Genomic DNA, 57,671 nt, shown 5'->3' with positions numbered 1-57,671 from the left:
GTCAGACCATCCTGAAAGGCAAACTGCGCCTCCTGTGAAAGATTGTCCTTAAAATCCTCTTTGGAAATGCATCCACCCTCCTCGTAATCGGACAAAAAGATGTGTCCGCCTGCGGAGGTCACGAAATCTTCAAATGCCTCTTTTACATCCTCATAGGTTACCGGAACATAATTTTCCTCCCAGTAACGGTCAAATGTTTCTCTATCCGGAAATGCTGCTAAAATATCTTCCATACCTGCGCTCCTTTGTGTTTTCTGCTCCATTTATACTATCATACTTTGCAATCGTTCCGCAATAATGTATACAGGGTTGGCTCTAAGTGAAATTCCCTGCACATGTTTTCCACTTCCGCTAAATATTTTTTCTTCGCAGAGGACGGTAAGACCGGGCGGCGGACCGCACGGATCAAAATATTTTTCGGTGTGTGTTCAAAGTCAATAAATTCCAGCAGCTGGGTTTTGTATCCGCAGCACTCCAAAAGATTCGCCCGGATCGCATCTGTTGTCAGCGCTGAAAAACGCTCTTTGATAATGCCGTATCTTGTGAGCAGGGAATAATCCTCACTCTGGATCTGCTTATTCACCTCATGCTGACAGCATGGTACGGAAAAAATCATTTTTGCATTCCATGTGATTGCATTATAGAGTGCAAAATCTGTCGCAGTATCGCAGGCATGGAGCGTCACGACCATATCCACGTCAAACGGCGTCTGAAATCCATTGATGTCACCTAGCTCAAAGCGCAGATTGTCATAGCCATATTTCTCCGCCGCCCGGTTGCATTTTTCGATGACATCTTTTTTCAGGTCGAGTCCAAGCATCTGCACTTTCATGTGCCGGATCTCTGTAAAATAATAATACATAATAAAAGTCAGGTAAGACTTTCCGCACCCGAAATCAATGATGTGGATCTCCTCGCCTTTATATTCCCGGATCGCATCATCGATCATCTCGATAAAACGGTTGATCTGGCGGAACTTATCATACATGGACTTTACCACTTTTCCCTCTCCGGTAAAAATACCCATATCCACCAGCGGCGGGATCACCTGTCCCTCATCCAAAATGTAATTTTTCTTCCGGTTATGCTCTGTGACTGTGTCTGGTGCTTCTTTTGAAGCTTTCGCCCTGAGTGTCACCGCACCTTTCTTTGAGATCAGAAGACTGTATTCTTTTGTCTCATCCCATGCATTTACCTGCAGGAATGTATCATGTATGGCTTCCATCAAATAGCCCTGCAGATCTTCTACGCCAAAATTATCGTGAAACACCTGTTTCTCTGTATACTTTGCCGCCTGATAGCCATCGCCTTTCTTCTCCACCACGATCTTTTTGTACTGGCAGTCTTTCGCCATCGGCTTACTGATAATTATTTTCATGAGCGGATTTGCTGACAGCTTTTCGATTGCCGCAATCCAGTCCTCATTCGCCTCAAATGTCTTTTCTTCTCCCTCTTCATTTGCGAGAATCACAAGACATTTTTCTTTTTCTCCCGACTGCCGCTCTTCGCAGCCGTATTCTCCATCAAAAATCTGTTTTAGTTTCCACATGATCTATGCTCCTTACTGGGATTCGGAAATACATTCCTGTTCCAGCTTTATTCCTTTTTGTAACATATAAGTGATGAGTTTTCTCTCTTCGTCCGGCAGCTCCATTTTTTCTAACTGCATCAACCGCTTTTTGTCGTTTTCTGTCAATGGTTTCGCATAATCCTCATACTTTTTCAATGTTTCAATGTCCATTTGAAACATTTGAAATGGGATCCCTGTTTTTCTTTTCAAGTGTTCTAAAATATAAAATCCGCCTGCATCCAAATCTCCAAAATGATAATATTGTGCATCCGGCAATTTCTGATAAATCTGCATCAGCAGATTTCGTCTGCTGTGGTTATGATAACCGCCAAGATAGATCACCAGACTGTGTTCCTGTTTAAAACGGTAAAAAGAAGTCAGATTTTCAATTGTGAATACTTTATCAATCGTCTGATCCGGACAGATATCCGGCGTATCCTCCTCACTCCCCACCGCAACAGCGATTCCTTCCGGGAAAGCACTGATATCTGCAGCCTGCTTTCCGGCGCTGTAAATCTGTACGTTTCCCTTCATATACACATAGCCCGGTGTTTTATAAATCTGATACTCCGCAAGAATTTCTTCATTTTCAAATCCTGTCAGTTCTTCATTTTCCTCCCGGAATATTTTACAGATTTTTGGGATCAGTGTCTCGAATACTTTGCTGTCATGAAAATGTTCTATGGAAAATTCCCTGATATAACATTCTTTCCTGTTCTGCTCTACTTTATCTAAAGTGTCAATCAGTTGTTCTGTTTTCCTGTGATCCATAATGTCGAGATATTCTTTTACTGACTGTTCGCTTTCCAGCCGCGTTATCATGCGGGACAAAAAGCTTCTTGTTATCTCACCCTGCGTTTTCTGATAAAACTGCTCCAAAATCTGTTTTGTACGTGCCTCGGCTTCCCTCTTCGGCTTCCTGCCAAGCCTCTCATATGCCTCTTCCACATGATCCTCACAGAGTACAAGCTTCTCGATAATATATCCGGGCTTCTGGTTTTTCCATGCGATTGCGACCAGTCCCTCACGCTCCATCTGTTCTGCGGCTGCGTGAATGGTTTCTATCTCAAGCGAGCTCTCATCGAAATACTTTGGCATCGTCTTCTTATTGAACGGAAATGCAATATGGATCGCTCTCTGGTTTTCTCCTCTGGAGAGCTTACTGTTTTCGTATTTGTCCAATAGATCATTCAATATCTTATTTTCGACCGGATGCATAACGATACTCCTCCACGAAGCTTACTTTATCGTCTGTCAGTACTAATAATGTCTCCTGCATTTTCGGACCGATATACTGGATTTTATCCGGCGGCGCTGCGATCACGATCTGAAGCGGCAGTCTGTTCATAAACTCAAGAACTGCCCCGATCCTCTCATCATCCATATTGTTAAATGCCTCATCAAACATCACCAGCCCGATTGCCTCTCCGCCGATATTATTATTGTACAACTGGACAAAGGATGCGGCTACCGTCACATAGAACGGGGTCTGTGTCTCGCCTCCGCTCTTTTCCTCACAAACCTTAGAGTAAAGAGAATAGCTGCCATCCTCATGTGTGATCTTAATATCATAATCCATATAGGTGCGGTAATCCGTAAATTCATCTAATGCCTTGATCCCATTGTCCTGATCCAGTGCGAGCTTTGAAAATAGTTCATCAATGACTTCCTTATGATTCTCATGAAACAGACCGCTGAAAATGGACTCTCCCTGCACTACATTAAAATCATCCATGATCATATCATAATATTTTCCATAGCTTTTGCTCGGCAAATATAAAAATTCATATCTTTCATTGCTGAAGGTGATATCTTTCAATGCCTTATTGAGTTCTTTAAACTCTCCCTGTGCCTGCTTCATATTTTCCTGAAGCTTGGATAAAAACTGTTCCCGGAATTCTTCCTCTGCCGATAATTTTGCTTTTCTTACTTTTTCTTCATAATTCAGAAGTTCGGAGTTCACCAGTCTCTCCTGGACTGCCGCATACTCCGGATATGCTTCTAACGTAGCTGCTGCACCAAAATCAAATGCCGTTTTGTAATCGTACATCGCACTTGTCATTTTCTTATCCGCATTCTCTTTTGTTGTATTATTCGCCTTACGTCTCCGGTCAAAATTCTGCCGGAACTGCTCTAATGTCTTATCACCGGTCTGTTTTTCGTATTCTTTCTTCCAGAGCACGATCTCGTTTTCTGCTTTCTGGGCAATGTCTGTGATCAGTTCATTCTTGTGTATGCACTCATCCTCGCACTCCACAAGCCTGTCTTTTGCACTGCTTATTTTCAGTTCGCAGGCTCCGCTTTCCCTGTCACTTTTTGAAATGTGGCTTTTCAGTTCCTCACACTCTTTCCGCATTTCATCCGCACGGATCTGCTTTTCGATCATGGTCGTATTCTGCTGCAGATTCCGGATCTCCGTCTCACATTTTTCAATCTCAAGTCCTGTCCTTTTCAGTTCTGATACAATTGTAATCCTATACTTCACATCTGTATCATCATCCCACTCGAGCCATTGCAGCGTCGCTTCCATATGTGTCATACGGTCTTTGCATTCTATTTTCTGGCGGTTTAAATCCTCCTTTTTCTGCAGTGCCTGCTCATACTGGACTTTAAATGCATTCTTGCCGATAAATGGAGTTGTATAGATTTCCGGTCTGATCGCAGATGCGACATGATTCTGATAGCGCATGCAATTTGGTGTGATAGAAACCGGATACTGTTTTAATTCATCCACTCTCTTACACATATGTACCTTGCCAAGAACCATATTCACATACCGCTTCGCATAAATACTCTTCGACTCCACAACTGTTGCCAGACTTCCTGCTGGTGCAATGTCATATTCCTCGAGTTTGCCGGAATTGATCAGTCCCACACCGTATGCTTTCTTTTCTCTTCTCAGTTTTTCGTAAATACCAAGGGCAATGTCAAAATGTTCCGGCTCTACCAACACATAAAATCGCTGTGTATTCAGATAGCCCTCCACTGCATTTCTCCATGTTTCATCCGTGATTTCTAACATTTCACACAAAATCCTCGGCTTTGCCGTCCTTCCGATCTTGAGCAATTCCTGCTCCACACGCGACATCAGAAGCTCGACTGCCGAGGGATAGGAAAACCGGTGCTGTTTCAGATTACTGATCCGCTGCTCTGTCTCCTGCAGGTCTGCTGCGATCTCATTCAGCCGGCTTTGAATCTCTAAATTTTTCCTCTGCAGTTTTGTACTCATATGCTTCTTGTAAGCGATCGCCCGGTCAATCAGTTCCTGCGCACTAACAACGTCCTCCGTATCCTTCAGCCGGTGCAGCAGCTCATCATACTGCTTCATGCATTCATCCACATCCGGTATTTCAAGCAGTCTTTTTACTTTCTGTCCTGCTTTTTTTCCGCTCTCTAACAGTCTTTTCTTTTCCTGATATTGTATTTCTTCTTTTTCCTGTAATTCTTTCAAATATTTTTTCTGCTTTTCCAACGTCTGGAAATCTGAGTTGGCGTTCAGTTCCGCTAAAAGCAGTGTGCGGACTTCCTCCTTATTCTCCAGTTCCTTTTTCATGCTGCTGCACTTTGCATTCAGCTGTTCCAGACGGTAACTTTCGCGCCTGATCTCATCCTGCAGAACGCCGATCTGTTCTTTGGTCAGATCCAGATCCGACTGTGCCATAAAATATTCATACATCCGGTCAGATTGTATACAATCCACCACTGCTTTGTGGTGGCATTCGATCTCTGACAGTTTTTCAATTCTGTTTTTCACACCCTCCAGCGTTTTTTCCAGTTCCTGATAGCTTCTTACATTTTCGCGCAGATTGTCAATATTGACTTCTTTTTCATCCAGCACATAGGAATAGACAAAGTCCTTGATATCATCAATTGGTTTAAACGCCAGCGCCTTTGGGATCAGCTGGAAGAACTTATCCTCGATTCTTCCAAAACGCTGTTTGATCATTTTTTTGCCTTCTGCGTTCGTCTTTGCAAATAATTTGATGTTTTTATTGTTAAACGACCTGAATTCTGTGATGGTCCGTGGTCTGTTTCCGATCTTAAACATCTCATCCTCTAACATCACATTGTCCATGAGATAACGCACGACTGTCTCCTGCCCCTCAGTCGCCGAATCTATCACTGCTCCGATGACAAAATACTTTTCCTTGCTCTCCTCATAAAATTCCAATGCGACATGCGCACTGATCTCTCCGGTTCTCTCATAAGGATGATTTTCACGTCCGGTCTTACACCGGATATAACCGGTCAGCTTTCTCTTGCCGTTCTCATGGGCAGCCTTATTAAAATGATTTGTGGAGCAGGTCACAACAAATTGGATCGCATCTAAAAGTGTGGATTTTCCGGCTCCATTTTCGCCGGAAATCAGAGTTGAGTCCCCAAAATCTATCGTGACATCCGAGAAACGATGCCAATTAATCAGCTTCAGTCTGGTCAGTTTCTTCATCTTTTAATTTTCCTTTCCTATAACTGTCCACTTTGTCGTATACACTCTTGATATCCTCTACCCTCACTGCCATCAGGATGGAATTATAGATCAAAACTCTGGACTCCTCATTTTTCAGATCCGAATCCAGCAACTCAATCAGCTGATATCTCCGGAACAGACGGAGTGCATTTCCCATCGTCGTCTTATCGATCATTTTGTCACGGATCTTCAGGCTTAAAAACTTGTCCTGAATATCGCCCAGATTCACGATGACTTCATCGCTCACAGACAATTCTCTTTTCTTCTCGTCAAACAGAATACGCAATATGAGTAAAATAACGGACTCATATAATTTTAAATTCTGCCGGTTTGTATTCAGGGCGTTGGTAAGCTGCACAACGCCATATTCTTCGTTTATTTCTAATCTGTAGCCGAGTACTCCAAGTAATTCTTCAAACTTTTCTTTGTACTTTTGTATAAAATAGAAGTCACTTCTTGTTGCCTGATTCTGTCTGCATATAAAACATACATTAATCAGTTTATTACATATTCTGCGGAATTCATCCTGATCCTTCTGCAGCATGCCATTTAATAAATCCATTCTGCTCTCCCTCTGCTATGCGCTGTCAGCGTTTTATGATCGCAAAATCCGGGAAATCAAACTCTCCACTGATTTTATTCGCACCTTCTGCCTTTTCAATTCGATATCGCATCTTTTTTCTGGAGCCATACAGTCTGACATAGATCAGCCTGATAAAATCATCCATTGTTTCCATCGGAAGCTCAGACGCATAGATTTTTGCCCTGTCTCCTAATTGTTCTTCTACAAACCGCTCTATCCGTTCCGGACTTAAAATGCGCTGCATCTTCTCCGCCATCTTCCGGAGCTTTTCCTGCCGGAGTTCCACATCCGGCATTACTTCTATCAGCTCCTGAGGATGAAACTCTTTCTTTCCCTCGATCGGACTGTAAAATGATTTCTCATCAATAAAACTGCTCCCGAACAGTCTCACCAGATTATCCAGATACTCGATCTCATAGATTCCATTCAGATCCAGCTGGCTCTGTTCCATCTGCTCTCCAATATATAAGAGAATCTCTTTCATCTGTCCTCTGACATCTTCCGTTCCTGCCAGCAAAAACTTTGCACGGTTTACTGCTGCTCTCTGGTATTGTGTGTTTTTCCAATTGATCTCTGCCAGAATATCATCCATATTCCGGAACGCTTCCACAATCTCATGCAATGTCTGATATACCAGTTCTTCTGCCTGCCCGACCGGTATCTCCCGGATCGCTGCCAACTCTTCCGACGTCTTTGTGATATAACGTGAACTATGCCCATTTGCTTCCAGCCGCTCTATAATCTCCGGCCGGAACTTTGACACATTGTCTGAAGTCAGTAATCTGTGGTAAGCTTTATCTACAATATTCGTAATATAATCATTAAACAGCGCATTCATAATCTCCGCTACGGTCTTATGCTTTGTCAGTTCATCAATGTAATGCTTGATATTTGAATTGAGATTCTTTAATCCTGTAATCAGCATATCCGTATTATCCCGGATCTGTTGCAGCACAACCGCCGGATGATCCGTATTGGTCCGCACAAGGCTGTAAATGGTATAAATATAGCCCTGATATTCTACCTTTCGTCCGTCTGAAATCTCAAGAAGCGTTTTCATGACTTTTACGGCATAATCATAAAAATTGACTCTCTGCACATAACTCTTATCCGTCTCAACCTCAAGCCAGCCATACTTCTCCAATAAGCGCAGCATCTCATTTGCCTTTTTTCTGGAATCCATGCCATTTATGTCATCTTCCTCAAATTCCGCTGCCTGATTCTGTTCAAAATAAAACTGTAATTCATCCACAAGGATTTCTCTCTCGATCCCAAAGGAAAGCTGTGCACTCATTGCCTGAAACAACCGGCACAGACAGTCCCAATATACAAGTCTATTCGGCGATGCCAGCGGTGTGAAAAATTCTTTTGGAATAATACCAAATAATGGATTGGTCTGCTGTGCCTGTACGTCATCCATATCTGAATCTCCTGTCCTTCCCTCTATTATGCCATGGTGATCCGCTCAATTTTGCAGGAATGTTTTTTATAATCGTCCTTCTTTAACTCTTTGCTCTCATAATTGATCCCAACAAGTATCACTTCGCCCCTGTAATCCTTCAGGCTTTCGACATACTGTTTTCTTTTGATCTGTGTGATTGCTGCTTCCGCTGTCTGATTCCATTTCAGCTCTACAACGATTGCCGGTGTCTGTGTCGTTTTTCTTGGAACAAACACCATATCTGCAAATCCTTTTCCTCCGGCAAGTTCCCGGTATACTACATAATTCTTCTTCGCTGAATAATACGCAAGTGCGATCACACATGCCAATGAATTTTCATCATTATAGGCAAGTATGGATGTATTCTCCTGATGTGCATTCTCTATCATCCGGGCAACCGTTTCTTCCTCACCGCGGATTGTGGCTGCAAGCAGCTCTTCGGATTTCCGGATTGCGTCCATAACCGGTTCCCAGCCACCATCTTCAATACAATTAATAAATTCCTTCTGTACTTCCTGATTCGGGATATGAACGGTACATGTATCAAAATCATAAGTCAGATATCCCAGATGTACCAGAAGTGTCAAGACATCATCTGCACTTGCAAATGTAGTCATATCATTCTGAAATTTATCTGGATTTATCTCAATAGAACTTCCCGCAATCAGTCTCGTTACAAGTTCTTTCAAATTATACATATCCATCTGGATATACTTTTTTAATGCCTCATAAGTCTCTGTTTTGGTCCAATAGCTGTCAAAATCATGTCCTGAAAGTGACATTACGACTGATCTCGGATTATAAATCTGTATCCCTTTTAAATCATAACCGTCATACCACTGTTTCATTTTATCATATGACATGTCATACTGCGGGCACAATTCCTGCACTTCCTGCTCCGTAAATCCTGTAAATTCTGCCAGCTCACGCTGATTGGTCATGGAATATTCATCAAACATATTAAGGGCAGAATGTTCTCCATATTTTTTAATCGGAAGGATTCCGGTCATATAAGCCAAAATGCAATAAGGCTGGTTCTTTAACAAATCTCTCAGGAAATTCAGATACAATTTTTGTGCTTCTGTATCTTCCCCTTTTACACGGAAAATGCAATCCCACTCATCAATAATAAAAACAAAAAAGCTGTGTGTCTGTGCATAAATCTCTTCTATCACAGACACTAAGTCTTCTTCGTAGTACGTCACATCTGCAAATTCCCGCTTCAATTCGCGTGTTACTTTTCGTGAAAGCAATTCCAACATCTCATGTATTGTCTCTGTCCGCCCCAAAAACTGCTGGATGTTTAAATGAATGACATTATATTTATTTAAATGTTCTTTAAAACTGCTGTCATCTGCTATTTTAAAATTTTCAAACAATTCCTTCGAATCGCAGCCTTTGCTGTAATATGCCACCAGCATATTGGCTGCCATTGATTTTCCAAAACGCCGTGGTCTGCTGACACAGATGTTTTTATGTTCACCAAAAAGTTGTGAATTTGTAAATTTAATCATCTCAGTTTTATCAACATATATTTTAGAATGAATCGCTGCATTTCGAAATTCTTCATTCCCCGGATTCAAATAAAGTCCCATTTTGACCTCCTTTGCTGTGACGATCAGTCCACGATCAACACTGTCTTTCCTTCAAATGCAAAGCCGTACTCTTTAATCTGATCTTCTGTAATTCCTTTCATTTTCAGTTCTTCGCTGTATTTTCTTTCCCGAATCTGTGTGATCGCAGACTGCGCTGTCTCTTCCAGACTTTTTTCTTTTCTTGTGCTGCGCACTTTAAATTCCAGAATCACTGCGTTATCCTTTCCCGGGTTCTTTGGTTCAAGCATGACATCATATCTTCCAAAACCACTTTCCCGGTTCGATTTCAGATAATATCTGTCCTGCAGATCAACAAGCAATCCTAACACAAATCCATGATAAAACCGTTCCGGTTCTGCTCCCGATGCTCTGTCTCCGGTATCAAAATAACTGAATGTCTGCAAGGCCACCCGGTTCATATATTCATTCATCGCATCCACATCACCGGCAAACATTGCTTTAATAAAGTCGTTGTAATCCGGTCTCGCCATTGCGAACCAGTCATGAATCATTCGATGGAACATCAGTTTCACTTCCAGATTCGTAAGTGCCAGCTGATACTTTGGCTCAGTTCCCTCCGGAATATCCTTGTACTTTTCATAAGAGAGGACTTTTAAGTAACCACTTGCCAGCAGAAGGCTCCACACTGCCTGCTCATTACCGTTGAGCTGATCATAAACAATCTGTTCATCAATTTCTGACCATATACACTCTCCGCAAAGCAGCTTTTCGAATTTACTCTTGATATTGCGGTTTCCCTCACGGACTAATTTTGCCACCAGACTGTTTGCACTTGTATTTGCCCAATATGTTGTGTACTGCTGTGAATCAAGATAATTTAAAATTGACCACGGATTATAAATATCTTTATATTCCCCGAAAATAAAACCATCATACCATCTTTTCACTTCGCTCTTTTCACTGTCTAATCCGCACTTTCCCAATGCTTCAAAGACCTCTGGCTCTGTGAAACCAAATGTTGTGGCATATTCATCAGATGTCGTTGTAACTACTTTCAGATTATTCAAATCGGAAAAAATGGACTCCTTGCTCACCCGTGTGATGCCTGTCATAATGCCACGTTCCAATGCCGGATTTGTCTTGAAAGTTGAATTAAAAAGACTTCTTGTAAATGTCACCAGTTCATCCCAGTAACCATCTACAAAAGCTTCCTGCATTGGAGTATCATATTCATCCAATAAAATGATCACTTTTTTCCCATAATATTTATATAAAAATCCTGATAAATAGTTTAACGAAAGCGTAGCATCTACATAGTCCATATGATTCATGATTTTCTTATACAGATTCACTTCTTCCTTAATCAAAGCATTGCTCTCTGTTATAAAATCAAATTTGAAATATAATTGTGCAATAAGGTCGCAGATTTTCTTTTGTGTCAATTCATAGGTTGGTTCTTTTATATTTGCAAATGAAAGACTAATGACCGGATACGTTCCCTGCAAATTGCGGTATTTCTCGTCATTCCAGATTTCCAGCTCCTCAAACAGATCAGATCGTCCCGCATATTCCATTGAGAAAAACTGCTCCGTCATGCTCATGGTCAACGTCTTTCCAAAACGTCTTGGTCTCGTGATCAGTGTAACACTGTCACCACTATCCCACCATTCCTTCAAAAAGGCTGTTTTATCCACATAAAAATAATGGTTTTCTATCAATGTTGAAAAATCCTGCACTCCAATCGCAACATTCACTGACATATTCTGCCTCCTTTTTGCTATCTTTGAAGAAAGCCTTTAGACTTATTATAATCTAAAGGCCTTGTGATCATCCTATGATATTTACTTTAAAACAATCGAAAGGCTCTCGCATATGCCATATGAAATGAATATTCGCCGCCCTTCTTTACTTCAGGCTGCATGTTTGCATAATTACGTTCCTTATATGACCAAAACATTTTATTCTTCCGCTTGCCATTTGGCAAAGTTTCATATATTTTATAACAAATGATATTCGTATCATATAAAAGCTGTAAGGCTTCACTCGCAGTCTCCATAAACGGTGGAATCTTCCGTCCTAATTCTCTTAAATACTTTATATATTCTAAATGTTTTTCCTCAAAAAATTTATAATTGAAATTTCTATGCCCCTGAAAATAATCAAAGAATATACTAAAATTATTATAATCTGAATCATCCATATAAATTAACATATAATCTTTCAATTCGCCTTTTAAATACGTCGAATAATTGGATAAAATACCTTCAAAATCAGAATGTTTAAACTGCGTACCACTTGTTGCATCAACCATCTCGTTTAACATGGTTAAAATATCTCTTGGTTTGTATAAGGAATACCTCAAGAATTCAACAAACGGATTATCTGGTGCTTTCCATTTTTCCTGATATTCCACCTTGTATGGAAAATAATAATTCCAGCATTCTCCCAGTTCATATGAATAATCCTGCTGCTTCATAAAATAATCGTCTGCAATCTTAAATAACTTTGAATCAATATATTTGCGATAAGAAGTTACCCAATTTAACAACACCGAATTATTTCTAAGCTTCTGATTCATATTATGAACTGGCATTTTATACATAATGTCCGGTCGGATCAGCAACATAATTTTGATCTGTTTCTCTTTCAGGAATGATTGATTCATTTCTAAAACTGCATTTACCAGTCCAACCAAACACTCAAAATACTGCTCATTATCAATATCTCTTGGTCTTGCATCAATGCCATCCACAAACAAAATCGTTGGTTTTTTCAAATTAACACTCATAAATGCTTTTTCAAAACCATCTCTTATCTTCAAAAGACTAATCTGAAAACTCTGTTCCACATACTTCTGGGACGTTTCCGCAGATGCCTTAGTTCCAGTTGAAAACAGCCCCTGTTTCATCATCGAATTAATAGATGCAGAGGCATTGTCAACAAATTCAAAGGCATTCACAAATTCCGGTTTAAAAGCATCACTATAAAAAACATCTATTGCCTTCGATAATTGTTTATACTTAATGCTGCTGAAAAAAGTCTCACCATATTCTTTTCTGATCTTTTCTGCAAGAATCAAATAAATCAAATTAATCCATACATCTTTGAAACTTGAAAGTTCCAATGCTTTCTGTCTTTTCATATTAAGAAATCTCTGATACAGCGTATTTTCCACAAGTGAAATGGAACAAAAACTATTTATCTTATCAGATTTCGACATATACACCGAATATGCTGTTTTTCCAGATCCTTTTTCTCCAATCAAAAAATATTTATCCGGTTTGCAAATTTCTTCTACAATATCGTCTACCAAAAATATTTTTTCAAACAGATCTGTATCTTCATTTCCGGCAATGTAGTAATCGTATGCATCACCTTTTACCTGTTGTAATTCCTGAATTTTTTTCATAGTATTTCTTTCTGGCAAATCAAAACTCCTCCAACATAAAACTGTCGTTACTCCATACCTTTTTAGTTAATTATCGTTTATAGTAGTATAACCCATCTTATTCGCAAATGAAATAGTTCCCATAAAAACTTTATATTTTTCCTAAAATGAATTTTCTCATATATTGGAAATTTTGATTGACGTATCTTCTGTTCTTATGTATAATAAATCAAGCCGACAAACAAGAGAATCAATTCCTTGTTCGGTGTATATAATAATTAAGAGAACATAGAACATTAAATGTTCTTTAACATGAAAGAGAAAAGCTAGCGATGTTCTTGGTTATACCAGGAAAGGTTCACTAGCTTTTCTTTCATTAGAATTATGCTCTTGAATGTATATCGCCAGTTTTCCTTCCGCTGGAATATTTTGTCCTTTAACATATTTGAACACTGGAAGAAGTCTTGTTCTTACAACACCTTCATCGAATATTATTGATTTCTTCTTGCACATGAACAATCTCTAAGCCAAGCATTCACCTTTATATCTCATAATCAGCATATTCCGTCAACCCACTTATAATTTTAAGTAACTCTATCAACGGCGAACCGTCTCGCCCTTGTATAAATTTATTATATCTAGGTCTATCACACATGTTCAATCCAATCATGAGTGGTACAATACATAAAAAGCAAAATTGTCTACCTGTTCCATCTGAAAATGCGAATAACCATTGGTCATGTTCCTTATGCGTTGGTTTATATGCAACAGTCTTTGCCACTCTATAAAACTTTGCAATTTCTCTCAGTCCCATATTGAACATCTCTACAACTTGCTTACATACACTTTCATATACCCACGAACCATTTTCCAAACCTATGCCATCATAAAATCTACGCATATCCGGTTTAGGCAATTCTATTCTAAAATCAAAAAATCTTTCCAAATATCTGCATGCATCAAAGTCATTACCATAAAATTTACGTATCGTATGTTGCAATTCATCCATGTTGAGAGAAAATATGAACGTTATTCTTTCATTCCCAAAATAATGTTTTATTCGCTCAAGCAGGTGAATAGCATAATCCGGCTTACATCTATCCAATTCATCTATAAAGACAACCATTCTATTGCCTCGTTCCGGCAATATAGATTCAAAAAACGCAGCTATCTTCGATTCCAAATCTTTTGCTTTTTTTATGTTTTCCAATGGAGGTGTTCCCCTCAATGAATCCAAAACGCCTTTTACTGTTCTGCCTGTAAAACAATCCAATACATTTCCTGCTAAATCCAATATTCCTCTTTCATTTTCCAGACTTGTCAGCCCATCAATTTCCTGCAAAATCGCCAATACCAAGGAAAGTACTGGATCCTCATCATTGTCATTCATCCACGCATCATAATATACTGTTACGAACGGTTGTATTTCTATCTCCTGTTTTTTCTTAGTTTTTCCCATGTTTTTTTATTTCTTCTCTATGTTCAATATTCTCATAATATGGGTTAAACGCTTCCAGTACCAACTTCGTTTGTTTTACAAAGAAAGTTTTTCCTTCACCCCATCTAGCATTAAGTGCAATTACATTTCCACTATCCAAAGAATTTAAAAATGATACAAATGAAAACACATCTGCATCTCTACCAATTGCATCATCGATAAATGTTGTATATATATTTTCTTCCGTTGCTAATAAATCAAGTGCCTTCATTCTTTCCTCCTGCTGTATTACTTAATTTAAGAAGTGCCGGTTACTGGAAGAAATCCATGTAATACATGGAAATGTAATATACCCCATACTGTTCATGAATATGTGAGATATCCTCCTCGCCTGCTGAATAACTTTTATAGTTCCAAAATTGCTCTATCTCTTTTTTGTCTTATTTTTGCAAAAATTCAATTCTCGAAGCAAGGTATTTATTAATTGGTTGATTTGCTGTAATCTTAGAAATATTTTGAGCCACTATAAGAAACAATGACTTTCTAGAATTATAATTCGTATTTGAATGATTTATTTTTTCTGTAAGTGCCAAAACGGAATCTGTTGAAGCAAACATATCAAATAGCTCTGTACAGTCACTGTTATCATTTAAATATTTCTGAAAATAATAATTAAACAACAGAACTGCCCTCATCCGAACAACAAAATCCCTTCAACCTTTCCTCCGCCGGTCCATACTCGCCACACATCTCATAATATTGCTTTGCTTTATCTGTCATTCCAAGGCACTCATAAATCACACCTATATTATAAAATGCCATATATGAGTTTGCACCAACATTTCTGCTCTCTTTATACTTTGTCGCCTTCAAGAAGGCTGCAACCGCCTCCCCAAATCTGGCATTATTCATATAGATAAGTCCCATAAGGAATTGAAAATCCGCTGTATTTCCAAATTCATTCTGTATACTTTCAAAGAAAAGTGTATCAGAAGCCTGTCCATTGTTAATCAATGCATATCCATATGTTTCTACCATATCAATTACATATTCCAGTTTTGGGTTTAGATCAAAAGATAATGCACAGGAAAAATAGACACACGCCTCTGCATAATTTCCTGCCATATAATATCCTTTTCCCAACTGATACAGAATATATGGCAATTGCTCCTCATGCTGTAACGTGTCTGATAAATCATCTCCTGCTTCAATTATTGATAAAATCTTATTCACGCATTGATTCTCATCATACTCTGATTCAACTGGTACAAATGTCTTATTCGCATTATCAGACAAATCTGCTTTTTGTAAAAAAGCTATTAGCAGGCGCTGTAATTCCTGCCTTAATAATATAATGTTACGCTCTGCCTTTTGTTTGCGTTCTCCTTCTGGCAAATCATAACCAGTATGTAAAATCACTACCGGTGTCTGATACGTCTTGTAAGCTTCGCCATTTATAGCGGTTACCTGCTCATGAATGCAACCTTCATAATGAAATAATTCTTTTGAAAAAATCCGATTAATCCACTCCGTATTTTCCTGTTGGATGCCATTCCGCTCAAATACATTTCTTCTGAAAATACGTCCTACCTGATATGGATGTTTCTGCAACTCTTCCTGCAATTTTTGAATATCCAAGCTTTCGATAAATTCATCACTGTCTAACACCATGACATATGAATTTGTTGCTTTGGAAATTGCAAAATTCTTAGCTGCTGCGAAATCATTTATCCATGGAAAATCATATACTCTATCTGTATATTGGGATGCAATCGCCTTTGTATTGTCTGTTGAGCCTGTATCTACGACAATGATTTCTGGCATATATGGTGTCAGACATTTCAAGCAATGTTCTATATTGTTCTGCTCGTTTTTTACAATTATGCAAACTGATATGTTCATATATATTTCCTTTATATCTTATTCATAAATAGCTAATCATTAAAATCAGGAAATAATGCTTTACTTGCAATTAAGACATAAATCCCACTCAACCTCACCGGTTAAAATACTATCCTCGAATTCTTTAATTTGTCCATAAGCAGGCTTTTTCCGCTCAACCTCATCCGTTAAAATGCTTTCCTTGAATTCATTAGACTTTAGTTTTTCCTTTTCCTCACTTAATACATTAGGAGCATATATTCTTTGCACATGTATCCAATCAATTCCTTGTATATCTATTTTAATCATTTGAATTTTTTTATAATCTGCTAAATCCTTAAGTTTTTTCTTTTCGATTGAAACAATCAAACGACATTCTTGTTCATAATCCCATGCCTTGCTTTTATGAACGAACGAATAATTCTCATTATTAAAAATATTACTCTCCGTCCCAATGCTCCATATATCTCCCACAGGTCTTCTGACTATAAAATCATTATTCTTCTTTTCAACATAAACAACATCTATTAACTGTATTTTGAATTTATCTTTTCCCAAAGTCTTTAATGAAACAAATGCTCCTTCTTCAAAATATCCAACCTCTATCTGTTTAGTATTATTAAAAATTTCTAGCATAGCAAATTTGTCAAACTCTATCATAGCTCCTCTATGCTTCATTCCACCATACAACATCCACATAGCTACACTTTCTGAAGTGGAATAAGAGAAACAACGTCCAAAATTCAGCATTGTCAGTTTATCATTATTAAAGTTTTCTCTATCAACTTTATCATTCCAGTTATATCCACTTGATAAATATAATGCTTTATTTTCTATAATTGAATTCACTATATCAATCGTACTATACATTTTGTAAGAACGATGATTACATCCCTTTTCTCGTAAATAAGGTAAAAATTTTTCATCAATTTGAAGATACTTCTTCTTTTTCATAATCTAACTCCCTTCTCCATTCCGTTCTATAAAACATTTTTCGTGCTTCAATGAAAATTTTGCCTCTAAAGCTATATTTCCAATATACTCTAACAGCATTCATCATTTTTTTGGCAATATGCTACTGGCAAAGGTTTAGCACATACAAGTTCATAAATTTGCCGGCATTTTTGTGCATTCTTTTCTGCTCCAGCTTCTAGATAAATACTTTCTAACCCCTGCATTACAATTGCCTTATCCACAACAGCATGGAGTACAATTTCCACTAAAGCCTCACATGAAATTTCTTCACATAACGCTGCACTTCTAAGTTCTGCATAACTTTCTTTTTCAAATCCAAGTTCCATTCGACGCAGCAAAAAACGTACCGTATTGTACTTTTCATAGATACTCTGAAAATTTGAACACCCTGTAAAAAAACTAATTTTTTCTTCCGATGCTAGTTCCTTTTCATGAATGTCTATTAATATACCACACACATTCATTAAAATATTGTTCATTATTCACACAAACAATAAAAGCTATCTTTTTTTCATTCACCACATTATACCCTACTGATATCTACCAAAGTTCTTTTCACCATTCAATAATTTCAACAAATCATAATATCCCAATTGTCCATTTGCAATTCCATTAACTCTTGAATAAAATTCACCCTCCCACATTGCATCAAGGCATTTTAAGCTAATTGCATTTTCAAACTTTGTTTCAAATGGAACAAAAATTATTTTTTGCTTAAATGGCAACTCACTAAATTTCTCTGCAATTTCTTCACTTTCAGTCCACATTTCCACAAAAAGTGAATTGAAATTTATACGCTGTTTTCTTATCTTCCATTTTTCTTTTGCATCTTCAAATGTTTGATAATGATTAAAATGTAGTTTTACATCTCCAAGTAATCCAATTGGATACTCTCTTTTTAAATTTGGTTCATAAGCACTGCCATAATAGCTAACATCTAAACTCATGTACTCTTCAAAATTTCCTAAAAGTTTGATATAGTCTGTTCCTTCTATAAACATATTAATAAAAGGTGATAAAAATTCTGCTCGCAACATATGATATGTAAAACCTGCCCAGCAATGATTTGATAAAATACTTACTTTTTGATTCATTAACTCTACATATTTTTCAAAATCAAATTCTGGTATCAAAAATATATTCACAGAAAATACTTTTTCTCCATTAATCCCTATACGCATTAGAAGATGTTTCATTTGTTCAAAATTTGCTTCTTGTCCTGCAATCAAGATATAATCCCATTCTTTTTTTAATGCAGCTTCTAATGAGAATAGCGGATACCCATCCATATAACTGGCAAATGGGGATTGCACACCGACACCTAAAATCTTTATCTTTCCTAATAATTCCTGATATTTTATTGCATTTAATGTATTCTCATAGGCTGCTCCCATATAAATAATAACCGCTTTGTACATTTCTCTCCTCTTCTGTTATAATTTCGTAGATATTCCAATTGCTTTATTAATTAACGTAGTTGCTTTTTTAGCACCAACCGCACTTAAATGATCCATATCATTAAAATCATCTATGCCCCAACACTTACATTCATTTAAATCTAGCACTTGTATTTTCCCTTTTATATCTGAGAGTGCATTATAAAAATTATCAATCATTTGTTTGTCTATGTAATTCCAATATTCTTTTGTTACCGGAAAAATACATATATATAATTTAACAAAATTTTTTTCACAGCAGCTTGCCAATTGGCTCAATAACTGAGTATTTTCTATATAACTTTCATAATATCTAATTTTTTTGTTATGTAATTCTGCCCTCTTTTTTCCCGCCTCCTCCCTCTCTACTGCTAATAATTCATTCCATTCCTTCGTTTTATCATCCCACATTATAGTTTTCCATTTTTTCCGTTCGTGGAGCACAGAAAAATACTCTCCAAATATTGTATTATAAATCTGATTTGAGAAATAACTTAAAATGCTCGGTATATTCCATATTACACTTTGTTTTGTTTCTATTTGTGGCGGAAGAATAATTGCATTGTGTTCATCTCCAAATATCGGTTTATATACATTCGATATCCTCGACAATTCATCTTCATTCTCTGTTTTTGATAAGTCTGAATAAAAAGAATAATATCCTAGTCCAATTATAATATTTTTAATTGAATACTGTGTTCTTCTTTTACATTCTTCTATAATTTTCAAAGCATAGTACAAATCCTGCGACGGTAATGCCAAATTCTTTGTATGCTCACTCTCTATTTTATCATCATAACCAAAGCATGCATAGGAAGATCCTACTACCAAAGTGTCATAATTTCCTCTCTCCCAGTCTTTTAATGCATTTTGCAGATAATAATAATCATAATTTTTTATCCAATTTTCTATTGCATAAGTTTCAAAATAAGAAAATATATCCTTCCACTGATATTTGATTGTACTGTTTCCGTTCAATATTTCAATTTCATTTGTTTTTAGTGTCTCATTATATTCTACACAAATTTCTGGTTGTAAAAATATCTTTAAAAATGAATTTTGTTCAAATGTAGGATTTATTTTACATTTCCACACTATATTTATCCTCCATTATTTTCTCACACTACTTTCTTTTAGAAGTTCCAATTGATACCTTCCTTTTCCAATCTGCATTTCCTGTTCATAAAACATTTTATTGGTATACCCATATTTTTCACACAGAACCTTATAATAATCTGGATTTTCAAACACATCATAAAAATACAATGCTGCTGCACTTTGTATTGCCATAACTGGAGACATACATAACACAAAAAATTTTTCGCAAATTATTTCTTCCCTACTCGCAGCCTTAGGATTTATTAACATAGTCCGAAACGCTTCTTTAAAATACTCATCACTCATTTCTTTCATGATTTTGTACCAAATATACTCGTTTTCCATATCTGTTCTAATACAATTTACAGCTGTAAAAGCACTTACATTCTGATTGTTTTTATGATGGCAAAATTTCACAAGTGGTTCCTCAATAATATGAATTTCCCAATTTTGAATCAATTTCACCCACATATAAAAATCCGGAAGTTGTCTGAAAACACTAATGTTTTTTTTACACAAAAATTGGTATACTTCTGTTCTGATTAGTATGGATGGATGTGCTAGACAATTCCCATTTTTCCAAAAATGAAACATCCACTCCTCTTTTGATCTATTCTTTACTCTAAATATTTGAATATCTGTTAATTTTCCCTCTTCGTCAATTTCATCACACCAGGTAAAGCATGCCCCACACTCCGGGTGTTGTTCCATGTAATCTATTTGTCTTTCTAATTTCTGTTGTTCCCAAAAATCATCCGAACTAATTATTGCAGTATATTCTGTATCCGCTTGTAAAATAAACTCTCTTCCCCTTCCATGTCCGGAATTTTTATCATATAAATGAATCTCATCTATACTATTTTCATATTTCATAAGTATTTCTGCTGTATGATCTGTAGATGCATCATCAGCGACAATAAATTTATAATTTTTATATGTCTGATTTAAAACACTTCTAATGGCGCTTTCAATATAATCTTCGTGATTATATGCGGACATTATAATTGTGACTTTCTTATCCACACTATTTTCCTCCCAAAATAAAATTTCCCTTGTTATACATCAGTTACAAATTTAATTCCATTGTATTCCAATTATCTGCAATTTCCGTAATGCAAAATCCATTTTTTTCATAAAAATGGATGGCACTGAAATTATTATTATGCACTTTTAATAATATTTTTTTACATTTCTTTTTTCGACTATGCTCAATAACATTATTTAACATAAAAGTTCCAATACCTGTATGTAAAAATTCTCGTTTTACTGCAATTGAAGATATAAAGGCATCTTGTAAATTACAATAAATAGAACACGATGCAATATCACATGCATCCTTTACTATAAATATAGTATCTGCATTAAACGACAATTTACAAGCATATCCATCTATATCAACGCGGTTTGTCAATGTCGGAATTATTATATCATCGACCTCTCTTAAAAAAGTCCTAATTCTCTTATTGTACTCAATTCCGTTACACCATTCATATAAAAAAGCATTTTCAAACATATTTTTTTATATCCTCATAAATTAAATCCGCGCATTGTTTGATTTGTGGTATCGTTTTTTCCAATTTCTTTTTAATTTGTTCTAAATTATTGTAACACTCAGTAACAGTTTGAATTAATCCTTCTAAATCTCCCGGCACACATACATATTTATCCATGTTAAGTAACGACGAAAAGCCATACATTTTGTCACTATATATAACCCGCCTATCATATTCAATATATACTGTTGGAATACATTGGCTTGTTGCTGCAACCGAAGCATGTACTCTACCGGTAATTAACATATCTAATTTACCAATAAGTGCCTTTATATCACATGGAAGCAATGGTTCATCAACCAATGCAACATGTTTTCTGTAATTTTCATCTTTTTCTATTAGTAACTCATAAAACTCTTTTAATATTATATAATCTCGACCATTTTTTAATTTAAAGTTTGGTGGCAAATCGAATCCGTTTGTATGTGAAAAAATAACAATATCTAAATTAAGATTTTGTATTATATATTTTGCTAATTCCAAAAAAACTTTATATTGTTCAGGATCTCTCGGCCACATATCGTATGGTCCAACCGGCATATTGAAACCACCAAAAGTTATACCAACAACCTTTCTTTTGTTTTTATGTGCATTTTCAATATACTCCGTCCATTTTGACTGATATGCCAAATTAGCCTCAAATAAAAAAGAAGGACATGGCGCCCACACAACCTTTTTTGTTGGAAAGCCCCACTTTTCGAGATTATGTTTTGATAGCTTTTCTCTTATTACCACTAAGTCAAATTGTTTAAATACTTCTAATGCAAGGTTTCTATCATCCACCTTGTCAAATGGACCTGGTGTTACAGCATATAATATTGTCTTTATGCCAAGCAACTGAGCAGCTTTCATTTTCAGACAATCAACCAAAAATCTCTGCTGCCCTACATGTTCCGCATTATCCCCCCACATATCTCCTGATACGTTTATGAGCAGATCACACTCCAATACAATTTCATCATACTTTGATAAAGTTATATCGCCCCCATTGCGATACTGTCTTGCTTTTTCAACATCATAATAGGCATTTTCTACGTCTTTTTCCAAATCCCAATTATAATATATTTCCATTGGGAGGACTTGTACTTTTTCGCATTTTACAAATTCTTCTGTCATCTGAAATGTCGTTATTATCTCATAATCCGGAAAATGTTTATGCAACAGTCGGAATAATGGTTCAACAATATAGTAATTTCCTATATTACCATATTCCAATCTTCCCCAATGTAACGTACATAAGCCTGTAACCAAAATTTTCTTCATAAATTTTTCACCTATTATCTGCTTTCCAATTGTTGCGCAGGAGCAACTCTCTCAACATCATTGCATAACCCAACACAATGTGCACATGATGTACTGCTTTTTTGTTCATACATTTCCATCAATATTTTTCTTTTTTCTTCTATGCTAAGAGTTGCATCCATTAACGGAACGTACTCACCTATTCTTTTAGGAATTATCCCCTGCTTCATCCTCCAAAAAGATCTGGAGCAGCAATGCAATTCTCCGTTATTAATAACAAAATATTTTCCTACTCGATGAATACACTTTTGTGCATTATTGTCTCGCTCTTTGAGGTTATTCCATTTTAATGAATGATCTGTAAAGTCTATCCAACCATCATAATATAAATTATTTCCAAAAAACCTTGATATTCTGTATGGTATTCCTCTTTCCTTTATTGCACATTCTATAGCATCTATTTTTGTTGATAATTGTGGTCCATAATTACTTAGAACAATTTTTGTTTTTTCTTTATTTCTTTCAAATAAGTCCAATAATTCCGTAGGAATTTCAATTGTTGCATTTGTTACAAAATCAATCGACTGAAATACTTGATTTTTATACTTATATACTTCTTTTAATATCTTACAAACATCTTTATTAAGTAATGGTTCTCCTCCCGTAACTGTAAAATGCTCTACAGAATCTACCACTTTAAAATAATTGTCTAATATTGAACAAGCCTCCTCATATTTCAGATTCGAAGGATCTTTGTAATATGGAATAAATGCAAGACAATTTTTACATTTAAGATTACAAAAGGTTGAAATACTTAGTACTGTTCTTTTTATATCCGTTCTCATTCAAATTCTTACCTTTCTATTTTATACTTACATAACATCTCATTTATCTCATTACAACTGCAAAACATCATGACATCAATCATAGACAATGCGGGTATAAAAACTTCTCTGTTTTGTCTATATGGAATAATTTCCTGAACTAAAAACTGCAGATCAACATCATTTATCTGATATTTTTCTCTATTAAAAAAAGACATTCCTCCTGGAGGATTTATATATGTATTATAGCCTAATTCTTTCGTTATATATAACGCCCATTCATCCGGTTCTTTAACCTCAGGCAAGGCTAAATTCATTTTCGAAAAAATATCATATTTTATATCAATATCTAGATACTCACATGTTTTTACTATACTTTTAATTGCCAAATCAGATATCAACATTGTGTCTGTATTAAATATACCTTTTACCAAATCTATTACTCTACCATAATTAGGTGCTTTTTTATAAATATTTAATTGACCTAATGTCTTCATTTTCCAATCATAATTATTTGAAACAATTATTTTATTAATCGGTGTATTTCTGTCTGCTTTCTGAATCGGAACTGTAAAATAAGTTATATCACCATTCGCACTTAATATTCTGTTTCTATTTATCCATCCTTTTCTAATGTATTGAGGTGTATCAAAAAACACAAAAAAATCTGTATTTTTTATAAGCGAAAAGTATCCAATATACGGAAACAAATACGGTTGCATTATTGCAATTTTCATAGAATGTTTTCCTTCCCTAATTTGCAGTTTTTATAATATCACATATATTTTTTATATCTAACAAGCTTAAATCTGCATACATTGGTACTACTAATACCTTTCCTGCTATCGCTCTGGCATTATCTAATTTCTGTTTTTCATAACAATTATTAAAACATGCTGCATCCGCAGTAATGGGATAAAAATACTTTCTGCAATTGATATTATTTTTTTTCAAATAATCATATAATTGGTTCCTCGTCAAACTAAATTCATCGCCAATTATAATTGGAAAATATGCATAATTACATGTTGCAGAAGCGTTTTTATGAAATAATTCTATTCCTTTTATATTTTGAAACTGCTCCAAATAATATTCATAACATATTTTTCTTGCTTGTAACGTTTCATTAATATGTTTTAGATTGCACAACCCCATAATTGCACAAAATTCGTTCATCTTAGCATTTGCTCCAACATCAACTACTAATTCTTCCCCACGAATGCCAAAATTTTTTAGATCATATAATTTTTTATACATAGCATGATCAGAAAAAGTAACTGCTCCCCCTTCTACCGTATTAAATACTTTTGTCGCATGAAAACTAAATATGGAAGCATCCCCGTAACTTCCAATACCTTTTCCTCTATACTTTACTCCAAATGCATGAGCAGCATCATATATTACTTTCAGATTATATTTATCTGCTATCTTCTGTATTTCCTCTATATTACATACATTTCCATATACATGAACCGGTATAATTGCTACTGTTTTTTCTGTTATCAATGCTTCTATTTTCGATTCATCAATCGTTCCATCTGATATTTTTATATCACAAAAGACAGGCTTTAATCGATTTCTTACAATTGCATGTGTCGTTGATATAAATGTAAATGGCGTAGTTATAACTTCAGCCCCTTCTGGAAAATCAAATGCTTGTATTGCAAGTTCCAATGCCATATGTCCATTTACCATTAATGAAAGTTCTGAAACATCTAAATATTCTTTAAGTTGTTCTTCCAACTGCTTATGATACATTCCCATATTGGTAATCCAATGCGTATCCCATAATGGCTTTATTGCCTCTATATATTCCTCATAGGGAGGCATAGAAGATCGTGTAACTAATATTTTTTCATCCATTTATTTTTTCTCCAAACATTTTCTATGATATCCAGTCCAGCAAAACCTAGTATTTTGTTAAACACATCATATATCAATCTCCCCATATCAGTTATCTAATTAATCCTATCCATTCAATCCTTATAGAACAGTAACGCTCAATAAGCCATGAAACAAATAATTACCTTTGCAACAGCCTTTTTCCCCAAGTTAAACTTAATAAAAAAGGCAATAATGTCATTTCATTTTTTTCAAGAACAGCGTATGTAGTTTCTAAATTCTTGTTTTCATAAGAATGTTCATAAACGCGTGCCGTTTTTGAATAAATCTCTATAATATCCGAAAAAGTTAATTTCCCTTTGCTGCCACTATAGACAAATGCTTCAAAACAATTCTGCAAATAAAAAAGTGCGAAAAATTGTACCATAAATCTATACGGCTGCTTCTTCTGGAAGAAATCCATGTAATACATGGAAATGTAATAAACCCCATACTGTTCATAAATATGTTCGATATCAACCTCGTCTATTGCAAAATTTTTATAATTCGTATTAGAATGATTCAGAATTCAAAATCAATCAAAAGTTTTTACAAGGTTTCATGATCTCAACAAATTCCTGTTTTCTCTGCAAAATTCATCTATGGTTCCATTGAAACTAACTGATTTTATTTTAATTCAAACATAAATATGCTATATGCTCTAATACTATATTCGTACACTCTTTTTGTACATCTGGCGCATTTACACTCTTTCCATCCTTATCTGTAAGGTATGTAACATATTCAACCAATTTAAACCTACCATCATATCTGGCTTCATTAGGATTACAAAAGTAAAATCTATAATTTTCATTTACCAACGCTGCCCGATAGTAATCATTTGGGTGTAAGCTTTCTGTAAGTGTCCATTTTCTTCCTTGCCCTCCAAATATTTTTGGAAGTCTTCCTGATACATTATTTTCGTTATAGTTTATTCCTGCTAGTTTACACATAATCGCTGTATAGTCTAGCAATGACATTATCTCATTTGTTTGACCAATATGCTGTCCATCCCTAAACATATAGGCAATATTACTTCTCTCTGGTCCTAAAAATTGCCCACCATCAGGTATCAAATATCCCTGACCATGATCGGAAAATAGTGAAATTATTATTTCATCATCTTCATAAGTATCTTCTAAAAATTGAAATAACATACCTAAATATCTATCTATATATGTCATCATTTTTTCGTATTGATGTTGTTTTGAACTATCATACGATTGTTTTACAGATGTCGTTCCACCTTGTTTAACATCTCTGTCTTTTACATTTAAACTCGTCGCTACGCTTGTTGGAAGTATTAACTCATCTACAACATCATGTAAATCACCAATGGTCATCCAAACAAATTGATTTACCTCTTTCAATGCATCTATCTCATCTATGACATTCCCTATCATTTTTTCTGCCGAAAATCCTACATGTTGAAGCTGATAAATAAATCGATCACACCCCCTTATATATCCATATGATGGAATTATACGACGATCCCCTGAAAAAATACTTGTATGGTATCCTTCCTGATGAAAGTATTCCATTAATGTTTTTACATCATCTGGAAGTTTCCAGTCGATTTCATTATGAAACATCATATGCTGTACCGTCGATAACCCCGACATTGCTCCCGCTATACTCGGATATGTCCATTCTCCAGAACTATACGCCTGTGTACATATCAAGCCTTTTTCAAAATATCTTGCTGTATTTGGCATAAGTTCTACAAATCTTCCATTATTTAACAATACCTGTGCTAATCCATCCACAAAAATACTTAAAATAAGTTTCTTTTTTTCCTTGTCTTTTCTTATCGGTATTGGCTCACCATAATAACATTTATCTGAAGATACAATCGAACTTCCCCCACATACTCGATAATAATAGAAATTCTTAGCCTGACGTTGCAAACACTTTACATCCTCATGTTGTTCATGATGTATCAGATGCAATGTATTTACTTTTTCCACAGCTATTGGAACAATCCACTCTTCTGGTTCCTTTGGCAATTGTAAATGTGTATCTTCTAATACTGTTCTAATTTCTGTTTTTAACTCAATTGCCGTTTTATTATTTAATGCATTAATAATATAATTAGGTACCTGATATACCCCAATATATTTTTTTTCATATTCAAAATAATAATCTCCTATTATATTTTGAAAAGAACAGAATCTAAGCTCTTTATAGCCAAATTGATTTGCCTCACATCCAAGCATATTGGGAATTGCTTCTTCAATTAATAATTTTCTTTCTTTTTCTGGCAATAATTCAATTGACTTCTCCAAATGTTTCAATACTGTTTGCATTGATTTTTCACATATCGGTACTATATCCTTTTCCTCTGCATAACCAGCTAAAAACTTAGTAATAGAATAATGCCTATATGCTTCTAAATATTTTGACTGCATTTCGCATATTTTTGCCAAATTGAAATGAACAATAATTAAATACGGATTTCTTCTTAATGCAACTTTTGCAATATTGTAGGCATCCTCTAATTTATTTCCCTGAACAAGCAATTCTATTTCCATTGCATATACATCTACATCTTCAGGAAATTCATTTCTATAATTCGATATATATTGTTCTTTTTCATCATACGAAACTGCCTTTTCAAAAAGTACGTTCCACACCAATTGTTTTGCAATTTTTTCCATTATAACGTTCCCTCATTTGCAATCCTATAAAAAATAAAATTTATTACTCATTCTTTGTACATTCACAAACCTGTTGTATCACATAATCCTGTTCTTCCATTGTAAGTGTCGGATATAACGGTAAACTGATAATATGTGAGTAAATCTCCTCTGCATTCCTACAATGAACATCTTTATATCCATGTTCCTGATAATAAGGGTGCATATAAACAGGAATATAATGTACATTCACTGCAATTCCGTGTTCTCTTAATGCCTCAAATACTTTTCTTCTGTCACAGTTTGTTACCTGTACAATATAAAGGTGCCAGCCGCTCTCTGTCTCCGGCAGCTGATATGGTGTGATAATATTTTCGCAATCAGCAAACGCTTCATTATAGCGCGCTACGATTTCTTTTCTACGTTCCAAAAATCTGTCCAGTTTTTTCATCTGGCTGCAACCTAACGCACACTGAATATCTGTAATGCGGTAGTTGTATCCCAAATCTAACTGCTGATAGAACCATGGACCATCATTTCGTGTCATCAGATTTTCGTCACGAGTAATGCCATGACTGCGGAATAACATCATTTTCTGGTAAAATTCTTTATTATCTGTGACGATCATTCCACCTTCCCCTGTTGTGATCGGTTTTACCGGGTGGAAGCTGAACGTTGTCATATCCGACAAAGTTCCTACTTTTTTCCCTTTATATACAGAACCAAGTGCATGTGCACCATCCTCAATGACAATCAAATCATGTTCTTTTGCTATTTTATGAATCTCGTCCATATCGCAAGGCTGTCCTGCAAGATGAACTGCAATAATTGCTTTTGTCTTATTGGTAATTTTTCTGCGGATATCTTCCGGGTCTATATTATAGGTTTTTGGATTGACATCAGCAAATACCGGTGTTCCGCCACAATATAAAACACAGTTTGCTGAAGCTGCAAACGTTAACGGGGTTGTAATTACTTCATCCCCCGCCTGAATCCCTGCTGCAAAACATGCCGCATGAAGTGCCGATGTTCCGTTTGAAATCGCCACCGCATATTTCGCCCCGACATAATCCGCAACCATTTTTTCAAATTCTGCTATCTTTGGACCAGTTGTAAGATAATCCGATCTTAAAACATCTACAACTGCCTGTATATCATCCTCTTCAATTGTCTGTCTTCCGTATGGTATCATTATTTTTCCTCCTATGTTCAAAATATAAGCAACCTTTTTACATCTATATCCATTTGTTTCTGATATGATTTACAATCTATATTTATTATAATTTATCATCACAAGAAATCAATCATGACATTGCAATATCCATCTGTCTACGCTATTATATTATCATCAATTTTTTAGAGGTAAATATCATTGTCAAAAAAAGTAAGTGTTATTATTCCATGCTTCAATGCAACAAAATGGCTTCCAAAATGTTTCTTATCCCTAGTACAACAAACAATAGGAATAGAAAATATAGAATTAATTTTCGTAGATGATGCTTCTACGGATAACGGTGAAACCTGGAATATGCTTCAAGAATTTGAATGTGCCTACCCAGAAAGTATCCTCATACTAAAACTAGAAGAAAATATGAGACAGGGAGGTGCCAGAAATATAGCTTTACAATACGCAACTGGAGAATACATAGCATTTGTCGATTCCGACGATTTTGTCACATCCGATTTCCTTCAAGTAGTATATAAAGCAGCCCTTGAATATAATGCCGATTTTGTTCAGTTTGAATATTGTTATTACACTGAAAATTTAGGAGCTGTTTCTTCCAATCGTACCATCTCGCCCGAAGTCATAAATATTACTTCATCCATTGAACGTAAACAATTATTAGTTTCTGAAAAAATTACTTATGGCTGTTGGAACAAATTATACCGGCGCAGCTTAATTGAGCTTGCAAATGTTTCTTATGCAGAACATACAATCTATGAAGAACCTTTGTTTGTATATCCGCTTCTATTTTACGCAAACAAAATAATTATACTGGATAATGTACTTTATTTTTACAGACAAAACAATACAGGTACAATGCGACATGATATGGAACAGGAGAACACTTTAAAAATGCATGCAAATGTCCAACTTGCTGTTTGGAACTTTATGAAAAGAACTCCCTTTTTCCGTGAATACTATGAAGAAATCAAATTATATTTTCTTCATACATATCTTTATGAAACAATATATTTTGGCAAACTTCGTAATTTTAAAATATCGCTTTCTTTTTTCAAGCAATTAGAGGCTACTGTACTAAAAGAAGTTTCTGATTATAATATTTCAATCTACAGTGATTTAATTCCGATGCAAATGAAATTATATAAAAAGCTTGGACATGACATAGATAAATTTTGGTTAGATAATTACATTGAGCAATTATAATTGCTCAATGTAATTATTTTTGACAATACGCAATCGGTATCGACTTATCTTTTAGCAGTTTTTCAACTTTCTCACATTTTTTATAATAATCTGTCTGTCCATTTCTATTATATATATCACCTATTTTTTTTATCACATTGCCTTTGTCAACCACTGCCCTTGATATAATTTCCATTAATGCATCGTATGAAATCTCATTTGCCTTTATTGCAGAAATCAACTCAAAATACGTATCTTCCTCCATGTTTAATTCCATACGTCTTAAAAGGAAACGAACCGCCGTATATTTTGTATACATGCCTTCGTAATTCTTACAATTACTAAAAAAATTATTTGTTCTTTCCTTTTCATATATATTTTTCCAAATTTTTAGCATTTCCAAAGAACTGTTTTTTCTTCCCGCTTTCTCATAAGAATCTATAATTGGAATAACCTGCTCCCAATTTTTATCTTCAATCATTTTTTTTACCTGCTCTGCAAGAAGTTCACTCAATTCATTCCACTCTCTGTCATATGTAAATTCAAACCCGTTGTCTGCATATAAATACTGTGGATACTCTTTTTTACATTTTTTTCGCTCTTCATCATAATAAGTCAGCTTCGCAAATCCGCTATCATGAATCACCCAGGGTGTTTTCTGATAGGGAACTAAAACCTGGTATCCAGCTTTGCGCATCTCAAATGATTGTGATACATCATAAAAATCAAAATGTGTAAATAAATCTTCTCTCCATGTAATATCATATTGTGTTGCCATCAAAAGTCCATCTACTGCTTCCACAATCACATCTTTCTTTGGCATATTCTGCTGTCCTTCCAGATAATATGCCATATCCGGATCCCTGCAATCCACCATTCCGATATCCCATGCACGATAAATCACTCCCGTTTCAGGCATACATGTTCCACCTATCATTCCTATCATTCCGACTTTCAAATTCTGTTTAAAAATTTTAATTATATTTTCAATAAATTGTACATTTCGTATCATTACATCCTGATGCATATAAACTTTATATTTAGCATCGCTATTATTCATGCCTGCATTATATGCAGCACACATAGAATCAGCTTCACGAATTGCAATAATATCTATATCATATCCAGCCGGTACAGAAAGCCTGTGAATATAAAAACAACATTCTTCAAAATACTGTTCATTATTTACTGCAATTATAAAAGCAATCTTTTTATCATTCATTTGTTTTTACTTATTTCCCTTTTTCCAATATATTTTTATATTTCAACTTCTAACATAATACATCAGCTATTCTTTCCGTTCCATGTCCATCAATTAGTTTTCCCATACAATCTGCATATTTTTTTCTTTCTTCTTCATTCTTTATAAATATTAACAATTGCTTAACTATCTTATTTTCTATATCTTCAATTTTCCGCGCATCTCCGACATATTTTACTGCACCAATTTTCCCCATATCATTTGCAAACTTTACCTGGTTATCTGCAAAAGAAAAACAGACTGTTGGTATTTTGCATGCACATAACTCTAACAATGTTGTTCCGCCAGCCGATACCGCCACCTCACATAATCTCATATAATCACTCATATTTGTTATATTTTTATGTAAAATAATATTCGTATATTTCTCCGCTAATTGTTCTAGTTCCGTTTCATGCTGATTCATGCTTCCAATAATAAGATGTATTTTATAACTTTTTATCTGCATGCTGTTCTGACACAATGCTGCAACTTTTCCTGCAACATTATAAAAATCTGTCCCCCCTGTAGTTATAAGAATACTCTTTTCTCGGATAACTTTCTCTTTTTTATAATGAAACTCAGGTCTGAGCGGGGCATATTTCATATTATTTAACAATTCAGTATGTGTATTTCTATACATTTCTTCATAGCTATCATTTTTAAACGGACTTATATAATGAATTACAACTGAAACATCATATACTTCTCTCTTCAAATCATCAATATAACATACAGGCTGAATTTCCTCCAATGCTGCCAAATATCCCGCTGTCGCCTGATATGAGTCCACTACTAAATAATTTAACTTATAATTTTCTAATATTTTTTGAAACTCAGAAATTTCATTGTCCAGATTTTTCCAGTCACTATTTAATATATAATATTGAAATCCTGCTTTCCTTAACCGCTCTGTCTCTTTGTCTTCTGCCATAAAAAAAATACATTGCTGCCCGCGTTTTTTACACTCTAAAGCAATGCTGATACAACGCATTAAATGTCCTGTTGCGATTACTTCATTCGCATCCACACGAAACCCTATCATCATTCTTCCTTCTATAAAATTTTTTGTTCACTTATTTCATTTATGGAAATCGGCTCGCCAAAATGATATTCCTGCTTCGCTGTTTTCTTTAATAATTCGTAATAATATTTCGGTTTAATTCCAATTGCCGGTCGGATGCTTCTAACATTTTCCTCTGTAAAAGCTTCTCCTTTCGCAATTGATTTCACAGCCACAAGAGAACGACGGTAAATCAAACTATTCTTTTCATGCTCCGTCAATTCATAAGTTGCTTTTCCTTTTATAATATAAGCATTTCTAACATCTTTGACCATCTGTGCAAACTCACTTAATTCCATAGAAAAACCTGCATCCGGATTATCTATTTGCCTGCTCAGGCATACATGCTTCTCAATAATCTGTGCGCCCAATGACACAGCTACTACATCTGCCAAAGATCCCAATGAATGATCCGATAATCCTACTGGTACACCAAACCGCTTTTTCATATCAGGTATAACCGAAACATTCATATCCTCATATTGTGCCGGGTACTGACTACAACATTTTAATAATGCAACATTATAATTTTTCTGTCTGTGACATGCATCTAATGCCTCTTTTATCTCCTGTTCACTTCCCATTCCACAGGACATAATAATTGGCTTTCCCTTACTGGCAACATATTCTATCAATGGAATATCTACCAATTCAAAAGACGCTATCTTATAAAATTCAACTCCAAGTTCTTCCAAAAAATCTACTGCTGTTTTGTCAAAAGGAGTAGATAAAAAATCTACTCCAACCTCCTCACATTTGTCCTTCAAGGCTTGCTGCCATTCCCATGGTGTATATGCCTGTTTGTACAATTGATAATAATTATATCCATCCCACAGACCACCATGAAGCCTATAAGCATCATCATCACAGTCGATTGTCAGTGTGTCCGCTGTGTATGTCTGGATCTTTACACAATCTGCACCTGCTTTTGCTGCTTCTTCAATAATTTTAAATGCATTTTCTATTTTTCCTGCATGATTTGCAGACATCTCTGCAATTACATATATACCATTTTGTATTTTTTCCCTAAACTGTATCATTCTATAAAATTCCTTTATTTTTTTCACACATTATCTTGTACTTTATTTCTGCAAGCTCCCAGTCCGTTTCATTATCTATGTCCTGAACCTCTAATTCAGAAACAATGATTGGCATAATATTTTCCCACACCATTCCTTTATTTTTCAAATAATCTTTTGTCTGATATACATAAAACTGTCCTGCATCATGATATTGCTTTTCTAAATCCTGCGATCTTGCTGCAGCATATTGTGGGAATTTAAAATGAATCCGTTCATTTTCATCCACCACGTAACATCTTTGTGGTGGATATGAAAATTGCACCACCGGCATAACCGCTACCGGATTTTGTCTTTCCATAATTTCCATGGCACGTATCAACTTATCTTCCGTGACAAATGGTGCCGTTGGATAAATGCAGCAAGTATATTCAAATTCTCTTTCCCGCTGCTTATAGCCATCAAGCACTTCCATCAAAACATCTGCAGTTGTTGCATAATCATCCGATGTTTTTTTACTCCTAAGAAACGGAACATTTGCTCCATAATTTCTTGATATTTCCGCAATCTCTTCACTATCTGTCGATACCATGATTTCTGAAAACCTGCCACTCTTTTTCGCAGCTTCAATTGAATATGCAATAATTGGCTTTCCGCAAAATTCTTTAATATTTTTACGAGGAATCCGCTTACTACCTCCCCGTGCTGTAATGATTGCAATCGCTTTTTCCATAGCTATTCACCCTCACTGAAAATTTTATGTTTATTGTTCATCTATAAACAAAACTCTTTCTTCTCTAACCTTTAACGGTCTGTTTAATAACCAGGTCCGAAATAATCGTTCTGACAAAAAACCAAATACACGTTTCTGATAATCATCATAGTTTTCAATATTGATTCTTTTTTCTACTTCAAATAAAATATCAAACAGCCAGCTACAATATTCGTCATAAAGTGTTTTGGATGTAATTACCATGTTTCCTAACGACATAAAATTTCTTTCTAAGCTCCATTTGAATGCAGCATAATCCTTCGGATATTTCTGTAATAACACCTCACCACAAATATTTAAATCTTTTATCTTATGCCTGTTTTCATAATGTTTATATACATTTTCATACATCGTCATTCCACTATCCGGCACAATAATATCATATTTTTTTAAACATTGTTCCATATACTCAATAGTAAGTAATTCATCCTGTACAAAATATCTTCTATAATGACAAATTCCAACATTATCGCATTGAATATTTTTCCATATCCAATACATACCCGTCAATTCACAATACGTCTTATTCTTTGCTGAAATTTGTATACCGGTATCATCTTTCTGATATCCCAAATCTTCATTTAATGCGCTTCCAACCTGTAATGGGATATATCCATTTTTATCTGGCACCTGGAATTTTTTATGCGCCATAATATACATTCTTGTATCCACGCCCTAATTTCCTCTCAATTCCATTGTTGGTATCCATGCATATGTCCGTTCTCCCGTCGACACCGGATAATAGCCTGTAATCACACCTTTTTTCACCTGCATATCCGCCATTCTCTGTTCTGTCATGATTGCAGCTACATTATCCAATGAATACTTCCACGTTTTCTGTATAAATTCTTCTTCGTAGTTTTCTATGCCAAGCAACACTGCTATATCAAAATTTATACTTTTATTTTTATCTACAATCTCATTTATAAATAATTTTTGAGGAAATATTATATCATAAATTCTGTCATAAACAGCCAGTTGCACATCTGGATACAAATCAATTCCGCAAAGCTGTACTTTAGCATCAATCTCACACCCCATAGCTTGTCTGGATACAGCACCTATTCTTTTTAAGAACATCCCTACATCTAATACATTTAACGCCCCACTTTTTTTTATCATTTCAAAGTAAAAATAAATCAAATCTTTATCTGTTATAGCAGCATCCATACTTTTCCTCTCCCTTTGCAATTATTATTTACCAAGAAAGTAATTTCTTAATATTGGAAACGCATGCTTTCATATCAGTTCCACGAAATGCTGCACTTTCTACTAACTGTTTTTCATCAAATATTAATTCTGTAAACATATGCTCTAAAATCTGAAACGCTTCATAAGCACTTTTTATTTCATATTTATCCAATAAAATCTGCATCGAACAGAATTTTTCAAATTCAGGATATGCATAATAAAGCTGTGCTATTGCTCTGCATAAAACAAATTTAGCTGGCACATCTTCCAAAATCCATTCCTGATCAAACCAACACACTTTGCCATCCTCAACAAACGCATTTCTTAATATCATATCTAAATATGCAATACGAAGAATTGGTCCATATGCAAGCTCATCTTCAACGATACCTGCCCCTAGGGTATATAAAATATTATTTTTCCATCCGACATGTTCTGATGAATTCAATATTTCCTTATATAAAATATCAAAGACGTTAAACACCTGTTCAATATCCTTTTTATCCCACGCTTCTAAGACTTTATCCTCCAACAATGGTTTTTTTTCAAAACTTGAAACTATCTTCCCACTTCTATGCCAATTACTTTCCAAAACATTTCTTCCGTATTTTTTTAATACCTGTTCGTTTTTTGTTATCTGCTTTAAATGTGTTTCTCTACATAAATTTGTCAATGCAATTTTTTCAACAACCTTATTTTCAACAAATCTGGTAGCAATACGATACTTTTCCTTCCGCTCACTTCCCATTGTTGCAAACGTTATTTTTCCGATATCCTCACTATCTGAACACTCTACTAAAAATGAATTAGCAAAAAATTCAAACACTCCATTATCAATGATATCTTTGTACATATTCATTTCATCTGCAACCAAAGTAGACTTATCTGGCACATAGTAACACTGTAAGTTTTGCATATTTCCATTTTGAGGCAAATAATCTTCTGAATACACTACGGTTGGAAGCTTGTAATCAGGAAGTGGATAATAAAAATATGTCTTTTTAAATCCACTTTCTTTTATTATCCTATTCAATGTCTCTTTTGAAAAAGTTCTTACCCCACGTTTTGTAAACTTATACTGATTCATTCCATCAAACGGAATACCTGTATGATCTTCCAGTGCTCCACACCAATATTTTAATCCATACTGATTTTCAATAGCAATAAATAATTTCCCATCTGGCTTTAGCAGCTGCTTTATCCTGACCAAAAAATCTTTATATGGATTATCAGATTCTGTATAACATCCCTGATACTCAAATACACCTATTAATGTAATATAATCAAATTTTTTATCAAATTGGATATCATTTAAATTTCCTACAATAATTTCTAAATTTTCCTTTTCCCTGCAACGTAACAATGTTGCTGTTGCCCTTCTTTTTGACAATTCTACCGCTGTGACCGTTTTGCAATTGTCGCACAACACACTTGTTACAGCTCCCATACCGCATCCAATTTCCAAAACATCACTATCCTTTTTAAAATCATACCAGTTTAAAATATTTTTTCGTAAATGTATTAAATGATAATATGTAGCCCAACTAAAATTATCATAAATAGCATCTGTATAATGCTCTGGTTCATTTTCTGCTATCAATTGTATTATCTTATCCTCTACATCTCCATCTGAATATAAATCTGCATCTTTATACCATTTTAAATTAAATTTTGGTTTTGGTTGCATCTTTTTTATTAATTCATCATACATTTTTCTTATCCCTCTTTCATTATTTTATCTCTTGGAACATACACTGTAATCTATTCTCAAAAGTAAAGTCTCTTTTTACACACTGGTATCCTGCATTTGCTATTTTTTGACGCGCCATATCATGTTCTAAATAATATTTGGTTTTTTCATATAAATCTTCTAAATTATCATACACAACACACTCCTCACCTACTTTAAAATACTCGGCAATTTCCTCCTGATAATTTGTTATTACAAATCCATTACATCCCAAAATATCAATTACCCTAAGCGGTATTCCTGTCCGAATTGTTTTCAATGAAATATTTAAATTAATTTTACTTCCATAAAAAATCTGTGGCATTTGTGTGTAATAATCTGCATACCCTCTGAAATTGATATTGGGAAGACTATTTTCTTTATCCGTCGAATATAAATCAACTTTAAAATGATTTGAGAGCAAAGCCAATGCTGTATATCTTTCTCTTCCTGTTGTTTCACATGCAAGCATAAATTCTAATTCCCTACACCCCATTTGAAAATCAATTTTCTTTTGTTTATAATCCTCATTAATTTGATTTAATAATTCTTGTGTAATTAATTCCGGTATTAAATATCCCCCATAAATCTTTGACTGTGAATTAATAATTCCCTCTAAATATCCTTTTGTGTATTCACATAAGCATCCTGTATATCCTGCATACTCTGTCTGATAAAGTTTTCCAACCAGCGATACGTCCGTTTGATATCGGCTATTATTTTTTATAATTGCTTCTCCAAATATATCTGTATCTACTGCTAATGGCATATGCAATGCATTTATCCCTATTTTTTTATACTGTTCTGCCTGTCCTCTGTCAAAAAAGAAAATATAGTTACATTTATTTTTCAAGGATGACAACTCTCTAATATGTAATGGTGCATCATATACCCATGCAATATAAGGTATTCCCTTTTCCTCACAAATTTTTGAGACAAGAGGTGCATAATTCACAGAAAGAACCATTGTATAATTTTCTTTTTCTATTTCCTTCCGCAATTTCTGCAAAAATTTTTGGTCTTCTTCCCAATTCTCAAATTGCCAGAAAAAAGTTTTATATTCTATATTAAGCTTTCTTAGAGCTCTTTCTATTCCCTTATTCATAAAGGAATGCCATTGAAAAAAAAGTATCCTCATAGTTTACTTTATAACCTCGTATTATAAATATTTTCTCAAATAATTTTATCAAATTTATATATAAGTTGCTAGCTCTTATATTGAATTATCTCTCATTTTTCTTTATACTAAATACAAAAACAAATATATATTTGCCAGGAGGTACAAACCAATTTCTTTATTGGTATATTATTATGAATAATTTATCCCCAAAAGCTCAAATGATACAGTTAATAGAGCAATGTCTCTCCGCAAAAGATTATAACACCACGCATGAATGTCTTAAAATATATAAATCTACCTTCGGGCGTGATGACTTTTATATGACATGCATGAATTCTCTCATCATGTCAACTGGACCAAGTGTAACACTTATATACATCAAACAATCTTCTGAAGATACGCAAACCTGTCTTGAAAATGTAAAAACTTTCCAGAATTACAAAAATCTTGATATTATCTGCCTCTCCGCCGATAATCTGCTAGAAGAATTTTGCCAATGTATTACATCTATAGAAAGCGAATACATTTGTTTTTTTGACTGTAAGCATAAGTATGAGAAAAATCGTATTTCACTGCTTATTTCTTTCCTTATAGAAGCTCCAACTGCTAATGAAGTTATCTGCACACGCAATTTCATTGACGAAAATGACGTAATTATCGCCCACCCTGACTTTATCTATCAGGACATGCTTGACAACCATATTTTTGAAGGAAAACAGCTGTTAACTTATAGTCTTGCAAACACTGTAAACTTATATGGCGATTTATCTACATTACTAATATCAGCTGATTATGCAAAGAAACTACGTTTATTTAATATATGCATTCCTCATTCCATGCAGTGTACTGCACTTTTATACCAATTACTTTATTCTGCAAATATTGTATATACTTATCTTCCTTTGGCATCATCCATTCTGACAAATGCTTTAATTGATGAAGAATTAAACACTGATTATCAAAAACTTTTATCAGACTATGAAAGTCAAAACTTTTTTGATATTTCTCCTGTAACAGCATGTGATTTTACCAAAACAGAGAATTTTATTTCCTGCAAAAAAGATATTACTTTTTTTTACACTGACATGGGCGAATATTATAATTTAAAACCAATTGCTGATGAAGCTGCAGCACGCGGTTACAAAATTACTTTTACGGATAACACCCTTGCCACAGCAGAAATTGGCATCTATTGCCAGCATGTATGTCACCCTGAAAACTCAAAATTTTCTGTAATTCTTCTCCACGATTTAGCACAAGGACATAATCGTTGGCCTAATCTATGGGAATTAGAACGTTGGAATAAATTTGATATCGGTATTGTTCCCGGTGACTTCTGGGCTGATTTGTGGAGGCAATGTTCCTGCCAATACTATGCTAATCCACGGTGTGGTACTTATGAACTCGGATATCCGAAAAGCGACCTGGTTTCTTCTCCAGAACTTTTACAACATGTTGAAGAATTACGTAATAAGTTTCATTTAAAATATGATGTTTCTATTTTATATGCACCATCGTGGGAAAATGATGGAAAAGAGGATGATTTTATTAAAGCTCTTTCCTCTTTAAATGTAAACTTACTCATTAAACAAGCCCATTGGTCTGAAAAATATTCTAATATTATTGAAAATATAAAGAATATGCGTGCCTTACATGAGGGAAAGTATGATAACGTATATTATATTGAACCCGAAGAAAGCATTATGACTGCGCTTGCAATGTGTGATTATGTTGTTTCCGATGAATCCAGTGTCATGGCAGAAGCCTTAATGTTTGGAAAAACAAGTATTGCTGTAACCGATTGGCTCATTCCTGACACCACACCAAGCCGCTATGCCGTTGTTCCAATGGATTATGTCATTAAATCTACAAAAGCAAACCTTAGAAAAGATATGGAACAACTAATTTCATTTCCTGAATCTTTTTCTTATGTTCGTGAAAAAGGCTCGCGTGTTTTTTCCAATGTAGGAAACTCCTGTGCTGATATTCTGGATGCAATTGAATATTTCACTTCCAATTGTTCCGACACCCCAAAAGACTTTATGTCAAAGCGCCTTACCTCAAAATATTCAATTTGTAATCTTTGGAATTAATTTTAATATAGCATACGGATGAAATAATATATTTATTTTATTTGTATGCTATATTCTTTTTCTATATTGAAATCCATAGGTCATCTTTGACTCAATATACCCAAGTGAAAGAAACACTTTTTGCGAACTGATATTATCTTTTTTCACATCTCCTACCAAACATTTTCCAATGTTGTTTTTCACTTTCCTCAACTCCTTCTCCAAAGTACCTAACATCCATTTTGCATACCCTTTCCCCCGATATTCCTGGCAAATTGCATAGGAAATTTCCAAATCCGAGTTTTCCTCATCTACCCGGACCTGTCCTATATTTTGTTTATTTATCTGTAAAATGTAAATTTGTGTTTTTTCATCCTGCATTTTGTTTTTATACCAGTTTAAATGCTGTTCATACGCAATTACATTGGTCTGAAAAGAATTTTCCCGAACTGTTTTATCGTTTCTAAGTATAAATAAAAATTCGGCATCCTCCAACTTTGCCCTACGCAAGCTTAAATTATATTTTGAACTGTCAAATTTTTCATTCATTAACCTATATTAAAAACCAGCTTCTTAACATAACTAAAAAGCTGGTTTTTCCTTTCCATTTTATTTAATTACTTCTTCTGCTGCTTTTCCTAAATCTTCAAACACAGGAATTATATTTTTAAACTGCTCTGCCATTTTCGCATCATCTTTTGAAGCAACCGCTTCTCCTAATGCTACTACCGCTTTATTAAAAGATTCTTTATTAATTCTTTCTTTTCCTTCATTTAACAGTTCCATCGTTCCATTCAGCACTTCAATTTCCCAGTTAATTGCATCAATAATTGCCTTTTCAAAATTATCCGTGTCATCAAGGCGTTCCCCTGATAATTCTTTAACAAGGATACTCATATTTTTTACTAAACGTCCGTTAAATTCAGTTAATACCTGTAATGCTTCAATTTGTTCTTTTCTGTTATCTTCCATGATATACACTGCCACTCCTGTAGCTTTTCCTTTCTGTAAATACTATTATTAATATCGGCATAATTCTTCTGTCTCTTAATAAATTTTTTATTCTATTTCCGATAAAAAATCTACAAAACTCTGGGCTCGTTTTTGCCAGGTATGCGCTTCCCTCGTTTTTTTTCGTCCATTTTCTGCAATTTCACTTCTCTTTTTATCATCTGACAACAACTTCTGAATTTTAGAAGGCAGTTTTTCTAATTGGTTTAGCTGAAAAACCAGCATGTCATTCTCATTATAGCGACCGTTGAGGTATGCTGTATCATCCGTAACCAAAACGGCTTCTGCCAACATGATATTTGCCATCCTTTCCGTAAATCCAGCCTTATGCCATGACATAATATTTAACGAGAGCTTCGATTGTTTCCAAATTGTTATACTTTCTTCCACAGTAACATCTTGATGCCATATCACATTAGGATGACCGTAAAAAAGAGAGTCTTTCCAACTATCTCCAAACACATCCACCTTTATATTATTATCTACAATGGTTTTTAATACATGCTCACGATAATAATGAATAACACAATAAAATACCCGACGCATCTCATAAAATAAATCTAAGTATTCGTTCTCACTCAATATTAATCTTCGTTCCTTAACGGTCCTATCAAACGCATCTTCTGCCGTTAACCAAGTATTTTTTCTCATAATACTTAGCAAATGATTTGCGAAAAAACGCATCGAACGATTCATTTGATGAATAACAGGAAGCTGGCTTCTGTAATCATTATATGTACCAATAAATGTCAGTCCATATTTTTTCTGTTCCTCTCCTGCCTTCTCTATCCCTGCAGGGGGAAACAAAATAGCATTCATTTTAAAATGTTTTTTTACGAAGTCAACATAATTATCATCAAGTGTCAATACTGTAAAATACTGTAAATGATGATTTAAATGATTTTTTAACCAGATCGGGTGGTCAAAAATAAAATTAAATTTGGGGCCATAAATATATTCATGTATATAATGTTTTTCATCACTCAGTTTAATAGAAAACATGTAGGACTGTACGCCAATAATTGCACAAAAATGCTGGTTCATATAACGTGTTACGTTTCCAATCGGTTCTTTTGCCATGTCAAAATAAATTACATTTTTTCCCATCTGTTCTAATGCATTTCCAAATTCTTCTGCAAACACAGTCAACACATTATGGCAAATATCATCCCCTTTATAAATTAGAATCGGTTTTGTCATATCATCAATTCGATAATATTCTTCACTCTTTTTAAGCATTAATTCCAAAAAATATACTGTCTCATTATAGTTCTTTCTTACATTTCCATCTTCTAGTATTGTCTGAATAACTACATCAAATAAATTTCTTTTTTGCAGTTCTTCAGCATATTTTGATGCAATATAACAATCTGTTTTCCATCCATAATCCTGTTTTTTCTCTGGTGTATCATCCTCCAATATGATGCTGTTATCTGCGACTGCATTTTCGTTCGTTTCTATAAGTTCAATGGGAAACATTTCCGCAATACGCATCATAAGCTCATATTTTTTTCCTGCTTTTAATTTCTGGTTCACTCCACCTGCCTGTTTTACCATCATTTTAGGAATAACTATCCTGCCTTCACATAATGTTTCATCCATTAACAATTCAATTGCATCTATTCCGGTGGTCTGTGTTTCTATAACTTTTTTCATATTTATAATCCTTAAAGTCTAAATAAGCCGAACCTCAACCCCATGCTCCTGCAAATATTCTTTTGCTTCTTTCGGTGTCTGCTCTGTAAAATGATAAATGCTTGCTGCCGCAACTGCAGATGCTCCCGCATCAACTATAGCCTCTCTCATATGCTCATAATTTCCAGCTCCTCCAGAAGCAATAACAGGTACAAAAACACTTGATGTTACCTTTTTTATTAATTCTATATCATAACCTTCCATAGTTCCATCAAGTTCTATGGATGTCAATAAAATTTCTCCCGCACCAGCATCTACCACTTTTTTTGCCCATTGCTCTACCTGATATCCTGTATCAACTGTACCGTTATGCGAAAAACAATGGTATTCCGTTCCTATTTTTCGGCAATCTATACTTGCAACTATACATTGTGAGCCAAACAAATCCGCGCCTTCTGTAATAAGCGAAATATTACTATACGCTGCTGTATTAATTGCAACCTTGTCTGCACCTGCACGTAATAGCTGCCTAATCTGCTCTATATTGTGAATTCCACCGCCAACACAGAACGGCACAAAACATTCTCTCGAAAAATCTCTGATTTCATCATAATCCGGATCTCTATTTTCATTTGTTGCCTCAATATCAAGAAGAATTAATTCGTCTACTTCCCTCATATTATAAACCTTAATCGCTGGTAAAACTGTATCCACTCTGCGCCAGGAATTAAAGCCTACACCTTTTACAAGTCCTACTGACTTATATAATAACGTTGGGATAACCCTTACTTTTAACATTTCTTATCCTTTCATTACATCCTGAGAAAATTTTTTATTACTTTAAAACCGGCTTTCTGACTTTTTTCAGGATGAAACTGTGTTCCCACAATATTATCTTTCACAACTATAGAAGGAAACTCTCCACAATAAGGTGTTACCGCCGCTATATTTTCTTCTCGTAATGCTTTGAAATAGTAGCTATGTACAAAATAGAAATTTGTATTGTCTGGTATTCCATCTAATAATGGTATCTCTAAATTTTTTCAATATTATTCCATCCAACATGTGGTATTCTCTCCTTCATTTCTGATGGTATAAATCGAACAATTTCTCCTTCTATATATCCTAAACCATTGCACTCCCGTACTTCATAACCTTTTTCCGCCAGAAGCTGCATACCAAGGCATATACCTAACAACGGAATTTCTTTTTTTCTCACTGCATGATTTAATTCTTCTATCCATCCATTCTTGTTCAGATTCTCCATTGCATCCGGAAATGCACCAACTCCGGGAAGCACGATATGCTCGGTCTCCCGGAGTTTCAATGGATTATCGATAATAATGGCATCAGACCCACATTTCTCAAATGCTCGCTGTACTGACAGAAGATTTCCCATTCCATAATCGATAATTGCTGTCTCCATTATTAATTACCCTCATCTACATTATCATAATTAATCTTTGTCAAATTACCTTTTTTATCTTTCACTAATTTACCATTTTTATCAGTTACAAATAATTTTTTATTTGTAAACTCATCACAAATTTTTATAAACTCATCAACAGTAATATCTAATGGTGCTAAAATGTCTTCCAGTTTTTTATCAAGATATGTCCATCTGAACGCCCCGTCACGTTCTTTTATTACTCTCATGGCTTCTTCTCTTGATATTCGTCCCCTTCTTATATGCATGGATGCCTGATCCGTACATCGACCAAATCCAAATTTTAAGTATTTAAAATACTCATGAATTCCTGCCTGATAATTATCAAGATTCTCATAATCATCATAATCGCCTTCTACTACTTTTCCCCAGCTTTCAAATCCGTGTGCTTTTGCCACAAGAACATTGTGCAGTCCTTCCCATGGGATATAATATCCAAGGAAAATTCCTGTTACACCGACACGTTTCAACTCCTCATCTGTTGGATATGTAAATGGAATCAGATCTTTTTTGGTAATTCCTTCCTGCCCAACCAGATCATTTACACGCAATCCTAACATTCCGCCAAATTCCTCTAACCATCTGCGGTCTAAAACATTATTTTCAACCGCTGCGGCTGGACCACCATACTCGTTTTGAGAATTTTCCCCCCAGATAATCAATGGAACATTAAAATTAACCGCCATACGTACCGGAACTGTAAAAATACTTACATGCTCCGGCCATGAAATATCCCCTACCTCGATCAGTCCGATACGATTCAGTTTTGCACGAACAACACGATTTGTTGTCACTTCAATATAATCAACACCCATCTTTTTGATGTTTTCTATATTTTTTCTTCCGATTTCTGTCAAATCACAGGTTGTAGCTGTTACACATAATGGGTTCATTCCCAACTCTAGCATCGTAACAACCTGATATGTACTATCCTTGCCACCGCTTACTGGTATAATGCAATCCCAATTACTTCCATCTTTGGATCTATACCTATCTAATATATCTAATAATTCTTTTTTCGTTCGTCCCAATCTACATTCTTTCGATTTTCATAATTTCTGCATGCATTACAAATTCCTTCTTCATCAAATGACAAATGTGGTTTTGTACTCGGCAGACAGCAGCGTTTACAATATTGTATCATATTTAAATATCCTCCATCTTTCGCATCTATTAATGTTCTTTCACATTTTCCAATCTTTTTGCAATGTCCTCTATAGACAACCACTCTGTGTTTTTACCTGAACTATATTCAAATCCTGATTCGACTTTTCTTCCTCCCGGCTGAATTTTTGAATCATCCCACCAGTCAAAGTGTGGATAAACAATAAAATGTTTATCATATTCATATGTCATCATCGAATCTTCTCTCGTAACCATAATTTCATGCAGCTTTTCGCCTTCACGAATACCTACTTCCGGCATTTCACATCCCGGTAAAATTGCCTGTGCTAAATCAGTAATTTTAAAAGACGGAATTTTAGAAATAAATGTTTCGCCACCTTTTGCCTCAGACAGAGCTTTTATTACTAACTGTACACCCTCATCTAAACTAATCCAAAAACGTGTCATTCTATAATCTGTAATCGGCAGTTCTTTTCCACCATCTGCAACAATATTTCTAAAGAACGGAATAACAGAACCACGGCTTCCGGCTACATTACCATATCGAACAATTGAAAAACATACATCCTTTGCCCCGGCATATGCATTAGCAGCAATAAAGAGCTTATCTGAAACTAATTTTGTACCTCCATATAAATTAATCGGATTTACAGCCTTATCTGTGGATAAAGCAACCACTCTCTTTACCCCACAATCAAGTGCTGCGTCAACAATGTTCATCGCACCATTGATATTAGTCTTAACAGCTTCCATTGGGTTGTACTCACATGCCGGCACCTGCTTTAAAGCTGCTGCGTGTACTACATAATCTACTCCATCAAATGCACGATAAAGTCTTTCTTTATCTCTTACATCACCGATAAAAAAACGTAATTTGTCTTTATATTGCTTAAATTTATTTGCCATTATAAATTGTTTGTATTCATCTCTGGAATATACAATGATTTTTTTTGGTTCATAATGTTCTAGAACATATGTAATGAATTGATTGCCAAAAGAGCCGGTTCCACCGGTGACTAAGATTGTCTTGCCGTTTAACATAAATAAGCCTCCTGCTTTACTCTGCAGCATCCTGCTGCTATATATTCTATATTTATATCGAACTTTTAGTGCATTCTCATAACCTCTATTTTCAACTTTACCTTCATTCCCTTTTATATTGGCTTGTAAGATGCCTGCAAATTAGTATATAATAACGGCATATAAATAACAATTATACAAAGGGATTTCCGAGAATGAACATACTTTTTTACCGTTACGGCAGCATTTGTGAGCCAGATATCATTGATGCCTTTAAACAATTAGGTAACACTGTGGACGAAATTACAATTGAAATTTATAATAAAAATTTTACTCCTTCCGATGGCGTATCACTTTTGTCCGATACCCTTTTTTTGCATACCTATGATTTTGTGTTCAGTATCAATTTTTATCCCTTTATTTCAGAGGTTTGTAATATTTTTAAAATAAGATATCTTTGCTGGACAGTTGACAGTCCTGTGGCTGAGTTATATTCTCCGGCAATTTATAATGAATGGAATCGTATTTTTCTTTTTGACAGCGCACAATATAATACCTTTATCCATTACAACCCGAATTGTATTTTCCATCTTCCCCTTGCAAGCAATCCTGCCCGCTGGTCATCTGTCATTCACTCTGGCAGCGCAGACGATAAAGCAAAATTTTCAAACGATATTTCCTTTGTCGGATCCCTGTACACTGAAAAATGTGATTATCATAAATTAGGTCAGCTATCCGATTATCTGCAGGGTTATCTTTACAGTATTATGACGGCACAATCCAAAGTTTATGGCTATCATTTTTTAGAATCTCTTTTATCTGATTCTATTGTAAGCGAACTGAGTACTATCGCAAAAAATCAATGTGACTTCGAAGGTGTAACACCAGAAAACGCCCGTTCTTCCTATGCACAGTTTCTTCTTGACCCCATTGTTTCTGCCATAGAACGGATTTCAACCATGAAATTATTAGGCGCACACTTTCCAGTTAATTTATATACTGCAAGTGATACAACCGGCCTGTCTGTCAAAAACTGTGGCACTGTTAAAACCCTTACTGAAATGCCACTTGTTTTTCATCACAGTAAAATCAACTTAAACATAACTGCCAAAGCCATACGGAATGGTCTTCCTTTACGAATATTTGACATATTAGGATGTGGCGGTTTTTTACTGACAAACTATCAGCCTGAACTAACCGATTATTTTACTCCCGGCTATGATATTGTTTATTACACCGATGAAGAAGATTTGTTAAAAAAAGCCGAATATTATTTAGAACATGATAAAGAACGTACTGAAATAGCCCAAAACGGATTCGATACAATAACGAAAAAACATACCTATCCCCAAAGGCTGTTAGAAATGCTTACACTAGCCTATGGATACACGAAAGGATAACCCATAAACTATGAAAATTATTTTTTTAGATACACCCGCATTTGCCAAGCAGGACATGATTGATGCTTTTGAAGAAAATGAAATTCAATGTGACTTATTTTCTCACCCCTCCTATCAGGATCGTGTAAACGCATCCTTTGAATCTGATTTTTTTAAGTTTGTTGAATCTGACCACTACAGTTTTGTTTTCTCCTTTAATTATTTTCCGATTTTGTCAAACTGCTGTCAAAAATATGGGATACCTTATGTTTCCTATGTTTATGACTGTCCGTTAACTTCACTGTACTCCTGCAGTCTTATTAACTCATGCAATTATGTATTTTTGTTTGACAAAGTAACCTATTATACTTTTAAAAATACAGGTATTCAAACTGTATTTTATCTTCCTCTGGCAGCTAATGTACAACGACTTTCCAAACTTATCTGCCCACCCGAACTATGTTCTAAACTATCTTCAGAAGTTTCTTTTGTCGGATCTCTATATAACGAAGATCATAATTTTTTTGAACGTCTTACATCCATAAGTGATTATACAAGAGGTTACTTAAATGCGATTATGGCTGCACAACAACAGGTATACGGTTCTTTTTTTCTCGAAGAACTTCTTACTCAGCCTATTTTAAATGACATGCAAAAAGCGCTTCCCTATACACCATTACCAGATGGCACCGAAAGTGCAGCATATGTATATGCCAATTATTTTCTTTGCAGAAAAATTACAAGTAATGAAAGGATTTCTTTATTAAAATCCGCTTCAGAGCAATTCCAGTTAAAACTGTACACACATAACCGTCCTAAAGATATACCTAATGCTCAATATGTTGGTCCTATTGACTGGTACTCCATTATGCCACTTGTTTTTAGAAACAGCCTTATTAACCTAAATATCACATTAAAAAGCATCCAGTCCGGCATCCCACTCCGTTGCATGGATATCATGGGCAGTGGTGGATTTTTGTTTACAAATTACCAAGCTGATTTTTGGGATTATTTTTTCCCAAACGAAGATTTTGTTTATTATGAAGATAAAGAAGATTTTATTTTAAAAATTCGTTATTATTTGCATCACGACTGCGAACGTACTCAGATTGCTGAAAATGCTTTTGGAAAAATGCAGGATTTTCATACTTTTTCGCATCGTGTTAAAGCTATTTTGAATACATTAAAAAGTTAGCAATGCTAACTTTTTAATGCATATTCATCCATGTCCTCCTGTAACATTTCTACACCCTTTAAATATCCATTTTGCAAATATACGCTTTTTCTAATCATATCCGGAATACTCATATTTTCATCTGCGTATATATCATCACCCACTTCATATTCTTCCTTTTGTGCATAATAAGTAAGAAATTCCATGATTAGTGACTGTTCTATTTTTGCATTTTGCTCCATTACAGCTCTTAATTTGTCTGCAATCCATGCTCCATTCTGATTGTTTTGTTCCAAATGCTCTATTAATTCATTTTGATTCTTTATATTCTGTTTTAATATATTTTTCAGTTCCGATGCTTCCTGTTTTAATTCTGATAATTTATTTTCTAGTTTTTCCTGCTGTTCCGATGTAAATGCCGGTTCAATCTGATTTAATATTTTATATCCATCAAACTCTATTTTACATTCAGAACTGATGGTTTCTCTCAATCTCTGGTTAATTGTCCCCTTTATGAGAGCCCCACCCTCCGTCGCATTAATGACTCTAAACCTGCCTTCATTTTTCTCAATAATTTTTTCAAACCACTTTTTATAACGCCACATCTGAAAGTCTGTTTTTAATTTTTGTCCATCAATTCCTTCTACATAGACCTGATATCTACTGTCAATATACTCGTCATTATCTCCAAATGCCCCCTCTATACCACTTGTATGTGAAATACCATTAGTAAATGCCATATCCTGTCCTACCAGAATGATTTTTCGAAATCCAATATAGTCAGCTATCATAAATGCATCACTGGTAACAGATCCACCTGTCAACACCGCTGGAAATTTATAACCCAACTCATCAGACAAAATAGTATTCCACATTCCTGTATAATTCCCCTGATAAAAAATTTTTCCACCGTATTGCTGGAAAATCCATGGTCTTGTCCACTTTCCATACATCCATATAATATCTTTCAAATCCATACCTTCAAAAAAACGTTCCGGTGATTCCGGGTCTATCGTACATACAAGATCCGGTTTTACCCCCGCCTTTAAAACGGTTCTTAATGCAGCGTCAACTACAATAATAAATGCTTTTCCCTGAGCCTTTTGAAGTTCTTTTACATTTTTATCTAAGGATGGACCCGCAGATACAATAATTGCCGGTATCTCTTTTACCGGATATGTAAAAAATGCCTCTCTAATCTGCATGATATTTCTCTGCGAAATCATGTTTTTCATGTGAAATAGCATATGTTGTGGTATCATACGACTGAACCCCAATCTCGTACTCTTATGCACAATCTCATCCTGCATTTTATTAATACAGCTTTGCATAAACTTCTCGCATTGTTTTGTATATATCACATCATAATTTGGAAGGATGCAAAACTCAATCAATTTCATATTTGAGTAGCTTACAACTTTCTGTAAAATATCATCAATATTATCTTCAGCTTCCGGAACACATAATATAATATTATCATTTGCGATTAAATCTTCAAAATCGAAATTGTGCAGTGCTACAGCTAGTATTTCTACATTTGGCTCCCAGACAACCATAACATTTGTATCATCACATTTTTCTGATAAGTGACGAATACTTTTCCCATCCGCAATTCCATATACAAAATATACCCCATACATTCGTATCTCATATCTCTCTGCATATTGAGCGGCTGCATTTTTCGGGGATATTTTACTGTTTAATCTCCACCAATGTTTTCGACAATATAATTCTATTACTTTCTCTCCATCTTCCGCCCTTTGAATCCGAACCTGATCTGTAGTAGACTCCATATTTATCTCTTTTATCTTTCGAGCAATTTCAGGATATTTTTTTTCTAAAATTGTTATATTATTCTCAAATATATTCATGCCTTAAGCCACTATTCTCCTTCTGATTTATCTCGTAATATTCTTCTATAAACTGTTTTGCATTTTTTTGTAAACAATCTGCAATTGCTAATATATCCCCATATTTATATTGTTCTAAAAGCTCATGCAAAAAAGAAAGTCCCTTTCTTTTTTCGCTTAAGTTGTCATCCTCATTACAATTTTCAATCATTGTCTGAAACTGTTCCAATAAAACTAAGACCTGTTCCATTGCTTTTTTGCTTTCGTTTTCATATAATTTCAAAATACACTCATTTATATTCTCTATCATCTGCTTTTTTGTATATCTATTCTCTAATTTCATTCTTTTCCCTTTACGAAAAAAGCCGGCAGTATAAACTGCCGGCTTTTAAATTGCATATAATTACTGTAACAGAGATAATACACCCTGTGTAGACTGGTTAGCCTGTGCAAGCATAGACTGTCCTGCCTGTGCAAGAATATTGTTCTTGCTGTAAGTAACCATCTCTTCTGCCATATCTGTATCACGGATACGAGATTCTGCTGACTGAGTATTTTCAGAAATATTATCCAGATTTGCAATTGTATGCTCTAATCTGTTCTGTAATGCGCCTAAATAAGAACGCTGTCCAGATACCATACTAATTGCGCTCTGAACACTCTTCATTGCAGCTCCAGCATCTGTAAAGCTTGTTACTTTTAATGCATTAACACCAAGTGATGTAGCACTCATATCATCAATGCTGACTGTAATCTTCTGTCCACATAATGATCCAACCTGTAAATTTTTAGTTGCAAAATTACCGTCCAATAAGTTCATTGTATTGAACTGTGTTGTAGAACGGATTCTGCTGATTTCAGATGCTAACTGATCAACCTCTTTCTGGATTGCTGTACGATCTGCTGTTGTATTAGTATCGTTTGCTGCCTGTGTTGCCAATTCATTCATTCTCTGTAAGATAGAATGAGTTTCACCTAAAGCACCTTCAGCTACCTGAATTAAAGATACACCATCTTCTGCATTGTCAGATGCTTTATTTAATCCACGAACCTGACTTCTCATCTTCTCAGAAATTGTTAATCCTGCTGCATCATCTGCTGCACGGTTGATTTTGTAACCAGAAGATAACTTCTCTGAAGATTTTGCCTGTGCGCTAGTTGTAATTCCTAACATTCTGTTCGCATTAGCTGCGGTCATATTGTGCTGTACTACCATATTATTTTCCTCCTTGAATGTAATGCAGCGTCCATGCTGCATCTGTACTTTATGTACTTGTTTTTTGTTGTATTAGGTTTCTATTCTCCCAGCCGTACGCTCTGCTTGAACTTCCACCTGCAAGTAATTTTCTTTACTTGACTTATATATCGGAGATTCTCTCCAATACTTTATAGTAAAAAAGATTTTTTTCTTTTTTTCTATCAATTATTTTTTATTATCCAGAAAATGTGGCTCCACATAGCCTTTTTTCATCATATTCTTGTAGTATTGATTGACCACTTTCTGGCTGGAACGGATTTCCCTCACCTGTTTTTTTACGCTGGCAAATTTCTGTTCCATCAATTGTTTGTTGCGTGCTTCCTGCGCCTGGATCTCCATGCTTTTTTCTGCCAGGGCACGTATGCTGCCCTGCATCTGAAGAATTTCATCCTTATAGAGTTCTTTATTCGTCTGCAGTTCCTCACGTACTTTTTCATAAAGCTTTTCAAAGCCATTATCCAACAGCTCTAGCTGTTCTATGAGTTCTGACTTTTCTTCTACTGTCTTATCAAAGTCATCCGGATCTAAAGATGGATTCTCCAGTTCTTCTTTCTGACGCTTATTGATCTGTATGATGCTGTTTAAAACCTTCTCTTTCTTGTGAAGGCTTTGTAGCATGATTGTAATATACTGGTTGTCTGCCATAGCACCATTCTCCAATTAATGTGTTCTACCGGTACGCATCACTTCTTTCCAGGTGTCGCGCATGGTACGCAGATGTTTTAACACTTCTTCCATAATCTCTTTGTCTTTTTTCATATTAGCTTCACGAAGCCGATTCATCAGATACGAATATACCTCGTCAAAATCTTTAGCAACCGGATATTTGTGATTTAAAGTTGCTTGAAATTCCTCTATAATATGTTCCACTTTAACAATGTTAATATGTGCTTTTTCAATGTTCTTTTCTTCTATTGCTGTTATTGCAAGATTCGCAAACTTAATTGCACCCTCATACAGCATCAGTGTCAGCTCCGCCGGTGACGCTGTCATGATTTTGTTGTTAGCATACGCTGCATATCCCTGATTCGCTAACATAGTACCCTCCTGATGTTCACTGTGTATTAAGCAGAGCAGATAAATTATATCTGCTCTGCTTTTTAACTTATAATTCTAAGTATTTCTATTTCCCATTATACCAAATATCAACCGCCAAATAAACCACTTAATGATGATGTCTGGCTGTTCAGTTTAGAAAGTGCCGTCTCCATAGAAGAGAACTTTTTATAATAATAATCTTCTTTGTCCTGTAATTTTTCTTCCCACTTTTTAATAATACTTGTATAATCACTATACTCTGATGCCATCTCTTTATCATTATAAACCGTATAAATACTGCTTAATGATGATGACTGCATTTTTTTATGGATAGAATCATACAGATTTTCTGCCAGTCCCTGCATGAAATTGATCACTGTGTCCGGATCATTGGTAATTGCAGTCATCAGCTTATCTGCATTACCGGAAGAATTAGCATCATCTTCATCGCCATCAATATGATATGCATTCTGCTGATTCTTTGGTGCATTCAGATATCCTAATGTTTTGATTCCAAAATTGGACAAATACATTTTCTTTCCATTCACCTCAACCGCACCGCTCATTGCAGAAGTCATAGCGCTCATAAGGCTTTCCAGATTATCGTCACGTCTCAACAGAGAATCTTTAATCTTCTGCTCCCACTTCTCTACTTCTGTGTCAGACATTGCATCTTTTTCATCATCTGTCAGAGGCTCATAGCCTTTTGCGGAATCTGCATTGTACAGAGATGTGATCTCATTGATCAGGCTGTTGTACTGCGACAGGAAGTCCTTGATCTTATCATAGATTCCCTGCGTGTCAGTAGATGTTGTGATACTGATCGCATTCGCATCACTTGCCTTTCCATCGGTATCAGTAACTACCTGTGCCGTAATATTTAAGCCGTTGATGGAATAGCTGTTAGAGCTTCCTGTGTATTTGATTCCATTTAAATAGATCTCAGAATCACAGCCATCGATTTTCCTGGCATCTGTATTGTATTCAATACTTGTGTTATTTGCAATGTCGTGTGCTGACTGTACCTGTTTTACAAATGAAGCAATCGCAGCATCTTTTTCTGTACCGTCTTCCATTGCGGCAATATCAGCGAGCACCTGATTATTATCCATGGTCTTCTGGCTGGTATTCATTGTCGTTTTGTTGGTAGCGATAGCAGCGGCAAATGTATTGGTAAGGTCTGTTACGCCCTGTGCCGCATTTTGGGCATAAGCCTTATGTACTTTATCGATAATGCTCTTTCTGGAATACTCATTACTATCCTCTAAAGTGGTATCAGCCGTATTTTCATAAGTATTCACTGTGCTGACATTCGTTGCCAATGTAGAGAGATATGAACTCATATCTTCGTCTGACAATTTCATTTCATCCTGTGCCTTTTTTGCCAGATCTGTATAAGCGGTCGTTCCGGATTTTGCGTTGCTTAACTCGTCAGAACCTTTTGTATAAACGGTCTTTGTCGCCTCTTCTTTTTTGCTGTCTTCAAAAGCAACCGTTTTTCCATCAGCTGTCTTTTCCCAGCTGCCGTTGACTTTTGTTCCGGTTGTCTCAACTAAATTGCTGCCGTCCACAAAATATTTTTTCCGTCTTTATCTACATAAAGTCCGTTCTCATCTTCACTGTACTCATTGCCGTCTGATGCAGTAATCTTGTTGTATTTTACTTCACTTGCTGTAGCAGTATAATATTTTGTTACAGAATCAGTTGTCTCACTCTGGATGTAGCTTTTATTCCCACTTGCATCTGTATAAGAATAAATGACGCTTCCATCATCGTTTGTCTTTTCAGTCTTATAAATATTGCCATTGCTGTCCATGACAGACTGTGCACGGTCTGTTGCAGACATCTGGAGTAACTGTGTCAACTGCTCCTGCTGTGCTGGATCTAATTTACTCTTTGCAAATGCATTTTTCATTGCCGCGTATGCAGATGCGTAACCATAGCCTGCGCTTATATTGCTATTCTGGGCATCAGCTGTCTTATATGCGGTCTGGGCATCCTGATAGGCTTTGATCGCTTCATTTACTTTTGCTGTGATACCTGACTGCGTTCCATCACCATAATACTGCATGTAGGTTTTATAGGTTGCGTCTGTTGCATCTGATTTTACATTCAATCCCAGTTTCGTCAACGCATTCGCCCCATCCACATTGCCACCGGTCAATGTAAAGTCATTGTCCTTACCGGTATCTTTGGAGCTCACGAAGATACGTTTGTTGATATCATCATAGCTTGCATTCACGCCGGCTTCTTTCAAAGAATTGATAAAGCTGTTGACCGTAGTGCCCTGGCTGACTTCGATAGTCTTCTTTGTGCCATCACCTTTTGTCAAGGTGATCGTACCGTTTCCGCCTGTGTAGCCCAACTCAGCGAGTGTGGTTCCGGTTGTAGTGCTGTCATCTAATTTACCACCGGTCAAGTATCCTGCCTGTGCTACCTTAAGGATGTTGAGCTTCTGGGTACCATTTGGTGCAGAGCTGCTGGCTGTAACCGTCGCTTTTGTGGAATCAGATACTTTGGTTGATTTCAAATTGTAGTTTTTAGAGAAACGCAGACTGTCCAAGCTTGTATAGAAGCTGTAAACTTTTGTGTTTAAAGTCTTCCATGCGTCCTGTTTCCAAGAGAGCTTGGTCTGTGCTTTTTTGTATTTATTGGTCTTGTAACTGTAAGAAGATACTAATGCGGAAATGATTGCTTCGGTATCTAATCCTGAGTTCAAACCTGTGATTCTGATTGGCATAATCCTGCTCCTTTCAGTTTTGTAACTTGTTTATATCTTTTTCTGTTTGCATCTGTCACTTGTCTATTGCTGTTCCTGCCTTCTGGACAGTGATCTACAGTTTCTGATCCACTAATAATCCGGCCATCTCCCAGACTTTTGCGATCATGTCCAGAGTTTTCTCCGGCGGATATTCTTTCAGGACTTTCTTCGTGTCTTTGTCAACGATCTTGATGGTGACACGGTTGGTTGCTTCATGGATTCCGAAGACTGCCTCGGAATTGTGCGCCTTCTTATTGATCTCGTCAACTGCTTTCCTGATCTGGGAATTCTCGGAGATCGTCTGCTTTGCCTGACCGTCATCCCGGTTTCCGTCTTTGCCGTTTTTGTCAGTCTCTTTCGTGTCGATCTGAATGGTTTTCTTCATGAGATCGTCAGAAGCTGCTGCGTTGGATGCAGTTTCCACTTTTGCCTGACTCTCTGCTTTTACATCTGATGCGGATGAACTTCCCGCGTAGGACATCCCTGCCCCTTTCATAGCCTCTATTGCCATTGTTCTACACCTCCGTGTGCATAAGCCTGTGTTCTTCCATGGTTGCGGTCCGGATCTCTGTAAATGCCGGAACGCTTATTTTTCTAAATCATATATCGGTAGTTTTCCTGTAAAATTAATAGCTGTCATGCAATTTCCTGCTTTGTGCCGCTGTTGTTATCTGATCAGGGTTTCATTTTAGCAAAATATAGGATATAATTCAATCGCACCGGAAATTGAGCCCGCAATGCGTTTATGTTTTTTACTATTATAAATAGGAAAGGATATTGTTTATTATGTTATATATCATGAGACACGGAAAAACTGACTGGAATGCAGTCCACCGCCTGCAGGGAAGCGAAGATATTCCTTTAAATGAAGAAGGCCGCCAGATGGCGAGAGACGCGCGGAAAAAGTATGGGGATCTGCGATTTGATATCTGCTATTGTTCGCCCTTGCAGCGTGCGCAGGAGACTGCTGAAATTTTTCTGGAAGGGAGCGGCACGCCGATCCTGACGGACGACCGCCTCCGCGAGATGGGATTTGGCATGTATGAAGGAACAGAACATGTCACACAGAAACCGGAATGTCCGGTATACACGTTGTTCCATGATCCTGTCCATTATCATGCTGTAGATGGTGCGGAAAGTCTTGAGCATTTGTATGCCCGCAGCGGCTCTTTTATCCACGATGTTTTAACGCCGGAAGTTGTTTCCGGAAAAAATGTACTGATCGTCGCCCATGGAGCCTTAGACTGCAGCCTGATCTGCCAGTATGAAGAGATTCCTCTTGAGCATTTTTGGGATCAGCTGCTCGGTAACTGCGAGCTTAGAAGATTAGTTTCATCAGCCAATGTGTGAAAACAGATCATCCAGATTTCCGTCTCCGGTGAGAAGCAATGTCACTCCGCTCTCCACCTGGCTTTGTCCAGAAATTGGG

Annotated in this window: 55 protein-coding genes (1 of these 55 running past the window's edge); 5 read left to right on the top strand and 50 right to left on the bottom strand. The window is 35.5% G+C overall.

Annotated features, from left to right (window positions below):
• From ROSEINA2194_RS01920 to pseC, 26 genes are all read right to left on the bottom strand, one after another.
• Positions 1-233, bottom strand: partial view of a hypothetical protein gene (locus ROSEINA2194_RS01920; protein WP_021923596.1) — the 5' portion only. It extends 184 nt beyond the left edge of the window; the window shows 233 of its 417 coding nt (coding positions 1-233); its start codon is at positions 231-233; its stop codon lies beyond the left edge, outside the window.
• 38 nt (positions 234-271) lie between these two features.
• Positions 272-1,549 carry a class I SAM-dependent methyltransferase gene (locus ROSEINA2194_RS01915; protein ID WP_007882733.1) on the bottom strand — a complete coding sequence of 426 codons (1,278 nt, stop codon included), beginning with the start codon at positions 1,547-1,549 and terminating at the stop codon, positions 272-274.
• Positions 1,550-1,561: 12 nt separating this feature from the next.
• Complete coding sequence (locus ROSEINA2194_RS01910) at positions 1,562-2,788, bottom strand: Wadjet anti-phage system protein JetD domain-containing protein (protein WP_007882732.1); 1,227 nt, start codon at positions 2,786-2,788, stop codon at positions 1,562-1,564.
• A complete protein-coding gene (locus tag ROSEINA2194_RS01905; protein ID WP_007882731.1) occupies positions 2,769-6,017 on the bottom strand; it encodes an ATP-binding protein in 3,249 nt (1,082 codons plus the stop codon). The genes ROSEINA2194_RS01910 and ROSEINA2194_RS01905 overlap by 20 nt, the downstream gene beginning before the upstream one ends.
• Positions 5,986-6,600, bottom strand: coding sequence for a DUF4194 domain-containing protein (locus tag ROSEINA2194_RS01900; RefSeq protein WP_007882730.1), 615 nt, complete (start codon positions 6,598-6,600; stop codon positions 5,986-5,988). The genes ROSEINA2194_RS01905 and ROSEINA2194_RS01900 overlap by 32 nt, the downstream gene beginning before the upstream one ends.
• A gap of 25 nt (positions 6,601-6,625) precedes the next feature.
• A complete protein-coding gene (locus ROSEINA2194_RS01895; RefSeq protein ID WP_007882729.1) occupies positions 6,626-8,041 on the bottom strand; it encodes a Wadjet anti-phage system protein JetA family protein in 1,416 nt (471 codons plus the stop codon).
• Between the two features lie 26 nt (positions 8,042-8,067).
• Positions 8,068-9,657, bottom strand: coding sequence for an AAA family ATPase (locus tag ROSEINA2194_RS01890; protein ID WP_007882728.1), 1,590 nt, complete (start codon positions 9,655-9,657; stop codon positions 8,068-8,070).
• Positions 9,658-9,680: 23 nt separating this feature from the next.
• The gene (locus ROSEINA2194_RS01885) at positions 9,681-11,378 is read right to left on the bottom strand and encodes an AAA family ATPase (protein ID WP_007882727.1); all 1,698 of its coding nucleotides are present in this window, start codon (positions 11,376-11,378) and stop codon (positions 9,681-9,683) included.
• Positions 11,379-11,464: 86 nt separating this feature from the next.
• Positions 11,465-13,045: a P-loop ATPase, Sll1717 family gene (locus ROSEINA2194_RS01880; RefSeq protein ID WP_044926916.1), complete on the bottom strand. Its 1,581-nt coding sequence runs from the start codon at positions 13,043-13,045 to the stop codon at positions 11,465-11,467.
• Between the two features lie 303 nt (positions 13,046-13,348).
• A complete protein-coding gene (locus ROSEINA2194_RS20805) occupies positions 13,349-13,519 on the bottom strand; it encodes a hypothetical protein (RefSeq protein WP_007882724.1) in 171 nt (56 codons plus the stop codon).
• A 28-nt stretch (positions 13,520-13,547) separates the two neighbouring features.
• Entirely contained in the window at positions 13,548-14,465 is a 918-nt protein-coding gene (locus ROSEINA2194_RS01875) for a KAP family P-loop NTPase fold protein (protein WP_007882722.1), read from the bottom strand.
• Entirely contained in the window at positions 14,452-14,715 is a 264-nt protein-coding gene (locus tag ROSEINA2194_RS01870; protein ID WP_007882721.1) for a hypothetical protein, read from the bottom strand. Before ROSEINA2194_RS01870 ends, ROSEINA2194_RS01875 begins: the two co-directional genes overlap by 14 nt.
• A 401-nt stretch (positions 14,716-15,116) precedes the next feature.
• Complete coding sequence (locus ROSEINA2194_RS01860; RefSeq protein ID WP_044926913.1) at positions 15,117-16,346, bottom strand: glycosyltransferase family 2 protein; 1,230 nt, start codon at positions 16,344-16,346, stop codon at positions 15,117-15,119.
• Positions 16,347-16,406: 60 nt separating this feature from the next.
• Positions 16,407-17,279 carry a DUF2971 domain-containing protein gene (locus ROSEINA2194_RS01855; protein ID WP_007882710.1) on the bottom strand — a complete coding sequence of 291 codons (873 nt, stop codon included), beginning with the start codon at positions 17,277-17,279 and terminating at the stop codon, positions 16,407-16,409.
• A gap of 89 nt (positions 17,280-17,368) precedes the next feature.
• Entirely contained in the window at positions 17,369-17,779 is a 411-nt protein-coding gene (locus ROSEINA2194_RS01850) for a hypothetical protein (RefSeq protein ID WP_007882709.1), read from the bottom strand.
• A gap of 51 nt (positions 17,780-17,830) precedes the next feature.
• Positions 17,831-18,718 (bottom strand): DUF1919 domain-containing protein, encoded by an 888-nt coding sequence (locus ROSEINA2194_RS01845; protein WP_007882708.1) that lies wholly within the window; start codon positions 18,716-18,718, stop codon positions 17,831-17,833.
• A 15-nt stretch (positions 18,719-18,733) separates the two neighbouring features.
• Positions 18,734-19,831 (bottom strand): hypothetical protein, encoded by a 1,098-nt coding sequence (locus ROSEINA2194_RS01840; RefSeq protein WP_007882707.1) that lies wholly within the window; start codon positions 19,829-19,831, stop codon positions 18,734-18,736.
• 15 nt (positions 19,832-19,846) lie between these two features.
• Positions 19,847-20,857, bottom strand: a complete 1,011-nt coding sequence (locus ROSEINA2194_RS01835; protein ID WP_007882706.1) for a glycosyltransferase family A protein — start codon at positions 20,855-20,857, stop codon at positions 19,847-19,849.
• Between the two features lie 43 nt (positions 20,858-20,900).
• The gene (locus tag ROSEINA2194_RS19525; protein ID WP_007882705.1) at positions 20,901-21,347 is read right to left on the bottom strand and encodes a GNAT family N-acetyltransferase; all 447 of its coding nucleotides are present in this window, start codon (positions 21,345-21,347) and stop codon (positions 20,901-20,903) included.
• Complete coding sequence (locus ROSEINA2194_RS01825; RefSeq protein ID WP_007882704.1) at positions 21,340-22,650, bottom strand: polysaccharide pyruvyl transferase family protein; 1,311 nt, start codon at positions 22,648-22,650, stop codon at positions 21,340-21,342. The genes ROSEINA2194_RS19525 and ROSEINA2194_RS01825 overlap by 8 nt, the downstream gene beginning before the upstream one ends.
• 14 nt (positions 22,651-22,664) lie before the next feature.
• A complete protein-coding gene (locus ROSEINA2194_RS01820; RefSeq protein WP_007882703.1) occupies positions 22,665-23,474 on the bottom strand; it encodes a radical SAM protein in 810 nt (269 codons plus the stop codon).
• A gap of 8 nt (positions 23,475-23,482) precedes the next feature.
• Positions 23,483-24,190, bottom strand: a complete 708-nt coding sequence (locus ROSEINA2194_RS01815) for a WbqC family protein (RefSeq protein WP_007882702.1) — start codon at positions 24,188-24,190, stop codon at positions 23,483-23,485.
• A gap of 16 nt (positions 24,191-24,206) precedes the next feature.
• The gene (locus ROSEINA2194_RS01810) at positions 24,207-25,316 is read right to left on the bottom strand and encodes a DegT/DnrJ/EryC1/StrS family aminotransferase (RefSeq protein ID WP_007882700.1); all 1,110 of its coding nucleotides are present in this window, start codon (positions 25,314-25,316) and stop codon (positions 24,207-24,209) included.
• A 160-nt stretch (positions 25,317-25,476) separates the two neighbouring features.
• Complete coding sequence (locus ROSEINA2194_RS23995) at positions 25,477-25,860, bottom strand: hypothetical protein (protein WP_500138184.1); 384 nt, start codon at positions 25,858-25,860, stop codon at positions 25,477-25,479.
• A gap of 106 nt (positions 25,861-25,966) precedes the next feature.
• Positions 25,967-27,991: a sulfatase-like hydrolase/transferase gene (locus ROSEINA2194_RS01800; RefSeq protein ID WP_007882696.1), complete on the bottom strand. Its 2,025-nt coding sequence runs from the start codon at positions 27,989-27,991 to the stop codon at positions 25,967-25,969.
• 43 nt (positions 27,992-28,034) lie between these two features.
• Positions 28,035-29,162 (bottom strand): UDP-4-amino-4,6-dideoxy-N-acetyl-beta-L-altrosamine transaminase, encoded by a 1,128-nt coding sequence (gene pseC, locus ROSEINA2194_RS01795; RefSeq protein ID WP_007882694.1) that lies wholly within the window; start codon positions 29,160-29,162, stop codon positions 28,035-28,037.
• 180 nt (positions 29,163-29,342) lie between these two features.
• Between pseC and ROSEINA2194_RS01790 the strand changes: the two genes are divergently transcribed.
• Positions 29,343-30,359, top strand: a complete 1,017-nt coding sequence (locus tag ROSEINA2194_RS01790) for a glycosyltransferase family 2 protein (protein ID WP_007882692.1) — start codon at positions 29,343-29,345, stop codon at positions 30,357-30,359.
• A 13-nt stretch (positions 30,360-30,372) separates the two neighbouring features.
• On the opposite strand, the gene ROSEINA2194_RS01785 is transcribed toward ROSEINA2194_RS01790, so the two are convergent.
• From ROSEINA2194_RS01785 to ROSEINA2194_RS01750, 8 genes are read right to left on the bottom strand one after another with little or no spacing between them, the layout of a single operon-like run.
• Positions 30,373-31,560 carry a glycosyltransferase family protein gene (locus tag ROSEINA2194_RS01785; protein WP_007882689.1) on the bottom strand — a complete coding sequence of 396 codons (1,188 nt, stop codon included), beginning with the start codon at positions 31,558-31,560 and terminating at the stop codon, positions 30,373-30,375.
• Positions 31,561-31,609: 49 nt separating this feature from the next.
• A complete protein-coding gene (gene pseG / locus ROSEINA2194_RS01780) occupies positions 31,610-32,626 on the bottom strand; it encodes a UDP-2,4-diacetamido-2,4,6-trideoxy-beta-L-altropyranose hydrolase (RefSeq protein ID WP_007882687.1) in 1,017 nt (338 codons plus the stop codon).
• An 8-nt stretch (positions 32,627-32,634) separates the two neighbouring features.
• Positions 32,635-33,681: a pseudaminic acid synthase gene (pseI, locus tag ROSEINA2194_RS01775; protein ID WP_021923618.1), complete on the bottom strand. Its 1,047-nt coding sequence runs from the start codon at positions 33,679-33,681 to the stop codon at positions 32,635-32,637.
• A gap of 1 nt (position 33,682) precedes the next feature.
• A complete protein-coding gene (pseF, locus tag ROSEINA2194_RS01770; RefSeq protein WP_007882674.1) occupies positions 33,683-34,393 on the bottom strand; it encodes a pseudaminic acid cytidylyltransferase in 711 nt (236 codons plus the stop codon).
• A 30-nt stretch (positions 34,394-34,423) separates the two neighbouring features.
• Positions 34,424-35,104, bottom strand: coding sequence for a DUF4422 domain-containing protein (locus ROSEINA2194_RS01765; RefSeq protein ID WP_044926906.1), 681 nt, complete (start codon positions 35,102-35,104; stop codon positions 34,424-34,426).
• A 3-nt stretch (positions 35,105-35,107) separates the two neighbouring features.
• On the bottom strand, positions 35,108-35,602 hold the full coding sequence (locus tag ROSEINA2194_RS01760) for a hypothetical protein (protein ID WP_007882666.1): 495 nt from the start codon (positions 35,600-35,602) through the stop codon (positions 35,108-35,110).
• Positions 35,603-35,630: 28 nt separating this feature from the next.
• Positions 35,631-37,334 carry an SAM-dependent methyltransferase gene (locus tag ROSEINA2194_RS01755; RefSeq protein ID WP_007882665.1) on the bottom strand — a complete coding sequence of 568 codons (1,704 nt, stop codon included), beginning with the start codon at positions 37,332-37,334 and terminating at the stop codon, positions 35,631-35,633.
• 19 nt (positions 37,335-37,353) lie between these two features.
• Positions 37,354-38,457, bottom strand: a complete 1,104-nt coding sequence (locus ROSEINA2194_RS01750) for a CgeB family protein (protein ID WP_227970489.1) — start codon at positions 38,455-38,457, stop codon at positions 37,354-37,356.
• Positions 38,458-38,663: 206 nt separating this feature from the next.
• Between ROSEINA2194_RS01750 and ROSEINA2194_RS19520 the strand changes: the two genes are divergently transcribed.
• Positions 38,664-40,565: a CDP-glycerol glycerophosphotransferase family protein gene (locus ROSEINA2194_RS19520; protein WP_007882663.1), complete on the top strand. Its 1,902-nt coding sequence runs from the start codon at positions 38,664-38,666 to the stop codon at positions 40,563-40,565.
• Between the two features lie 48 nt (positions 40,566-40,613).
• Here the strand turns inward: ROSEINA2194_RS19520 and ROSEINA2194_RS01740 are convergent, their stop codons facing one another.
• From ROSEINA2194_RS01740 to pseB, 8 genes are all read right to left on the bottom strand, one after another.
• The gene (locus ROSEINA2194_RS01740) at positions 40,614-41,093 is read right to left on the bottom strand and encodes a GNAT family N-acetyltransferase (protein ID WP_007882662.1); all 480 of its coding nucleotides are present in this window, start codon (positions 41,091-41,093) and stop codon (positions 40,614-40,616) included.
• Between the two features lie 60 nt (positions 41,094-41,153).
• Positions 41,154-41,516 carry a DUF8042 domain-containing protein gene (locus tag ROSEINA2194_RS01735; protein ID WP_007882661.1) on the bottom strand — a complete coding sequence of 121 codons (363 nt, stop codon included), beginning with the start codon at positions 41,514-41,516 and terminating at the stop codon, positions 41,154-41,156.
• Positions 41,517-41,603: 87 nt separating this feature from the next.
• Positions 41,604-43,211, bottom strand: a complete 1,608-nt coding sequence (locus ROSEINA2194_RS01730; RefSeq protein WP_007882660.1) for a glycosyltransferase family protein — start codon at positions 43,209-43,211, stop codon at positions 41,604-41,606.
• An 18-nt stretch (positions 43,212-43,229) separates the two neighbouring features.
• Positions 43,230-43,988 (bottom strand): imidazole glycerol phosphate synthase subunit HisF, encoded by a 759-nt coding sequence (gene hisF, locus ROSEINA2194_RS01725; RefSeq protein ID WP_007882659.1) that lies wholly within the window; start codon positions 43,986-43,988, stop codon positions 43,230-43,232.
• A 14-nt stretch (positions 43,989-44,002) separates the two neighbouring features.
• Positions 44,003-44,203, bottom strand: coding sequence for a glutamine amidotransferase-related protein (locus ROSEINA2194_RS23410; RefSeq protein ID WP_252832533.1), 201 nt, complete (start codon positions 44,201-44,203; stop codon positions 44,003-44,005).
• 20 nt (positions 44,204-44,223) lie between these two features.
• On the bottom strand, positions 44,224-44,616 hold the full coding sequence (hisH, locus tag ROSEINA2194_RS21635; RefSeq protein WP_007882658.1) for an imidazole glycerol phosphate synthase subunit HisH: 393 nt from the start codon (positions 44,614-44,616) through the stop codon (positions 44,224-44,226).
• A gap of 2 nt (positions 44,617-44,618) precedes the next feature.
• Positions 44,619-45,668, bottom strand: coding sequence for an N-acetyl sugar amidotransferase (locus ROSEINA2194_RS01715; RefSeq protein WP_007882657.1), 1,050 nt, complete (start codon positions 45,666-45,668; stop codon positions 44,619-44,621).
• Positions 45,669-45,810: 142 nt separating this feature from the next.
• Positions 45,811-46,803 carry a UDP-N-acetylglucosamine 4,6-dehydratase (inverting) gene (gene pseB / locus ROSEINA2194_RS01710; RefSeq protein WP_021923624.1) on the bottom strand — a complete coding sequence of 331 codons (993 nt, stop codon included), beginning with the start codon at positions 46,801-46,803 and terminating at the stop codon, positions 45,811-45,813.
• Positions 46,804-46,997: 194 nt separating this feature from the next.
• Here pseB and ROSEINA2194_RS01705 point away from each other — a divergent pair, with 194 nt between their 5' ends.
• A complete protein-coding gene (locus tag ROSEINA2194_RS01705; RefSeq protein ID WP_007882651.1) occupies positions 46,998-48,182 on the top strand; it encodes a CgeB family protein in 1,185 nt (394 codons plus the stop codon).
• A gap of 10 nt (positions 48,183-48,192) precedes the next feature.
• Positions 48,193-49,356, top strand: coding sequence for a glycosyltransferase family protein (locus ROSEINA2194_RS01700; RefSeq protein ID WP_007882649.1), 1,164 nt, complete (start codon positions 48,193-48,195; stop codon positions 49,354-49,356).
• Between the two features lie 5 nt (positions 49,357-49,361).
• Here ROSEINA2194_RS01700 and ROSEINA2194_RS01695 read toward each other — a convergent pair whose 3' ends face one another.
• The 8 genes from ROSEINA2194_RS01695 to ROSEINA2194_RS01665 form a co-directional block, all read right to left on the bottom strand.
• Positions 49,362-51,128, bottom strand: a complete 1,767-nt coding sequence (locus tag ROSEINA2194_RS01695; protein ID WP_227970490.1) for a motility associated factor glycosyltransferase family protein — start codon at positions 51,126-51,128, stop codon at positions 49,362-49,364.
• A gap of 64 nt (positions 51,129-51,192) precedes the next feature.
• A complete protein-coding gene (locus tag ROSEINA2194_RS01690; RefSeq protein ID WP_007882645.1) occupies positions 51,193-51,528 on the bottom strand; it encodes a hypothetical protein in 336 nt (111 codons plus the stop codon).
• Positions 51,529-51,588: 60 nt separating this feature from the next.
• Positions 51,589-52,401, bottom strand: a complete 813-nt coding sequence (locus ROSEINA2194_RS01685) for a flagellin N-terminal helical domain-containing protein (protein WP_021923626.1) — start codon at positions 52,399-52,401, stop codon at positions 51,589-51,591.
• Positions 52,402-52,608: 207 nt separating this feature from the next.
• A complete protein-coding gene (gene flgN, locus ROSEINA2194_RS01680) occupies positions 52,609-53,088 on the bottom strand; it encodes a flagellar export chaperone FlgN (RefSeq protein ID WP_044926901.1) in 480 nt (159 codons plus the stop codon).
• A gap of 15 nt (positions 53,089-53,103) precedes the next feature.
• Positions 53,104-53,481, bottom strand: a complete 378-nt coding sequence (gene fliS / locus ROSEINA2194_RS01675) for a flagellar export chaperone FliS (protein ID WP_007882639.1) — start codon at positions 53,479-53,481, stop codon at positions 53,104-53,106.
• A gap of 107 nt (positions 53,482-53,588) precedes the next feature.
• Positions 53,589-55,052, bottom strand: coding sequence for a flagellar filament capping protein FliD (gene fliD / locus ROSEINA2194_RS21630; RefSeq protein ID WP_007882637.1), 1,464 nt, complete (start codon positions 55,050-55,052; stop codon positions 53,589-53,591).
• Positions 55,034-56,221 carry a flagellar filament capping protein FliD gene (gene fliD, locus ROSEINA2194_RS21625; RefSeq protein ID WP_007882635.1) on the bottom strand — a complete coding sequence of 396 codons (1,188 nt, stop codon included), beginning with the start codon at positions 56,219-56,221 and terminating at the stop codon, positions 55,034-55,036. The genes fliD (ROSEINA2194_RS21630) and fliD (ROSEINA2194_RS21625) overlap by 19 nt, the downstream gene beginning before the upstream one ends.
• 94 nt (positions 56,222-56,315) lie before the next feature.
• Positions 56,316-56,753 carry a flagellar protein FlaG gene (locus ROSEINA2194_RS01665; RefSeq protein ID WP_007882634.1) on the bottom strand — a complete coding sequence of 146 codons (438 nt, stop codon included), beginning with the start codon at positions 56,751-56,753 and terminating at the stop codon, positions 56,316-56,318.
• A 275-nt stretch (positions 56,754-57,028) separates the two neighbouring features.
• On the opposite strand from ROSEINA2194_RS01665, the gene ROSEINA2194_RS01660 reads away from it, so the two are divergent.
• On the top strand, positions 57,029-57,592 hold the full coding sequence (locus tag ROSEINA2194_RS01660) for a histidine phosphatase family protein (protein ID WP_007882629.1): 564 nt from the start codon (positions 57,029-57,031) through the stop codon (positions 57,590-57,592).
• The last annotated feature ends 79 nt before the right edge of the window (positions 57,593-57,671 follow it).

This window comes from Roseburia inulinivorans DSM 16841 (assembly GCF_000174195.1).
Lineage (GTDB): Bacteria > Bacillota > Clostridia > Lachnospirales > Lachnospiraceae > Roseburia > Roseburia inulinivorans.
This window is presented reverse-complemented; position numbering and strand designations above follow the sequence as displayed.

Bases quoted from the DNA above. Each gene is read 5' to 3' on its own strand.
- pseC (WP_007882694.1), bottom strand. From the start codon at position 29,162: ATGATACCATACGGAAGACAGACAATTGAAGAGGATGATATACAGGCA.
- ROSEINA2194_RS01875 (WP_007882722.1), bottom strand. From the start codon at position 14,465: ATGGGAAAAACTAAGAAAAAACAGGAGATAGAAATACAACCGTTCGTA.
- ROSEINA2194_RS01665 (WP_007882634.1), bottom strand. From the start codon at position 56,753: ATGGCAATAGAGGCTATGAAAGGGGCAGGGATGTCCTACGCGGGAAGT.
- fliD (WP_007882635.1), bottom strand. From the start codon at position 56,221: ATGCCAATCAGAATCACAGGTTTGAACTCAGGATTAGATACCGAAGCA.
- ROSEINA2194_RS01885 (WP_007882727.1), bottom strand. From the start codon at position 11,378: ATGTCAGTGAATGTTGCGATTGGAGTGCAGGATTTTTCAACATTGATA.
- ROSEINA2194_RS01685 (WP_021923626.1), bottom strand. From the start codon at position 52,401: ATGGTAGTACAGCACAATATGACCGCAGCTAATGCGAACAGAATGTTA.
- ROSEINA2194_RS19520 (WP_007882663.1), top strand. From the start codon at position 38,664: ATGAATAATTTATCCCCAAAAGCTCAAATGATACAGTTAATAGAGCAA.
- ROSEINA2194_RS01820 (WP_007882703.1), bottom strand. From the start codon at position 23,474: ATGAGAACGGATATAAAAAGAACAGTACTAAGTATTTCAACCTTTTGT.
- ROSEINA2194_RS01705 (WP_007882651.1), top strand. From the start codon at position 46,998: ATGAACATACTTTTTTACCGTTACGGCAGCATTTGTGAGCCAGATATC.
- ROSEINA2194_RS01895 (WP_007882729.1), bottom strand. From the start codon at position 8,041: ATGGATGACGTACAGGCACAGCAGACCAATCCATTATTTGGTATTATT.
- ROSEINA2194_RS01860 (WP_044926913.1), bottom strand. From the start codon at position 16,346: ATGAACATATCAGTTTGCATAATTGTAAAAAACGAGCAGAACAATATA.
- ROSEINA2194_RS01900 (WP_007882730.1), bottom strand. From the start codon at position 6,600: ATGGATTTATTAAATGGCATGCTGCAGAAGGATCAGGATGAATTCCGC.
- ROSEINA2194_RS01660 (WP_007882629.1), top strand. From the start codon at position 57,029: ATGTTATATATCATGAGACACGGAAAAACTGACTGGAATGCAGTCCAC.
- ROSEINA2194_RS01890 (WP_007882728.1), bottom strand. From the start codon at position 9,657: ATGGGACTTTATTTGAATCCGGGGAATGAAGAATTTCGAAATGCAGCG.
- ROSEINA2194_RS01825 (WP_007882704.1), bottom strand. From the start codon at position 22,650: ATGAAGAAAATTTTGGTTACAGGCTTATGTACGTTACATTGGGGAAGA.
- ROSEINA2194_RS01750 (WP_227970489.1), bottom strand. From the start codon at position 38,457: ATGAATAAGGGAATAGAAAGAGCTCTAAGAAAGCTTAATATAGAATAT.
- pseF (WP_007882674.1), bottom strand. From the start codon at position 34,393: ATGGAAAAAGCGATTGCAATCATTACAGCACGGGGAGGTAGTAAGCGG.
- ROSEINA2194_RS01785 (WP_007882689.1), bottom strand. From the start codon at position 31,560: ATGAATGATAAAAAGATTGCTTTTATAATTGCAGTAAATAATGAACAG.
- ROSEINA2194_RS01755 (WP_007882665.1), bottom strand. From the start codon at position 37,334: ATGTATGATGAATTAATAAAAAAGATGCAACCAAAACCAAAATTTAAT.
- ROSEINA2194_RS01800 (WP_007882696.1), bottom strand. From the start codon at position 27,991: ATGGAAAAAATTGCAAAACAATTGGTGTGGAACGTACTTTTTGAAAAG.
- ROSEINA2194_RS01845 (WP_007882708.1), bottom strand. From the start codon at position 18,718: ATGTACAAAGCGGTTATTATTTATATGGGAGCAGCCTATGAGAATACA.
- pseB (WP_021923624.1), bottom strand. From the start codon at position 46,803: ATGTTAAACGGCAAGACAATCTTAGTCACCGGTGGAACCGGCTCTTTT.
- ROSEINA2194_RS01810 (WP_007882700.1), bottom strand. From the start codon at position 25,316: ATGGATGAAAAAATATTAGTTACACGATCTTCTATGCCTCCCTATGAG.
- hisF (WP_007882659.1), bottom strand. From the start codon at position 43,988: ATGTTAAAAGTAAGGGTTATCCCAACGTTATTATATAAGTCAGTAGGA.
- ROSEINA2194_RS01695 (WP_227970490.1), bottom strand. From the start codon at position 51,128: ATGGAGTCTACTACAGATCAGGTTCGGATTCAAAGGGCGGAAGATGGA.
- pseG (WP_007882687.1), bottom strand. From the start codon at position 32,626: ATGATGATAGGGTTTCGTGTGGATGCGAATGAAGTAATCGCAACAGGA.
- ROSEINA2194_RS01700 (WP_007882649.1), top strand. From the start codon at position 48,193: ATGAAAATTATTTTTTTAGATACACCCGCATTTGCCAAGCAGGACATG.
- ROSEINA2194_RS01870 (WP_007882721.1), bottom strand. From the start codon at position 14,715: ATGAAGGCACTTGATTTATTAGCAACGGAAGAAAATATATATACAACA.
- ROSEINA2194_RS01815 (WP_007882702.1), bottom strand. From the start codon at position 24,190: ATGAAAATTGCAATAATGCAACCGTATTTGTTTCCGTATATTGGATAC.
- ROSEINA2194_RS01760 (WP_007882666.1), bottom strand. From the start codon at position 35,602: ATGGATGCTGCTATAACAGATAAAGATTTGATTTATTTTTACTTTGAA.
- hisH (WP_007882658.1), bottom strand. From the start codon at position 44,616: ATGGAGACAGCAATTATCGATTATGGAATGGGAAATCTTCTGTCAGTA.
- ROSEINA2194_RS20805 (WP_007882724.1), bottom strand. From the start codon at position 13,519: ATGTGCAAGAAGAAATCAATAATATTCGATGAAGGTGTTGTAAGAACA.
- ROSEINA2194_RS01850 (WP_007882709.1), bottom strand. From the start codon at position 17,779: ATGAACAATATTTTAATGAATGTGTGTGGTATATTAATAGACATTCAT.
- pseI (WP_021923618.1), bottom strand. From the start codon at position 33,681: ATGATACAGTTTAGGGAAAAAATACAAAATGGTATATATGTAATTGCA.
- ROSEINA2194_RS01740 (WP_007882662.1), bottom strand. From the start codon at position 41,093: ATGAATGAAAAATTTGACAGTTCAAAATATAATTTAAGCTTGCGTAGG.
- ROSEINA2194_RS01730 (WP_007882660.1), bottom strand. From the start codon at position 43,211: ATGAAAAAAGTTATAGAAACACAGACCACCGGAATAGATGCAATTGAA.
- ROSEINA2194_RS01905 (WP_007882731.1), bottom strand. From the start codon at position 6,017: ATGAAGAAACTGACCAGACTGAAGCTGATTAATTGGCATCGTTTCTCG.
- ROSEINA2194_RS01855 (WP_007882710.1), bottom strand. From the start codon at position 17,279: ATGAAAAAGAAGAAGTATCTTCAAATTGATGAAAAATTTTTACCTTAT.
- fliS (WP_007882639.1), bottom strand. From the start codon at position 53,481: ATGTTAGCGAATCAGGGATATGCAGCGTATGCTAACAACAAAATCATG.
- ROSEINA2194_RS01915 (WP_007882733.1), bottom strand. From the start codon at position 1,549: ATGTGGAAACTAAAACAGATTTTTGATGGAGAATACGGCTGCGAAGAG.
- flgN (WP_044926901.1), bottom strand. From the start codon at position 53,088: ATGGCAGACAACCAGTATATTACAATCATGCTACAAAGCCTTCACAAG.
- ROSEINA2194_RS01690 (WP_007882645.1), bottom strand. From the start codon at position 51,528: ATGAAATTAGAGAATAGATATACAAAAAAGCAGATGATAGAGAATATA.
- ROSEINA2194_RS19525 (WP_007882705.1), bottom strand. From the start codon at position 21,347: ATGTTTGAAAATGCTTTTTTATATGAATGGTGTAACGGAATTGAGTAC.
- ROSEINA2194_RS01735 (WP_007882661.1), bottom strand. From the start codon at position 41,516: ATGGAAGATAACAGAAAAGAACAAATTGAAGCATTACAGGTATTAACT.
- ROSEINA2194_RS01910 (WP_007882732.1), bottom strand. From the start codon at position 2,788: ATGCATCCGGTCGAAAATAAGATATTGAATGATCTATTGGACAAATAC.